This is a genomic window from Mitsuaria sp. WAJ17 (genome assembly GCF_014174515.1).
GTDB lineage: Bacteria > Pseudomonadota > Gammaproteobacteria > Burkholderiales > Burkholderiaceae_C > Roseateles_B.
The window spans coordinates 1-57,201 of record NZ_JACJUG010000001.1 but is presented as its reverse complement, the minus strand read 5'-3'; the positions used below and the strand labels follow the sequence as shown (position 1 = coordinate 57,201).

Here is a 57,201-nt window from a genome sequence, read left to right as displayed (position 1 = left end):
TGGGAAGTCCCTTCGTATTCATTCCAGCAGTGGCTGATTTTGAGCTCTAAATGCGCGCAAAAAGCGCCGAGGCACCTTCCGGATTAAGCGTCATTATTGCTCCGTCATCTTCTTCGCTTCGCAATCTTCATCACCCATAGAAAATAGATATGATCGCCGCGTACATCGACCAAATCATTATGTTCAGTGTAGGCCTCTACGCTTCCCTCGTTGGCTTCCGCGTCGTGGCCCCGCCTTCGAAAGATCCAGCGCAAGCCCAGCTCTGGCTATCCAAATTCGGCATATTCTTTCGCGTTGGCGGCCCGCTCATGATCGGCATTGCAATAGTTCTCGCTGCGGCTCAATTCTTTGGAATCGCCGGCTGATGCAGTGCGCGGTCAGCTATTTGTTGATGGACTGTTCCATCAAGGGCCTCGAGCCGATCGATGGAGGTTGGCCGAGCAATGCACCCGCAGTCGTCAATCCGGCATCTGGCACGCCGCGCGTGGCGGGCTGCTGAAGAAAGTGTTGGAACTGGCCCGGATTCCCATGCGCACCTACCGAGTTCTTCTTTGCAGTTCGGCCCTTCTCGCCTTCACCGTCACCGGCGATGCTCAAGTCCACACGCCTGACGCTCAAACCCGGTTCGCCGAACGGCTTGCTGTCGAAGCTCTGAACTTTCGCCAGGGTGACCTTGGGAGTCTCGCGGACTCCAAGCCATTCTTCACTGCTGCCGGCTGGGCGGACTTCTCGAAACGCTTGACCGGCTTTGTCGATCCTCAGGGGGCGGCCACCTTCACTTCCAGCTTCACGCCCTCCGGCCCGGCTATTGCCACGAAGAAGGAGCATGAGAGCCTGACCGTCACCGTGCCGGGCGTGCTGAAGCACGAGAGTCGAAATCCCCAGGGTGGGGTGTCCACGACCTCTTATCGGGCCGAGATCGACATCCGCGTCTCGGCAAGTCCTTTCAAGATCGAGCTGCTTGTGCCTCGGACTTGCGGCGGCGCAGGCACCATGCCGTCTTGTCGGTGAGCCGGCATGACGGAGCGGCCCCCTCCGTTTGAACTCCCCGCCAGTCACGCCGCAGGCGTGCTGCATGTGCCTTGCTACAGCGCCGACTCCCGCTGCCACAGCGCCACCGCCCAGCGCCAGCCCAGCGCCAGCCAGGAGCGTCGCTCGCCTTGGAGTTCGGCGCGGCCGGGCAGCTCCATCAGCGGGGGCTGGACGCGATCGCAGTGTTCCAGGCGCACCCGGAAGACGGGCTGCATGGGCAGGAGCCGACCATCGGGCGCCTTCTGCACGGCAATGTCGCCTCCATGGACGCTGGCCAGCACCGGCGCATCCAACTGGCTGAGCTGCACGGGGTCCACGCGCTCCACCTGGCATTGCACGGAAGGCTGTTCCAGGGCGGAGGGCACGAAGCGGGCCGGCATGCCGGGCGACAGCGTGGCCAGCGCCGCTTCATCGACATAGGCATCCACCTTGCTGCCGCTGGGACCCACCAGCATCAGCAGACGCTCGCCGGCGGGCACCCAGGCCCCGGGCCGGGCGTCTTCGTTGGACTCCGCCACCCGGGCATCAAAGGGAGCCTGCAGCTGGAGCCGCTGGAGCTCCGCCTGCAACCCGGCCACCTCGGCCGCCGCGGACTCCCAGCGCTTGCGCAGCGCCGCACCGGCCGCAATCAGCTGCGGGTCGAAGGCCTGCTGGCTGAGCTGCCACTGCAGCTGCTGTTCGATGGCCTGGGCCTGCAGGAGACGCACGGCCAGCTCGGGCGAGCGCAGCTGCAGCATGGGCTGCCCTGCCAGCAAGGACTGCCCTGCTGCAGGCAGCGGCGACATCAGCTGCGAGGCATACGGTGCATAGACGGCCTGGGCCTGCAGCGCCCCCAGCACGGCAGGGGCCTGGACCACGCCCTGCCACGGCCAGACCAGCGCCAGCAGCCCCAGGCCCGCGAGCAGCGCGCTGCGTCGGGACGCAGCGTTCCAGCGCATGGCCTCGCGCCCCTGCCACCAGACCTTCATCTCGCGCCACATCGGCCTCGCGATGAACCAGCCCAGCTCCACCGCCATCAGGGCCAGACCCAAGGCCTTGAAGAAGGCGTGATAGACCAGCAGCGCAATGCCGAAGAACAGCAGCAGGCGATACAGCCAGGTCATCAGCGCAAAGGCGACCAGCCCTGCATGCCGTGCAGGCGGCAAAGCCTCGGGCGGGGGCAGCCCCCAGCCGAACAGGCGCTCTCGCAGCCACCAGCGGGCCAGGGCAAAGGAGCGCTCGTGCAGATTGGGCATGTTCAGCGCATCGGACAGCAGGAAGTAGCCGTCAAAGCGCATGAAGGGGCTGGCATTGATGGCCACCGTCAGCAGCCAGGTCGTGGTGGCCAGGAGGAACGCCCCGGAACGCACCGGCCCCCAGGCCGGCGTGTCCGGCAGCAGGTGCCACAGGAGCAGCGCCACGCTGGCCAGCGCCAGCTCGCTGAGCATGCCGGCCGCGCCGATGGCCAGGCGCTGGCGGCGCGAGCGGAGCTTCCAGGCCTCGTTGGTATCGGTGTACAGCACCGGCCACATCACCAGGAAGGCCACGCCCATGGTGGACACCCGGCAACCGTAGCGCGTGGCCGTGAAGGCATGGCCCAGCTCGTGCAGCACCTTGGCCACGCTCAGGGCCACGCCCACGGCCAGCAAGCCATCCCAGCTGCCATAGGACGTGAAGGTATGGGTGAACTCGTCCCAGCGGCGGGCGGCCAGGATTCCACCCAACAGCCACAGAAGTGCAACGCCGCCCCAGAACACTGGCCGGTAGGCCCAGCGCACCCACGGGCTCATGCGCTGCAGCCAGTGCATGGGCCGCAGCAGCGGCAGGCGAAAGAACAGGTAGTTCTTGAGCAGCCACTGTCCGGCAGACAGCTGCTGGGCCCGGGCCTGATCGCCCAGGCGCTGGCTGTCCTGCGCGCTGGCGGCCACCAGCAGGTGGTTGCCGGCCAGCATCTGCAGGAGGCCCTGCACGTCTGGTGCCCCGATCTGCAAGGTGGTTTCGGCGTGAATGGAAGCCAGCACGGCCTCCACGCTGCCCTGGCCCCAGCGGGCCAGTATCTCGAAGGCCGGCCAGCTGAGGGCGAAGAAGCGGTTGCTGGCCGGGTCGTGCAGGGTCCAGGTCGGAGAGCCGTCCGGCGCATCCGGGCCGGGATGCAGGGCCAGGTCTTGCCTCAATGCCGGCAGCATCACCAGCCCAGCCACTGTCGGGCCACCGCCAGCGGACGGCGCAGGGCCACATAGATCAGCGGCGCCCAGCCGCCGTGCAGCCGCGCCGAGCCCAACTGGCCGATGCGGGGCGGAGCCTGGCCGGCCTCGAAGCTGGCCTTGATGCGATAGGCCAGGAAGCCGTCGCGCGTCATCTCTGCACGGTAAGCCACGCTGCTGATGCGGGCGTCAAAGGACTGCAGCGGCGAACCCTGGGGGTAGAGCGTCAGCCGTTCGCCCACGGCCAGCGGCAGCAGGTCCGCGGCCGGCAGCCAGGCCAGCAGCTCGACCTGCCCCGGATCGGCGATGAGCAGCACGCGCTCGCCCAGGGACACGGCCTTGCCGACCCAGTCATTGCCATCGGCAAACACCGCCACGCCTTTGCGGTCCGCCTTCACCTGGATGCGGGCCAGCTGTTCCGCGGTGTAGTCCACCTCCACGGCCTTTTCCTGAAGCTTGCCGCGGCGCAGGGCCGTTTCCGCACGGCTCTTGTCACTGGTGACCGCGGCCTGCGCGGACTGCCGGTACTCCTCCTGCGCGGCATCCAGCGCCTTGCGCGCCAGCTCCATGCGGGTGCGCAAGGCGCTGGTGTCCAGGCTGAACAGCGGCGTGCCCGGCTGGACGCTCTCGTTGGGATGGATATCGAATCGCTCGATCACGCCATCCAGCGGTGCCCGCACCATGAAGGGGCTCTGGGGCACGACTTCAGCCTGGGCCAGCGCCGTCAGCCTCACGGGGCACAGGCTGAGCACCAGCACGGCCGCCACCCAGCGCCTGCGCGCCTTGCCGCTCAGGGCCGCGCCCAGGCGCCCGCGCCAGGCCCGCTGGGGTCCAAAGGCGTGCAGGGCATGTGCATAGGCATGACCCAGCTCCAGCAGCAGGGCCTTCTCGTGCGGCAGCCAGGGGGCCTCACGGGCCAGCAGCAGGCCTGCCTCGGCCTCACCACCTTCGGAGTCGGAGGCGTACCCCAGGCGCAGCCACAGGGCAGAGGCGGGCAGCCACTGCGCCCAGTCAGCGCGCGAGGCCTCCGGCAGGCCCTCCACGGACACCTCGGTCAGCGCTGCCGAGGGTTCCAGGGCGGCGGCCGGCCCGCTCCGGTCCGGGGGCGGGCGCACCAGATGCCGGCACAGGCGGGCCACCCACTGCACGTAAGGCGCGCTGGTGTCCGGCTGGGGCAGGCCAGACACCGCCGCCACCTGGCCCAGGCCGCCCTGGGTCCACAGCACAGCCTGGCGGTAGGGCAGCAGTTGCAGGGTCTCGTTGACCATCACGAAGCCCAGGGCTTCGGGTGTGCGCGCGTCCCGGGCGCGCCGCTGCAGCTGCAGCAGGCTCAGCAGGGAGGCATTCGGGTCCGCGGCGCTCATCTCAGGCGGTCGTCAAGCAGGCGCCCGCACTCATTGGCGCGGGGGAAACACGGCCCAGCCGCTCATGCCTGGCAGGAGTCCGGGCTGGCTGCCATCCATCACGCCGTAGACCGGCAGGGTCTGACTGACCGGATCGATCTGGGCGCCCAGGCGCTGCACCTTGGCCGGGTAGCTCTTGCCCAGTTCTTCGACCTCCACGGTGAAGCTGCTGCCCGGCTTGAGCCAGCTCAGCCATTTGGATGGCACGATCATCTGCAGCTCCAGCTGCCCGGTCTCGACAATGTCCAGCAGCGGATTGCCAGGCGAGACGTATTGGTGTGCCGCGACCTGGCGCTTGACCACCCGTCCCGCGAAAGGCGCGGCGATGCCGCAGCGCCCCACCAGCAGCTTCGCGCTGGCCGCCTCTGCCTGCGCTTCCTTGAGCTTGGCCTGGGACTGCTCGACCTCGAACTTGCCAATCGAATTGAGCTCGGCCATGCGCTGGTTGGACTGCAGCACGGCGGTCGCCGCCTCCACCGAGGCCTCGGCCTTGCGCTGCTGGTTCTGGTACAGCGAGCAGTCAAAGCCCACCAGGATCTGGCCGGCGCGGAAGGCTTCGCCCTCGCGCAGCGGCAGGCTCGCCACGCGGGCCGCGATCTCGGCAGACACCGTGAGCGCATTGCGGGCGCTCAGCTGGGTGCGGATACGGCCGTCCTTGTCGGTGGCCAGCGGGGAGGTCTGCGCCCAGGCCGTTGCGTGGGTCAGGGCGATGGAGACAAGCGCAAGTCCGATGCCTCGGATCATGCACCGCCTCCGGGGTTGATGGTCTTGGTCCAGTTGGCCTCGGACGCCCGCACGGACTCACCCAGCGTCCTGAGGTCATGGGACGGCACCGACTCGGGCAGGGGGTCCAGCCCCAGGGTCGCCACCAGCTGGCCATAGGCCCCCTGCAGCGCGCCATAGGTTTGGTAGAGCCGCAGCTCGGACATCATGGCCGAGGCCGAGGCGCGGATTTCCTCCAGCTTGCCCTGCGAATTGGCGGAGGCCGCATTGCGGGTGTATTGCAGGATGCGCTGCTCGACCTTGTTGAGGTCATCCGTCAGCTGGTACTGCTTGAGCCGGCCCAGGTAGTCCAGCCGCGCGACGTGTACTTGCGTCAGCACCGCCATGCTCAGCGCCAGGCGCTGCTGTCGGGCCAGTTCCAGCTGGCTCTGCGCCACGCCGCGGATGGTGCTGGCGTTCAGCACATTGAGCAAATTCCAGCTCACGCGCAGGCCGACATCGCCCCAGCGGTGGTTCGACAAATAGCTGTTGCTGTCGTAGTGCTGGCCCACGCTGAGCTCCAGCCCAGGGAGCAGGCGGGCCAGCGCCTTGCGCGTCTCCAGCAGGCCGATGCGCTCGTTGTACTGGGCTTCCACCAGTTCGGGACGGCGCAACATGGCGGCCTCTTCCATGTCTGCGACCGGCAGGCTGACCTTGGGGGTGGCCAGCGCGCCGCCCACGGCCACCGAGAAGGGCTCGCCCGGCGGCAGGTTCATGATCGAGGCCAGCCGCGGCTTGGCCTGGGCCAGCTCGTCACGCACGGCCTCGAGCTGGCGCACGATGTCCAGCAACTGCCGCTGGTAGGTCAGGGCCTCGAGCGGCGATCGCAGCTTCTCGACTTCCACCTTGCGGGAGTCGTCCAGGGCCTGGCGGGCCAGCTTCAGCACGGGATCGATGCGAGCCTCCAGCAGCTGCGCGCCAGCGGCCTGCCACCAGGCCTGGCGGGTCTGCTGCATCAGCAGGTGGAGGACCTTGCGACGGCGCTCTTCGGCCACCTGCACGCGGTCTGCCTGCTGGTGCGCGCCGTAGTAGCTCACGCCGAAGTCCAGCACATTCCAGCTCAGGGACAGGTCGCCCGTGCGATGGTTCTTGTCGCTGGAAGTGGAGGGTTCCAAGGACTGGTTGCCGCTGAGCACGCTGCGGGAGGAGGAGGCCAGCTCATTGTCACGGCCGGCGTAGCCTGCCGACAGGGCAAGCTTGGGCAGCAGGTCGGTGCGGGACAGGTTCAGCTGGCGCTGGGACACCGCCTCCTCCATCAGCTTCACCCGGTGGTCCAGGTTGTACTTGATGGCTCGCGCCATGGCCTCGTCCAGCGTGATCGGCCCTTGCACGGGCTCCTGCTGCTGGTACATCTCGGCACGGCCGGCCTTGAGGGCGGCCTGCCGTTCGTCGGGGCTCAGGGCCTGCGGCTGGATCGCACAGCCGGCGAAGGCGGCAGACACGAGGACGGCGAGCAGGGAGCGAGTCGGCAGTCGGCGGGATTGCGGCATCTGGCAGTTCTCCTAGGAATTTTGGCGATGAGATCAAGCGCGCTGCGCGGCGGCCTTGAGGTGCTGGATCAAGGCCTGGCGCTCAGCCTTCAGGGCTGCGCTGCCATGGCGTTCGAACTGGTCGGCCAGCGCTGCACGCCCTTGCGGCACGGGCGTCGGCTCACGGGCCTGGGCCTGGGCCAACTGGTCCTGCAGTCCGGCGAGGTCGGTCTCCTGGCTGTCAGGGGCCCACAGGAAGCTGCTGGGCCTGCCCGTGGCCCTGACATCGATGTCCATGTGCGAGCTGACCCGGTGCCCCTTGCTGTCACGGGCGATCATCTCGATGCTGAGGCGCTGGTTCAAGCCGGCTGGTGCCTGCCCGCTGAGGGTGCCCTTCACCGGATCGAACTTCAGCCAGCTGGGCAGGGGCCGGCCATCCGCCAGGCGGATCTCGACGGTGACCTGCTCCCGGCTGTCCGAATGGCTGAAGGTGGAGGCGGGCAGCATGATGCTGATGGGCTGCCCGGCCCGCACCGAGAAGTCGCCGATGTCCGGCAAGGACTGCAAGCCCTGCCCGTTTGCCGCGCCCAGCTCCACGAAGCCGTGGCGGGCATCGGCCGGCGCCGAGAGCGAGGGGCCGGATATGGACAGCGACGGGCTGCCGGACGTGAAGCCCCCCGTGCCAGGCAACGAAGCCTGGCTTGACAGTCGGGACGACGCGCCAGGGTTTCCCCCCGCCGAATCGAGGGCGGACTGCAGCGGCGGCTGCGTGTTCAGCTGCAAGGTCGGCTGGGGCGGCAGTTGCGGCGTGGGTGGCAGGGTCGGTATGTCCGTTGTACGCACCGGCCCGTCGGACTGGAAGGTCAGCGGCGGCGTCCACCGGCCGGGCTCGGGGGCAGGCGGGGGCGTCGGTGCTGGTACCGGCACCTCGACCATGGGCGGGGGCGTGACCACGGGGTTCAGCTGATAGGACTGGGAAGGGCCGCCGCTGGCCAGTGCATTGCCTGCTGCATCGGCAATGCCGCTGCCGGAGGCATTGAGCCGCAGGGACAACTCGCCCACGCCGGAAAGGCCGTCCAGCACCACGGTGTAGGTGCGCGCGTCCACCTGGGTGAGGGAGCGGAGGGTGCCTGTGGCCGTGCCGCTGCTCACTAGGGAGAGGTCCTCGACGCCAAGGCCCGTCACGGCTTCGGAGAACACCAGCGAGTAGCTGACCGAGGAAGCGCCGGTGGGGGAAGGATCCAGGCGGGTGAACCTTTCCAGCGTCGGCGCCACGGCATCGATCTTGATGCCGGCGGTCCCTGCCACGCCCTGGAGCGTCAGGGCGGCCTCGTTGCCTGCGTTGTCGCGCATCGACGCGCCCTGGAGCTCGATGCGGGATCCCAGCGCAACGCCCGTGCTGTCGAGTTCGCCGCCGCGCACGACATGCCGGAAGGTGAGCGTCGTGCCTCCCGACCCGGCAAGGTAGTCGGCATAGACCGTCCCGCCCGAATCCAGCGTGATGGCGATGCGCGGCGTGCCGCCCGCGGTGTCCACGGTGATGGCGTCGTTGAACTGCACGGTGAAGTCCAGCATCTGGCCCGCCACGTAGGTGCCGTTGGACGGCGCATCGACCTTCACGATCTCGGGTGCTAGACCGTCGATCACCAGCGCCTTCTGGCCGGCCAGCGTCTCGGCGCTGCCGCTGGCGGGCAGCGTCAGCACCGCGTCCAGAAGGGAAGCCCCGCGAATGCTGCCGCCGTTGAGGGCAAGGGCCGCACCCGAGGCGCAATCCAGGTCGGCACTGCGGTCGCCCGCTTGAACCGTGTAGGTGAAGCTGAGCGTCTTGGTGCCGGAACCGGACACATAGACGGCATTGCGATCGATGGCACCGGTCTCCAGCCGCAGCGTTGGCGTGCCGCCTGCCGTATCGACGGTGACCGCCTGATCGAAGGTGACGGTGAGAGTGAGGGTGTCGCCGATCTTGTAGTGGCCATCAGCCGCGGACGAGCTGACCACGGTGACGACCGGATGCACCGGGTCGATGCTCAGGGCCACGCTATCGACGTCCGTCCTGGCGCCTCCTGCACCGCTGTTGCCCAGGTCGCTGGTGCTGATCTGCAGGCTTGCGGTGCCGTTGTAGCCCGCCGTGGGCTCGAAGCGCAGGCCGTTGAGCGCGGCGTTGATGTCCGCCACGGAGCCCTGGAAGGTCATGCTGGCATCGCCGGTCCCGGTGCCCGAGACAAAGGTCAGGCCGCCCAGCCCGGAGAGCGTGAGCGCGCCATGGGTGACGGTGAGCGTGACCTGCTCCAGGCCCCCGCCCGCATCGACATCACCGATGCTGAGCGGATTGCCCTGGGCGCTGCCAAACACCAGATGCCCATCCTGGCTCACGTGCTGGGTGAGCGTGGGAACGCTGTTGACGGGACTGTCGTTGGCCGCGGCCACGCTGATGAGCCGGGTCCCCGCTGCGCTGCTCAAGCCACCATCGTTGACGCTGAAGCTCACCGTGCGGGTGCTGGTGTCCGGCGCCTCCGAGGTATTGGCGTAGGTCACGGCCCGCAAGGCCGCCTGCCACTGGGCCAGGGTCGCGGTGGACCCTGCCGAGCTGAGGGTCAGCACCCCGCTGCCGATGTCATAACTGCCGCTGATGTTGCCGAAGCTGCTGGAGCTGGTGTTGGCAAAGGCCAGCACGTCCTCCGCGCTGCGGAAATTGCCGCTGATGCGCACGGTGGCGCTGGCCAGGGTGGCGCTGTCGGCATCGCTGACCAGGATGCCGCCGTCCACGACAACGGGCACGCTGGCGCTGTCCGCGCCCTCGATGAAGGCAGCGCTGCCGCTGGTCGTGCCGAGCACCGGCGCAGCACTGACCGCCACCACATTCACTGTCGTGGCAATGGACAGGCTGCCGGTGTCTGCGCCTGCGCTGGCCGTTCCGCCGTTGTCCTGAAGGCTTGTGAGGGTCACGACTCGGCTGCCGGCGGTCGGCGCGCCGCTGTCATTGCGGTAGCTCAGGCCGTTGATCAGGCCCTGTGCCGTGGTCACGCCGAGCCCGGCCGGCTTCGTGCACGTGACCGTGGCGGTATCGCCCGACACGCTCACCGTGACGTTCAGGCCATTGCCGGCCGTCGTCAGGGCATTGCCATGGGTCAGGGCCACCGAGCTGCCATCGATCGCCAGCAGCTCGCTCGCTCCGTCGCTGAGCTGGCTGACCGTCAGGGTGAACTGAAGGACGGTCTGCCCGGTTTCCCCTGTACCGATGGAGGCGCCACTGAACAGGCCCACGGCGGCGCCGCCCTCGACGAAGTTCACGGTCCCTGCGCCTGCGCTGAGGGTCGGTGCATCGTTGACCGGCACCACCGCCACGGTGATGTCCGCGTCGGCGCTGGTGCCGCCGTCACCATCGTCGAGGGTCACGCGCACCGTCCGGGCCGCGGTGCTCGGGTCCACGCTATTGCCGTTGCGATAGGCAATGTCGCGCGTCAGGGCCTGAACGGCAGCGGGCGTGGCATTGCTGTTGAAGGTCACGACCAGGTCATTGGTGCCACTGCCACCCGTGAAGGTGCCGATGAGCACGCCCCCATAGCTGACCTGGCTGCCCGACACGCCAATCTGGCCGGCACCATTCCCCTGGTGCACGATGGACAGGAGATCCTCGCCCGCGACCCGATTGGTCACGATGGCGGCGCGGAGCGTGCCTCCGTTGAAGTCGGCGCTGTCGCCATCCACCACGGTGGCGTTCTGCCCGGCGTCAAGCCGCACGGGCGCGCCGTCCTCGGTATAGGACACGCTGTCACCGCCCAGGCCGCCCACCACGGGTGCGGTGTTGCCCCCCACCACGAGGTCATTGCCACCGCTCATGGCCGGGCCACTGCTGTCCCCTGCGTAGGTCAGGAGGAAGGTGCTGGCGCCGAAGCTGAGGCTGCCGCCCTCGGCGGTGCTGCCGGGGTTCACGAAGGTGTCTGCGCCATCGTTGACGATGAGCACGAAGGTGCCGCTGCCGGTGAAGCCGCCGCTGGAGGTGAGCGTCACGCCGCCCACCCCGCCCAGGTCCACGGCGCCGTTGACGACGACCTGGTCATATTGCGTGCCCGGCGTGGTGCCCGCCAGCTCGGCATTCAAGGTGCCGGACAAGGCCAGGGCGCCCTGGATGGTCAGGGTGCCGACGGCGTTGGCGCCAGGCGCTAGCGTCGCACCGCTGTTCACGGTCACGTTGCCGGTGATGGTGCCGCTGCCGCCCAGGGTGGTCCCGCTGGCGGCCTGCACGGCACTGCTCACACTGCCATTGACCCACAGCGAGCCCCCGCTCAGCGTGGTGGCGCCGGTGTAGCCGTTGGTGCCCGAGAGCGTCAAGGCACCGGTGCCCTGCTTGGTCAGTCCACCCGTGCCGTTGACGGCCCCGGAGAAGCTGGTGCTGGCGTTGCCGCCGGTGGTCAGGGTGTTGTTCCCCAGGGCCACGGTACCGGCGCCAGCCAGTGAAGCGATGGTCTCGGCACTGGCCAGGGTCAGCAGCGCGCCGCTGGCCACGGTCACGGCGGAACCGTCGGCCAGGGCCGAGCCCCCGCTCAGGGCGAGTTCGCCGGCGGAGACGGTAGTGGCGCCGGTGAAGGTGTTGGTGCCGGAGAGGGTCAGCGTCCCGCTGCCCAGCTTGGTGAGGCCTCCGGTGCCGCCCAGGGCGCCGCTGAAGCTGGTACTGGTGTTATCGCCGCCTGCACTGAGCGTGTTGGCGCCCAGGTTGACGGTGCCCGTGCCCGCCAGCGAGCCGATGGTCTCGCTGGCAGACAGGTTCAGCACGCTGCCCGCGCTCAGGGTCAGGGCCGAACTGTCGGACAGCGCGGCTCCGCCGCTCAGGGTCAGGGTGCCCGCGCTCAGGGTCGTGCCGCCGGTGAAAGTGTTGGTGCCGGAGAGGGTCAGCGTGCCGCTGCCCTGCTTGGTGAGCCCGCCTGTGCCGCTGATGGCGCCGGAGAAGCTGGTGCTGGCGTTGCCCGCTGTGCTCAGGGTGTTGCTGCCCAGGGTGACGGCACCGGCGCCGGACAGCGAACCGATGGTCTCGCTCGCGTTGAGGGCCAGTGTCGCGCCGCTGGAGACCGTCATCGCCACGCTGTCGGCCACGGCCGCGCCACCGCTGAGGGCCAGGGTGCCTGCCGACACCGTGATGGCCCCGGTGTTGGTGTTGGTGCCCGAGAGCGTCAGGGTGCCAGCCCCCGCCTTCGTCAGGCCGCCGCTGCCCGCCAGGTTGCCGGACAGGATGACGCCATTGGCATTGCTGACCGTGGAGCTGCCACTGAGGTTGACGTTCTGGCTCAGCGTCACGCCGCTGCCGTTGATCTGCAAGGTGGTGCCGGACAGGGTCAGCGCTCCCGAACCCAGGTTGCTGCCGTTGGTGACCTCCACCACCCCGCCGCTGAGGGTGCTCGTCCCCGTGTAGGTGTTGGTCCCCGTGAAGATCATCCGGCTGCTGGCCCCCGAATTGGGCGTGATGGCCAGGTTCCGGCTTCCGCCGCTCTCGGTGATGTTGCCGCTGAAGGTGACGATGCAGTTGCCCGCCACTCCATTGATGACCGTGGCGTTGCCGGCCAGCACGATGTCGTTGGTGGCGGTCATCGTTCCGACACCCAGGAAGCCCAGGGAAGCCCCGCTGCCCAGCACGATCTGGCCCGTGCCCAGCGCTGTCGCCGAGGCATTGGCCACCAGGTAGCCGGCATTGACGGTCTGCGTGCCGCTTTGCGAGTTGTTGCCGTACAGGGACAGGAAATAGCTCGAGCCATTCTTGGTGATGGCACCCGATCCGCTGACGTTGCCTTTGAGATTGATGTCTCCGGCCATGGCGTTGAAGATGGCACCGCCGCTGCCGATCACCACATGGCTGCCGAGCGTGATCTGGCTGCTGCCAATGGCGCTTTCCACCGTGACACCGTCCAGGGTCAGCGTACCGCCGCCCGTGTGGTTGAGCGCGGCGGCGATGTTGGTGATCGGGCCGCCGCCGTTCAGCGATCCCGACAGCGTCAGGGAGCCGCCGCCGGACTTGGCGAAGGTGGCGCCGCCACTGCCCACCACCACGGCGTTCGACAAGGTCTCGGCGCCGCTGTTGGTGTCGGCCAGGGTGGCGCCGTTGAGCGTCAGCGTGCCGGAGGACAGGTGGTTGGCGCTCGAGATGCTCAGCGTGCCGCCCCCCACGGTGATGTCGCCGCTCATGCCGGCGTAGTTGCCGGTGTTGCCCAGCACCAGCGTACCGGCGCCACTCTTGCCCAGGGTGCCTGAACCTGCCAGTTGGCTCGAGATCGTGGCCGTCTTGCCCGCGCCATTGGTGAGGGTCAGTGTCTTGCCCGGGTCCAGCGTGAGTGTGCTGCCGCTGAGGTTGAAGCCATTGCCCAAATCGGCGTCGATCGTGGCGTTGTCGCTGACAGAAAGGCCGCCGGCCAGCGTCATCGTCCCGGTGAAGCTGCCCGACAGCAGCAGGGTGTCCGTCCCCGACTGCGCGTTGGCAATGGCCATGGCCTCGCTGAAGCTCACGCCGTTGGTCACATCGATCGTGCTGGTGTCCGTGGTGTTGGTCACGTAGATGCTGCTGCTGGTCACGGCAACATCCGCCGTGGCGCTGCTCGTGCCATCCGACAGCGTGAAGCGCACCGTCTCGTTCCCGGCCGGGGTGTCATTGCGGTAGGTGATGCCGCGCAGCACGGCCTGCACCAGGGCATTGGTGGCCGCGGTCCCGGAGCTGGTGAAGCTGATGCTCAGCACGCCGCCCGAGTTGGTGAAGGTGGCGAATGTCAGGCCGCCGGACTGCAGATTGCCGCCGCTGACCGTGAAACCGGCCGCGTTGAAACCCAGGGTGTCCGCGGACCAGGCCGTGCCCTGGCGCTGCACCGTCAGGCTGCCGCCGGCCCAGTCGCCCAGGCCGCCGTTGAGGGCGGAGAACTCGGTGTCCAGCACCGTGGCATTGCCTCCCGCATCCAGCACCACCGTGCCGCCCACGCCCGCCCAGGCGACCGAATCCCCGTGCAGGCTGCCCGTCTGCGGCGCGCTGTTGTAGCCGCTCACCGTGACGCCATTGCCCGTCAGGTCGGCGATCACGACGGCAGCCGCAGCCCCTGCGTTCCAGTCCTCGGCGGCGGCAAGGTTGTAGGTGGTGCTGTCAGTCGAGGCGCTGCCGTTCTTGTTCAGCAGGGCGTTGATGGCGGCCTTGTCGGTGGCGCTCAGGATCAGAGTGGCGCTGGTGCCGGAGCTGACGTCCACATCGACGGTGTCGGTGAGCGTATAGGTGGCACCGCCTTCGCCGGTCAAGGTGAGCTTGCTGGCAACGATGTCGTTGCCGGCGCCGCTCAAGGGCAAGAAGCCTGTGCCCGTGATCACCAACTGGCCACTCACGCTGTTGTAGGTGGCGCTGGTGATGGCTGGCACGGCCACATTGCTCACGGTCACGCCGGTGGTGACGTCGGAGATGTCGCCGCCCGTCACGACACTGTTCCAGTCGTCGTCAGCCTGCAGGTTGTAGGTCGTGCCGCCGGTGGAGGCTGTGCCATTGCGGTTGAGTATGAACTCCACCTGCGCGCGATCGGTCGCATTGAGCGTGACCGAGAAGCTGGTGGCGGAGCTCACATCGACATCGGATGAAGTCAGCGTGTAGCTGCTGCCGCCTTCGCCATACAGGGTGAGCTTGGCCACCGTGATGTCGTTGCCCGCCCCGGACACGCCTACCAGATTACTGCCTGTGACGGTGAGCACATGGGTGCTGGCGTCATAGCTTGCTGAGGTGATGGCCGGGGCCGTGACGTTGCTGACCGTCACGCCGTTGCTGGTGAGATCGGCAGGCGCGCTGGCGGTGGAGTCCCAGTTCGCGGCGGCTGCCAGATTGAAGGTGGTGCCGCCCACCGCGCTCGTGCCGTTCTTGTTGAGCAGGCCGTTGATGGCCAGCTTGTCGGCGGCGTTGAGCGTGATCGAGAAGGCCGTGCTGCTGCTGGCCGTGGTGCTGGCCGAGGTGAGGGTGTAGGTGGCACCGCCCTGTCCGGTCAGCGTGAGCTTGGTCGGATCAATGGTGTCCCCGCCGACCATGTTGGCGCCGGTGACGGCCAGGACGCCGGTGCTGGCGTCATAGGTGGCGCTGGTGACACTGGCCGGGACCACGGCAGCCGAGATGCTGATGTCATCGATCTCGGGCGTGACCGCGCCGGACCAGCTGAAACGAATCTCGTCCACATTGGCATAGAGGCTGTCGAAGACCAGCTGCCCGTAGCTGCCTCCTGCCGTCGTGCCCGAGAAGTTGTAGGTGATGTGGCCCGCGGAATCCCCGGCCGTCAGGTTCACAGCTTCGCCACTGACCACCAGGGCGCCGTCCCGGTAGGCGCTGACCGTCACCGAGGTCGAGCCGGCGGAGGAGCCCAGCACGAAGGAGTTGAGCTGGAAATCGGTGCCATCGGCCGACTTCATGGTGAAGCTGGAAATTGAGTTTCCGCCGTAGTTCCAGATGAAGGTCCGGTCGCCGCCGGCCCCGTCCATATTGGTGTTGAAGTTCTGGTCGCTGGAGTTCGGGGTGTAGAAGTCGTTGCTGGAGGCCGCAGTGAAGGTCCAGGTGCCCACGTTGACTGTGGTGACGCCGGTCTGGAAGACCAGACCCGCACCATCGAAGTTCTCGCTGGAAACCGCCAGCAGCCCCTGATAGGCACCCAGGGCCTGCCCGCCAAAGGCGATGGCCGCCTCGACGCTGCCCACGCGCGCCTCCAACGTCCAGTCCCCGCCGGATCGGCTGGCGCCCGTGGCATCGTCAGAGGCTGCCACGTCGCGACCTGTCGCTTGCGCCAGCTGCTGGACGAAGTCCCGGCCCTGGCCGTCGGCCGCCACATTGCAGCCGTACAGCAGCAGGTCCGCGCCGGGTGCCATGGCGCCCCCGATGCGGGCCAGCGTGGGGGCGTAGCTGGGCAGATTGCTGTTGTCCAGCCACAGATTGCCGAGTGAAACGGCGCCGTCCCGGCCGTGCGAGACGATGTGCACCGCCGTCACGCCGTGGTGCTGAGCCAGGTAGTCGGCGATCTGGTCCAGGCCGTTGCGCGAGGGGTCCAGGTTCACGATCTCCACCCCTGGTCGCGCAGCCTGGCGCAGGGTGGCGGCGTCATCCACCTGAGCTGAGAGGAACAACACCTCCCGGGGAGCGGGCGCTGTGACAGCCGTGGGCCCGAAGTGCCGCAGCAGCACCGGGTCGGCTTCAGCCACATGCACAGGCTCGCGGTGCACGGCCACTACCTCTGCCGCGGTGCTCAGGGCCGCGGCGTCGAACATGACGCGCGGCTCTAGGGCCATTAACAAGGGTGTTGGCGCTGCCGTGGAAGCGGCCTGGGGTTGCGGACAAGCGCGTCCAGGGGTGAGCTGCTGCTTGAGCTGCCTGAAGATCCGCATGACTGTCTCCAACTTGTCAGTCCCAGGTCGGGGCCTCCGAGGGAGACGCGCTGGGCTTTAGCACTGCTGTCGGCACCGCAAGCCCCGGGGGTCAGGGCTTGCGGTGCCATCCTACCTAGATCCCGGTCAAGAGGGCCTGGCAATTCCTGGCCGGCTAGGCGCCATTTCAGACCTCAATGTGCGCAGGTCCGACGCGCAGGAGAACTCCCCGGCCTAGGGCGCAAGAAGTTGTCGTCGGTCGGCAGTAATCGACACATGTGGCCGTCTTGGCGCCCAGCCATCACGCTTTTCCTCGCCCGGATACGCTAGGCAGGCGGCTTGCGAGCTCCGATCGGCGCCGAACGGCCGCGTGTCTTTTTAGACACAGGGCGCCTGCCCTGCTGCGCGATCCGGCGCCGGCACTCAGGGCCGCGTGGGGAAGATGCCTTCCAGAGCGATGATGAAGTTGCTGCCCAGGTAAGGGTTGCGAAGAGGGACCGGCAAGCTGCTCCCCGCCGGTCCTACCGTCACGGTACCAGCGGCTGTGGAGGACAAGGCGCCCGCATTGGTCGATGCGGTGATGCCGCCCAGCTGTGCCTTGGTCGCGTCCGGGGCGGTGTTTGTGTAGAGCCCATTGAAGACCACGCTGTTCAGGCCCACCTTGCCCGTGGCAGCCGACAGGAAGGTGGTGGCACCCGTGGTGGGCGGCACCATGGGGTTGGCCGTGCTGGTACCAACGTCCACGCTCACCGAGGTGCTCAGCGATCCGGAGACCCCGCTGGCCTGCCCGGCGAAGGAGGCCGGATGCGTGTGCTGGGGGAGCTGCCCGTTGGTCAGGGTGACGGACTCGTTGCCGCTTCGCTGACCCTGGACGATGGGCGTGAGACCGGGCCCGTTGCCCATGCCCACGGCGGCCCGGCCGCGCAGGTCCGGCAGGGCAAAGTTGGCGACGCCATCGCCGCCATAGGTGGTGCCCAGCAGGGCGAACAGCGCCGAGTTCTGCGCAATGGGCAGCAGGCGTCCGTCGCAGGGGGCCCAGCCAACGGGGGCGTAGTTGAATCCGACCATGCGGATCTCGCCCAGGAACGGTTCGCTCATGATGTGTATCTCCTTGCGGTGGGTGGATCAGCCGTGCAGCACGGCAGCGTGAGGAACAGGTCGGCGCATCGGGGTGTAGAAGCCCGTGTCGGCGGCTGGCATGAAGCCCAGGCGCTGGTAGAGGCGACGGGCTGGGTTGCCGGCCTCCACGTGCAGCTCGATGGGCAGGCAGCGCGCATCGGCGCGGTCCAGCAGTGTCTTCAGCAGGGCCGTGCCCAGGCCCTGTCCGCGCAGAGCCGGGAGGAGGATCACGTCCACGAGCACGGCCCGGTCTTCGCCCTCCCACCAGTACAGGCGACCGATCGCCTGACCCTTGCGCTCCAGCAGCAGGAAAAGGGCGCCGGGGAAGTGCGTCTCGAAGTGGCGCCGCTGGTGCTCGAACTGCCCGGCCAGAAAGGCCTGGACCTGCTCGGCCGGCCAACCCGTCTGCGCCAGCTCGGACTCTCTCGTGCCGGCATAAAGCGCGCGCAGAAAGTCCCGGTCCAGAGGGCCGCAGGGGCGGGCACCCAGACCCTGCCGCGCCAGCCCTGGCAACAAATCCGTCAAACCGCGCGGCAGCGAATCCTCGAATGGCAGTGTCAGCACGATCCCTCGCTCCTGCCCCATCGGCGCAGCCTGGTGACTGAATAGCCGACCGATGGTATGGAGTTGTGGACAGCAACCTCTCTGTCAGCGTTGCCAGATTGTTGAACAGGCGCGCATGGATTAAGCCGCAGGACGCGCCCAGACTGGCATCACTCCGGAATCGCCGCCTCAGCCGTGCTCAGCTTTACGGAACGCCGCTGGCGGCCGCCCCAGCAGGCGCTGGAAGGCGCGGCGCATGCGCTCGGTGCTGCCGAAGCCGCAGTCCTCGGCGATGCGCTGCACCGAGGGCTGGCCGCCTTCCAGCGCGGCGCGAGCGGCTTCCACGCGCAGGCGCTCCACCACGTGGGCGGGCGTGCTGCCGGTCTCGGCGCGGAAGCAACGGGCGAAGTGGCGGGGGCTCATGCAGGCGCGCGCGGCCAGCTCGTCCACGCGATGGTCCTGCCTCAGGTGCAGGCGGATGTGCTGCAGCAGCTCGCCGAAGCGGCCCTCCGGCCGCTGTGTTTCCAGCAGGGGCGAGAACTGTGACTGACCGCCCGGCCGCCGCCGTTCCACCACCAGCTGGCGTGCGGCCTCGCGGGCCACGTCCTCGCCGCAGTCGTGGGCCACCAGGGCCAGGCAGAGATCGATGCCGGCGGTCATGCCGGCGCTGGTCCAGAGCTCGGGGCGGCGTGCGCGGCGGCTGCGCTGGGCGGGCTCGCGCACGAAGATGCGATCGGGCTGCAGGTTCACGGCGGGGTAGGTGGTCTCGAACTGGCGGCTGCGGGACCAGTGCGTCGTGGCCGAGCGCTGGTCCAGCAGGCCAGCCGCAGCGAGCAGCAGGCTGCCGCTGCAGATGCTGGCCATCCGGGCCCCGCTGTGGCTGGCTCGCTGCAGCCAGGCAAGCAGGCGCGTGTCGCGGCAGGCCGCATCGACGCCGTCGCCGCCGATCACCATGACGAGGTCGTCGGCGTCGCAGCTGCGCGGGAGCGGCTGAACCGGCCAGGGAACGCCCGCCGAGCTGCGCACCGTGCCGTCCGCGTGAGCCGCCAGACGCCAGGTGTAGCTGGCCGGCTGCTGCAGCCTCGCGACCTCGAACACCGCCATCGGTCCGGCCAGGTCCAGCTGCTGGAAACCGGGGAAGAGGATGAAGACGATGCGGCAGGTCATGGCCCATTGTGGCAGGCCGGGCCATTCGGGGTGATGGCAGAAAAGGTGGGAACAGCGTCATGGCGGTCATAGCCCTGCCTGCGCACACTGGCGTTCTCTTGACTGGACGCACGCCTGGGAGGTGCAAGCAGATGAATGTGGGCATCCTGATCTTCGACGAGGTGGAGCTGCTGGACATGGCCGGCCCCTACGAGGTGTTCACCACCGCGGCCCGGATCCATGCACGCAGCCAGCCCGCGGGCACACCGCCGCTCTTCACGGTCTTCACGCTGGCCCGCGGGGCGGAGCCGGTGCATGCCCGTGCCGGCCTGCGCCTGCAGCCGGATCGGACGCTGGACGACCATCCGCCGCTGGACTGCGCCATCGTGCCCGGCGGCGTGGTCGATGCCGAGCTGGGCCAGGCGGCGCTGATGGACTGGATTGCCGTGCAGGCCGGCACGGCGCGTGTCCTGGCCTCGGTCTGCACAGGGGCCCTGCTGCTGGCGCAGGCCGGCGTGCTGGACGGGCTGGAGGCCACCACGCACTGGGAAGACGTGGACGATCTGCGCGCGCTGCGGCCTGACCTGCGCGTGGTGGAGGGCCGGCGCTGGGTGGACACCGGCCGCATCGTCAGCTCCGCAGGCATCTCGGCCGGCATCGACATGAGCCTGCACCTGGTGGAGCGCCTGCAGGGCCGAGAGCTGGCGCTGCGCACCGCGCGCCAACTGGCGTTCGACTGGACGGAGGCGGCATGAGCAGGCCCGGCAGCGATCTCATCACCATCACCGCCCGTCCGGACATCGTCTTCGTCGAAGGCCAGGGCTCCTGGCTGATCGACGAGAGCGGCAAGCGCTACCTCGACCTCGTGCAGGGCTGGGCCGTCAACAGCCTGGGGCACAGCCCGGCGCTGCTCGCGCAGGCGCTGGCCAGCCAGGCGAGCCGCCTGGTGAACCCGAGCCCGGCCTTCCACAACCGGCCGATGCTGGATCTGGCCCGGCGTCTGGTCGAGCTGAGCTGCTTCGACCGAGTCTTCCTGGCCAGCTCGGGCGCCGAGGCCAACGAGGGCGCAGTCAAGCTGGCGCGCCGCTGGGGCCGGCGGGAGCGGGGCGGGGCGCACGGGATCATCAGCTTCGAGCAGGGATTCCACGGCCGCACCCTGGCCATGATGAGCGCTTCCGGCAAGCCCGGCTGGGACAGCATCTATGCGCCCATGCCCCAGGGCTTTGCCAAGGCCAGGCTCGATGACATCGGCTCGGTGGAGCGCGCGATCACGCCGGACAGCGTGGCGGTGATGATCGAGTTCGTGCAAGGCGAGGCGGGCGTCAACGTGGCCGACCCGGGCTTTGTGCGCGAGCTGCGCGCCCTGTGCACCGAGCGCCAGCTGCTGCTGATCGCGGACGAGGTGCAGACCGGCATCGGCCGCTGTGGCCACGCCTTTGCCTACGAGCGCTACGACGTGGAGCCGGACCTGATGACATTGGCCAAGGGGCTGGGCGGGGGCGCTCCCCTGTCCGCGCTGCTCTGCAAGGAACGCTTCAACTGCTTCGAGCCCGGCGATCAGGGAGGTACCTTCTGCGGCAATCCGCTGATGGCGGCGGCGGGACTGGCGGTGGTTAACGAAGTATGCACGCCCGCCTTTCTGGCCGGGGTCCGCCAGCGAGGCGAGCAGCTGGCGCGCGGGCTGGAGGCGATCGCACGGGCGCACCACCTGCCCGGCGAACGCGGCGCCGGCCTGCTGCGGGCGCTGGCCTTGCCCGTGCCGCGGGCTGACGAGGTGGTCGAGGCGGCGCGCAGCCTGGCGCCGGTGGGCCTGCTGCTCAATGCGCCGCGGCCGCATCTGCTGCGCTTCATGCCTGCGCTGAACGTCAGCGCAGCGGAGCTGGACGAAGGTCTGGACCTGCTGCGCCAGGCGCTGCGGCAGGTGTTGTGCTGAGCTCGCGTCGCCGGCCCTGCCCGTCCCCCTTGCGCTCACCCGCCCGCTCACCCGCCCGCTTGCCCGCCCGCGCCGCCCCCGACTGGCTCAGGGGAAGCTGAAGTTGGTGGTGAGGGTGCCGCCGGCCGTCAGCGTGAAGGGCCCCGCGCGCTTGACGGTGCCGGCCGCATTGCTCACCGCGAGGCTGTAGCGTGCGGCGGCCGCGGGGTCCGGGGCGAAGCTCAGTGCGGTGGGCGCGGCCACGTAGGGCGCGACCAGAGGTGCGCCGATGGGAAGGAGGTAGGCATAGGCGCCCGTGCTGGCATCCACACTGCCGCGGGCCACGGTGATCGAGCGGCCCATGCTGAGTGCCTGCGTGACCTGCACGGTGGCGTCGATGGGGAGGCTGCCGGTCACCACGGTGCCCGCCAACGTGCCGCCGGCCGAGGTGGGCGGGTTCAAGCCGCTGGCGCTCGTGGAAAGCGTGGTCACCGCACCGCTGGCCACGCTCACCCCGGTCACGACGGTCGTGGCGCGGCCGGGCGCGCTCACCACCAGGTCGTAGCTACCGGGCGTCACGGGCTGCAGCAGGTACATGCCGGCGCTGTCCGGCGTCGTGCTCTTGATGACGGTGCCGCCCTGTTCCAGCGTGACCACTGTGCTGCCTGACGCGATGCTGGCATCGACGGAACCGCGCACGCCCGAGACCAGGCGCGGGACCACCGCCACGACGGGCCTGAGCAGGTACTGCCCGGAGTTGCCGGCGCGGACGACGGATTTGCAGGCATCGAAGTCCAGCACGAAGTCGGCCAGCTGATTGGCCTGGACCGTGATGTCCACATTGAGCTTGATGCCGGCCTGCGCGGCACTGGGCGTGGTCAGGGCGACCTCGGGGCTGCCCGTCGGGACCACCGAGTTGGCCAATGGCGTGCTGGCGCCATTGCTGCCCAGCACGAGGCGCATCTGCGTGTAGTGGCCGGCGGCGAGCGGCGTGGAGCCCAGGGTGGCCAGCACGCCGTTGCGCAGGGTGAGCAGGTCCACGCGCAGGACGGGATCGAGGCTGATCTCGGACCAGCCGGCGTCCGTGTCGGCGGCGCTGCTGCTCTGGTGGACGCGCACCTTCTGCACGGTCACGTAGACCTTGTCGAAGCCGCAGGCCGGCGCGTCCGTCAGGGAGAGCTGGAGGGTGCCGCCACGGCCGGAGGACAGGCCACCGTCACCACCACCGCAGGCGCTTAGTGTGGCAAGAGACAGCGCGGCCAGCAGGCCAGCGCGCTGTCTCAGGAAGGTCAGGAAGGGCAGGAGCTTCAACATGATCACCTCCGTTGGAAGTGGGGGGCGCTGGCGAGGCGGGCCCGCCACAGGGGACAGTTGCCATGTGCTCGTGAATGGTAGGTCGCCGGCCGGTGCGCAGGGCGGGGGGCGAGGATCGGCTGTAAGCGAGTGCGTCCTGCTGCGGGGGCCTGGCCCGCTCCTGCAGCCTGCCCACACGCAATTTACTTCTAGCTACCAGGCGGGAACGGCAGTCAGCGTAGGCTCGGCGCCGTGAACACGAAAAGCCACCCCCCGAAGCAGACGCAGACGCAGACGCAGACGCAGACGCAGGCGCTTGTGCGCCGGCTCCTTCCGTCGTCGTCGGCGCCCATGGCCCTGTGCCTGGCGCTCGCCGTGCTCGGCGGATGCGCCGCGCCCCCTTCACCCACCGCTCCCACCGCTCCCACCGCTCCCACCGCTCCTGCGGCGCCTCCGCCCGCGGCCACGCCACCGGCCTCGGCAGCCGACCAGCAGCGCCGCAGCGAATTCGACAAGGCCCTGGACAGCTGGCATGGCGCCACGGTCCAGGAGTTGCTGCGCAAGATGGGCAAGCCCGAGGGCATCACGCGCCGGGCGGACGGCAGCTTCGACTACCGCTATTCCAAGTCCACGCGGGCCGGCGCCGATGGCCGGCCCGCCTTCAGTTGCACGGTGCGCTATCTGGTGGACGCCAGGGCACGGCACGTGGTCGGCCACTCGATCGACGGCTGCTGAGGCGCACCGGGCGGGCGGATGCCGATGCGGGCGGCGCGAGGCCGGCGCCGATGCCGCTATGCTCGCCCCACACCACCCACACCGCTGCCTGGCCGCCTGCCGACGCCCTATGGGGCCGTTGACGCAGCCGCCGGGCGGCCCCCACCGCCCGCATGCTGCTCGACCTCGGCCCTCTGCGCCACAACACCGCCTTCCGCCGGCTTTTCGCCAGCCAGTTCATCTCCGGGCTGGGCACCATGGTCAGCTATGTGGCCGTACCCTGGCAGCTTTACGAGCTGACGCGCTCCAATGGCCAGGTCGGCCTGCTGGGCCTGGTGCAGCTGCTGCCCGTGCTGCTGTGTGGACTGCTGGGCGGCGCCGTGGCCGACCGCATGGACCGCAAGCGCCTGCTGATCGCTTCCGAGGCGCTGATGGCCCTGTGCCTGGCCGGCCTGCTGGCCAACGCGATGAGCGCGGCGCCCAGCGCGGGCATGATCTATGCCCTGGTGGCGGTGCTCCAGGGGGCCAGCGGCTTCCACCGCCCCGCGCTGGAGGCGCTGACGCAGAAGCTTGCGCGGCCCGAGGAGTTCGCGGCCGTGGCGGCGCTGTCCTCGGTGCGGGGCACGGTGGGCATGGTGGCGGGCCCGGCGCTGGCGGGGCTGCTGCTGGCGCGCTGGGGGGCGGTGGGCGCCTACGTCTTCGATTTCTGCACCTTTCTGGCCGCGCTCTTCTTCATCGCCCGCATCCCGCGAGCGGCCATCGGCACGCCGGCCTCGCCCCAGGAACGCCCGCATCTGCTGGCTGACCTGGCCGAGGGTCTGCGCTTTGCCTGGCGGCGTCCGGAGCTGATGGGCACCTACATCGTCGATATCGTCGCCATGGCCTTCGCCTTCCCCGTGGCGCTGTTCCCGGCCATGGCCGCGGCGGATGGGCGCACCGAGACCGTGGGCTGGCTGCTGTCGGCGATGTCGGTGGGCGCGCTGCTCATTGGCGTCTTCAGCGGCTGGACGGGGCGGGTGAGGCGCCACGGCCGCGCCGTGGTCGTCGCGGCGGCCGTGTGGGCCCTGGGCATCGTGGCCCTGGGCTTCGCGCCCGGCCTGATGCTGGGCCTGGCCTGCCTGCTGGTGGCCGGCGCGGCGGACATGGTTAGCGGCGTGTTCCGCGGCACCATCTGGAATGAGACCATTCCCAACGAGCTGCGCGGCCGCCTGGCCGGCATCGAGATGATCAGCTATCTGACCGGCCCGCTGATCGGCAACGTCCGCGCGGGCTTCATGGCCGATGCCTGGGGCGTCTCCACCTCGGTCTGGCTGGGCGGTGCCATCTGCCTCGCCGGCGTCATCGCGACGGGCTTCGCCTTGCCGCGTTTCTGGGCCTATCGCAGCGCACCGGCGCAGATCGTCAAGGTGACCCCAGCCGCCCCGGCTTCCTGACGAGGGCCCGCTCGATGCGCCGCGGATCCCGGGCTTCGGTTCCCAGCGTCCAGGGCCAGTCCCGCACGCATTCGGCCGCCGGGCGGTTCAAGCCCGGCAGTAATCGCTGAAGCTCGCCACCAGATGATCGAAAGCAGCCCGCACGCGCGGCTCGCGGCGCAGGTCCCGGTGGGTGACCAGCCAGACCGGCAAGGCCGCCTGAAAGTCGTCGGGCAGCAGCTGCACCAGCCCGGGGTCCGCGCGTCCCAGGGCACGGTGCATCACCGCAATGCCCAGGCCGGCGCGGGCGAAGGCATGCTGGGCCGGGTGGCTGTCGGTGCGCAGCAGCATGCGATCGACGACGCTGCGCGGGAACCACTCCCGGGCCACGCGATGGTCGTCCACGGAGCGGTCGGGGCCGATGAAGTCGTGCTGGGCCAGCTCATCCATGGTGGCCGGATGCCCCTGGCGGGAGAGGTAGTCGCGGTGCGCAAACAGGCCTAGCGCGATGCTGCCGACCTTGCGCGCCACCAGGCTGTCCTGGGTGGGCTGCTGCATGCGCACGGCGATGTCGGCCGCCTGCTCGGACATCCTCGCCGGCCGATTGCTGAGCTCCACCTCGACGACCAGCGCCGGATGCTTTCTGCGCAGGCCGGCCAGCATGGCGGGCAGCACCTCGATGCCCACGGTCTCCGCCACCGAGAGCCGCACGGTGCCGCGCACTTCGCCGGGCGTCGCGGTGGCGGCGCGCAGGAAAGCCCGCGAGGCATGGTCCATGGCGCGCGCGTGGGCCTGCAGGGCCTGCGCCTGCCCGGTGGGCTGCAGGCCCTGGGAGGAGCGCGTGAACAGAGCCACGCCCAGGGCCTGCTCAAGGGCCTCCAGCCGGGCACGGACGGTTGGCTGCGCCAGGTTCAGCAACCGTGCAGCAGCCGACAGGCTGCCACCTTCCAGCACCGCAAGGAACACGTGCTGGTCATCCCAGGAGATGGCGTCATGCATCGGGATCGCTCATAGATTTTTAACTAGCAGGTTGGCATTGTTCGTCAATTGTCATCCAAGGTGACGCGGCCGATGATGCGCCCATCCCAACACACAGGAGTCGATGAGCATGGACAGCACGATCACCCCCGGCCGGACCACCCGCAACGGCACGAGGACGGCCCTGGTGCTGGGCGCTTCGGGCAGCATCGGCGGGGCGGTATCGGCCGCGCTGCTGGCGCATGGCTGGGCGGTGCGTGGCCTGGCGCGGCATCCGGACCGGACGCGCTTGCAGGGGTTGGCGCAGGGGCCGGCCGGGTCGATCGAGTGGCTGGCCGGCGACGCCATGGTGCGCGAGGACGTGGTCGCCGCTGCCGCGGGGGTCCAGGTGATCGTGCATGCCGTGAGCCCGCCGGGCTACCGGGACTGGGACCGACGGGTCCTGCCCATGATGGACAACACCATCGCGGCGGCCCGCGCGGCGGGCGGCGCCCGCATCCTGCTTCCGGGCACCATCTACAACGTCGATGCCGCTCGCACGCCGCTGCTGCTGGAGGACGGCCCGCAGCGGCCGGCCTCGCGCAAGGGGAAGATCAGGGTGGAGCTCGAGCGCCGGCTGGAGGCGGTCTCGGGCGAGGTCCCCGTGCTGATCGTCCGCGCCGGGGACTACTTCGGCCCGCGCACCCGCTCCAGCTGGTTCGCGCAGGCCATGGTCACGACGGGCCGGCCGGTGCGGCGGCTCACGCACCTGGCCCCGCATGTTGGCCATGCCTGGGCCTATCTGCCGGACCTGGCCGAGACCATGGTGCGGCTGTTGGAGCATCCCGGCCTGCGCCCCTTCGAGCGGGTGGGCTTCGAGGGCTTCTGGGATCCGGACGGGCGCGCGCTGCCGGCGCTGGTCGCGCAGGCCGTGGGAGCGGAGCGCCTGCCCGAGCGCACGTTTCCCTGGTGGCTGATGCGCCTGGCGGCGCCCTTCGGAGGCTTTGCGCGCGAGGCGGTCGATATCCTGCCCTACTGGCGCCACTCGGTACGCATCGACAACCGCCGCCTGCTCGAACTGCTGGGCGCGGAGCCGCGCACCCCGGCGCTGGAGGCCATGCGGCGGACGCTGCAGGGCCTGGCTTGCCTGCCGGAACCCGCGCAAGCGCCTGGCCTGGGAACCCCCACCCAATTGCCGGGCAAGACTTGACCCCGTCCGGCCGTCTGCTGCCGGCCGGGCCTGGCTTCGATCGCGGCGGCGGTGGATCTGTCACCCAATCCGGGGGGCGCCACGCGACTTGCCGGTGAGTGCAAGGGTAAATACCAAAGTAGTACCAATTGTGTCTGCGACCTGAAGGCGTTAGGGTGCGCTGGCGTCTGGTCGCTGGGGCGTCCGGATGGGCGAAGCAGTCCCTTTCACTGACCGCCGGTGATGGCGCCGCCAGGGTGGCGGGCGCGTGCCGGCATTGATCACGGAGACACAAGATGGTCCATCTGGAGCTTGAGCGGCAAGGCGCGCGGCGCCTTCGCGCAGGGCGTTTCCTGGGAGCGAGCCTGGCCGGCTGGCTGCTGTCCCTGGGCGCGGTGGCGGCGGTGCCCGGCACCGGCGAGGTGCTGGCGCCGGACATGACGGGGATGGACAGCGGTCAGCCCCTGCAGCTGGCGTGGGCCAAATGGTGGGGGCCGGCCGCCGATCGCTGGCAGTTGCTGCGCAATGGCGCCATCGTTTGCCAGGGACGTCTGGACGCCTCCAGTTGGACGCAGTGGCGCCAGGCCCAGCAAGGCGGCTGCAGCACGCCGCTGGGGGCCGGCGAGAACCGCCTGCAAGTGCGCCTGTGCCAGGGGAGTGACTGCAGCGACGGCCCGGTGCGCCGGGTGAACCTGCCCGCTGTGGTCCCGCAGGCGGCGGCGGCGGATTGGCAGGCCGGCGCGACCTACGTCAAGGGGGCGCGCGTGCAATGGGAGGGGCGGATCTACGAGGCGCGCTATTGGTCCAGGGGCGCGCAGCCCGGACAGGACCGCGAGGCCTGGCAGCTGCTGGCCAATGCACGGACCCAGGGTGCGCAGGTCGGGGTCAGCACCTGGCGGGGCGGGGCCCAGGCTGCCTACAGCGTGCTGTTTGACGACTACTGCGGCTGGAGCAACGATGACGGCCAGGTGCTGGGCGAGCAGGAGCTGGCACGACGGGGCCTGGTGGCGGCCTTCGGCGTGATGCCGGGCAGCTGCGGCGACCCGGCCTGGTCACCCCATTGGTCGCGGCTGAAGGGCTTTGTGTCGAGGGGGCATGAGGTCTTCAACCATTCCTGGGACCACGGCCACCCGATGGATGCCGACTGGGCTTACCGGAAATGGGGGGGCAACGAGCTGGAGATCCGTCAGTCCACGCAGAAGGTGGCCGAGATGCTGGACGGCTACCAGATGCAGTTCTTCAGCTTCCCCTTCGACGTGGCCACGGACGAGCAGCTGGCCTTCCTGAAGTCCATGCCGCAATACCTGGGCACGCGCACGCCCAACTACTGGCAGGCCAACGGCGTGAACGCGGCCGGCTTCAGCGACCCCTTCCGGCTGCGATTCCAGGTCTACGCCAATGCCGACCAGGGGGCGGACAACCCGGCTTCGCTGCCCAATTTCCTGCGCGATACCCTGGCGCAGGGCGGCTGGGGGCTGCGCGTCTTCCATTCCGTGAATGACGGCTACTTCGAGTCCGTGCCCCTGCCCGCCTACCAGGCGCACCTGGATGCCCTGCAGCAGGCCGTGCAGGCCGGGCGGCTGTGGGTGGCCGGCGTCTCCGAGGTCCTGCGCTACCGCGTGGCGCGCGAGGCCTGCGCGCTGACTGCGGAGCGGGTGGCGACCGGCCTCCTGATCAGCTTCGACAACCGGGGCGAGGCCTGCCAGCGTCACGCCACGCCTCTGAGCCTGCGGGTGGACGGCGCCGGCGGCACGCTGCAGGCCTGGCAGGCCGGTGCGGCCCTGCCGCTCAGTGTGCGTGGGGATGGCAGCCAGTGGGTGACGGCGAATCCGCTGCAGGGACCGGTGCTGCTGCGCTGACGCCGGGTGGGCGGGGCGCCTGCTGGCCAGGGTCTACAGGGGCTGGACCTGGAAGACCTGGCGCAGATAGGCCAGGAAGGTCTGGTCGTCGCACAGCGTCTTGCCCGGGCTGTCGCTGAGCTTGGCCACGGGCTGGCCGTTGGCATGGGTCAGCTTCATGACGATGTTCAGCGGCGTCAGTCCCAGGTCATTGCTGAGATGGGTGCCGATCCCGAAGCCCAGCTGCACCCGGTCGGCGAAGTGGCGGTACAGGGCGATGGCCTTGTCCACGCTGAGGCCGTCGCTGAACACCAGGCGCTTGGTGTGGGCGTCGATGCGCAGCCTGGCGTAGTGCGCCAGGGCTTTCTCGCCCCAGACGATGGGATCGCCGCTGTCGTGCCGCAGGCCGTCGAAGAGCTTGGCGAAGTAGAGGTCGAAGTCGGCCAGGAAGGCGTCCATGCCGACCACGTCGGTGAGGGCGATGCCCAGGTCGCCGCGGTACTCCTGCACCCAGTCCTCCAGCGCCGCCTTCTGATGGTCGCGCAGGCGCACCGTGCCCAGGGCCTGGAAGGTCTGAAGGTACTCGTGCGCCATGGTGCCGATGGGCACCAGGCCCAGCTCGCGCGCGAGCTTCACGTTGGAGCTGCCCTTGAAGTGCTGCGGCAGGGCATCGCGCAGCTGGCGCACGACCTCGCGCTGCCAATCACCCGAGAAGCGGCGGCGCAGGCCGAAGTCGAAGAGTTCGAAGGGGTGGCGATGGCGCGCCGCCTCCTGCGCGAAGGCCTGCAGCGTGGCGATCTTGGCGTCCAGGCGGCGCTGGCCCTCGGCGCGCACGGCAGGGCAGTCCAGGCGGCGGAAGTAGAGCTCGTTGACGATGGCCAGCACCGGGATCTCGAAGCCCATCACATGCACCTGCGGGCCGCGCGCCACGATGTGCAGGGTGTCGCCCTCGGTGCTGACCTCGATGAAGGCGCGCTGGAAGCGGAAGAGGCGCAGGAAGTCGATGAAGTCGCTCTTGATGAAGCGCAGGCTGCGCAGGTAGGCCAGCTCCTCGTCCGACAGGCTCAGGGCGCACAGCGCGTCGAGTTCGCGCTCCACCTCGTCCTTCAGCTGGCTCAGCGGAAAGGCCGGCGTGTTGCGGCACACGAAGCGGTACTCCGCCTGCGTCTGCGGATGGCGGTGCAGCAGGGCCTGCCACATGGTGAATTTGTAGAGATCGGTGTCCAGCAGGCTGCTGATCACGGGGGCCTGGGCGGGGGCGCTCATGAGGCGGTCCTTCAGAAGTCGGTGCTGAGGGCAAGCCGCACGCCACGGGCCTGCATGGCGGCGAAGAAGGCATCCTGCGCGGCCTCGAAGCCGGCCACGGGGCTGATGCAGTCACGCAGCAGCACCAGCTTGGCACAGGAGGCCGCGGGTAGGTGCTCGACCAGGTGCTCGACTGTGGCCCGCACGCAGTGGCTGCCGGCCTCGCCCGCGATCAGGAGCTGGTCCGCGCTGCCCAGCGCGGCCAGCAGCGGGCGGTTGAGCTGGGTGCGTGCGTCCTGCGCGTCGGGCACCTCGGCCTGCAGGGCGCTGTAGTGCTCAGTCCAGGGGTTTTCGCCCTTGCTGACGATCTGCACCGAGCGGCCCTGCGCATCGGCCCAGCGGTCCAGCGCGGCCTGCAGGCCGGCATGCACGGCCTGACCCCAGCTGCCCATCTGGCAGTGCACGGGCCAGACCATCAGCGTGTATCGGCCGGTGGCCTCGAGCGCGTCAAGATAGTCCAGCACGCGAGGCAGGGCCGCGGCCTCGCGCGGGCGCCACGTGCCGGCGCGGACCTCGGCCGCGGTGATCGGGGTGAAGGGCGCCGGGGCGGCCTGGCCGCTCGCATCCCGCCAGAAGCCGGGGTGGGCGATGTCAATGCGCTGGTGCGAATCCAGCGTCACGGTGATGCCCTGCAGGCGCGCGCCCAGGCGCTCCACCAGGGCTGCGGCGCGCAGCAGGTCATCATGGGCGCCGGCCACAGGCAGGGCCGGGCGGATGGGCGTACCCAGTGCCGGGTGCTGCGGCAGCCCCTCCTCGGGCAGGTCGCAGAAGTCGTTCTGGGGATCGATCAGCAGCAGCTGGGTGTTCATGGCGGTCCTCCTGTCCAGGTCTTTCGCAATGGGTTCATCATACGCCCACTTAAATGCAATATGAAATTAACTGGAGCCAGCGGCTGGATGAGGCGTGCGCAGGCCGGTCCAGCAGGCATGAGCGCTGCGGCCGCCCAGCCCGGGACCGGATTCGGCGCTATCCTCTGTTCGGTGAGCACTTCAACAAACTCCTCCCGCAAGCCGCCGTCCCTGATCTGCACCGTGGACCTGGTGCTGCTGACCCTCAGGAACGAGCAGCTGCAGGTGCTGCTGCTCAAGCGCGAGCGCGAGCCCTATGCCGGCGCCCTGGCCCTGCCCGGCGGCTATGTGAAGCCTGACCAGGACCAGGGCTGCGAGGAGGCCGCCCATCGCGTGCTGCACGAGAAGGCCGGCCTGGACGGGCTCTACCTGGAGCAGCTGGCCACCTTCAGCGGCCCGGGGAGGGACCCGCGCGGCTGGAGTGTGTCCGTGGCCTATGTGGCCCTGGTGGATGCGGGCCGCCTGGCCCGGCATGCGCCGCCCGCGGCGGGCTGCAGCTGGCTGCCCGTGGACCGGCTGCCCGCCCTGGCCTTCGACCACGGGCACATCGTGGAGGCGGCGGTGGCTCGGGTGCGCAGCAAGAGCCTCTATTCCTCGCTGCCGGCCCACCTGTGCCCGGAACCCTTCACCCTGCCCGAGCTGCATGCCGTCTACCAGGCGGTGCTGGGCGAATCGGTGAATGCCGTGAGCTTTCGCCGCAAGATGGACGAGCTGGACATCCTGGACCCCGTGGCCGGCGCCAAGCGCGCCGAGGGCGCCCATCGTCCGGCCCAGCTGTACCGGCTCAAGAAGGAATTCCGCCAGCGGCTGCGCCTGGTGGGGCGCGGCCTGAAGGCCTGAAGCAAGCGCCATCAGCTGAGCCGGAATACCGCGATCGCGCCGGCCAGGCGCTGCGACTGGTCCTTGAGACTCTCGGCCGCCGAGGCCGCCTGCTCGACGAGGGCGGCGTTTTGCTGCGTCATCTGGTCCAGCTGGCCGACGGCGGCATTGACCTGGGCGATGCCCTCGCGCTGCTCGTGCGCCGCGGCGCTGATCTCGCCGATGATGTCGCTGACGCGCTGCACGCTGTTGACGATGTCCTTCATATTGCTGCCGGCATCCGTCACCAGGCGCGAGCCCGACTCGACCCGCTCGACGCTGGCGGCGATGAGGGTCTTGATCTCGCGCGCGGCCTCGGCGCTGCGCTGCGCCAGGGAGCGCACCTCGCCTGCGACCACCGCGAAGCCACGGCCCTGTTCACCCGCGCGGGCGGCTTCCACAGCGGCGTTCAGCGCCAGGATGTTGGTCTGGAAGGCGATGCCGTCGATCACGCCGATGATGTCCACGATGCGCCGCGAGCTCTCGCTGATCTCCCCCATGGTCGCCACGACCTGGCCCATCACCGCCCCGCCGCGCTGGGCGGTCTCGGCGGCCGAGCTGGCGAGCTGGTTGGCGGTGGTGGCCGAGTCGGCCGTCTGGCGAACGGTGCCGGTGAGCTGGGTCAGCGAGGCGGCGGCCTGCTGCAGATTGGAGGCGGTCTGCTCCGTGCGCGCGGACAGGTCCATGTTCCCCGTGGCAATCTCGGCGCTGGCGGTGTTGATGCTGTCCGTCGAGTCGCGCAGCTCGCCGATCAGCCGCACCAGGGCGGCCTGCATGGTCTGCAGGGCGCGCAGCAGCTGGCCCGTCTCGTCGTTGCCTTGCGCCTCGATGCGCTGGCTGAGGTCGAAGTGCGAGATGGCATCGGCCAGGGCGGCCGCCTGGTGCAGTGGGCGGGTGATGGAGCGGGCCAGCCATAGCGCCAGCGCGCCACCGGTGACCATGGCGCTGGCCCCGAAGATCAGCAGGCCCAGGCGGGCTCGCTGGTTGGTGGCCAGCAGGTCCTTCACGACGACGTCGAGCCTGTCTCGCTGGGCCTGCGCGATCTCGCGGATGCTCTCCAGGTAGTCCCTGGACGCGGGCGCGAAGGACTGCTCGAAGAGCTCCTGGGCCTTGGCCGCATCGCCTGCCTTGCGCGCCGCGGCGATGGCGTCGCGGGTGTTGAGATAGCTTTTGCGCAGCTCGCTGACACGCTCGAAACGCGCGCGGTCCTCGGGCAGGAGCAGCAGCTTGTCCAGCTTCTGCTGAAGCTCCGTGGATCTCTTGGTGGACTCGGCCGCCTGCTGCGCGAAGTAGCTGGCCAGCTGGCCGTCGCCGCTGACCGCGATGGCGGTGGTGCGTGTGATGCCGTTGAAGACGTTGCGGTACCAGTCCGCGGCGACGCGCTCGGTGACCATGGTGTCGGCATGCATGGCCTCGATGTGTGCGGCCATGCGGCTAAGGGCCCAGTAGCCAAGGCCCGATCCGATCAGGGCCACCAGCAGCACCAGGGCCTGGACCAGGCTCAGGCGCTGGGCAATGGAGCGGGGGGAGGACAGGGATCGCATCATGACCATCTCCTCAGACCTCGCTCAGGGGACATGACGAGGCTGTAGGGATGTTCGCACGCAAGATGCCGTGCGGCCAGTGTCCTTGCACGCGGACCCCGCGCTCCGGGGCTCTCGCTCAGTCTGGCGGAGATCTGCGCCGGGCCTGCCTTGCCCGCCGCGCCTGGTCGGCGGGCGGTGCCGCGGCGCCTTCGCGCTGCAGGTCCAGCGCCCCTGCGGCCGCGGCCTTGAGCAGGCGCTGGAAGGTGGGGCACTGCGCATGGCTGGGCGCCGGGCAGGCGGCGGCATGGCGCAGGCCGCGGCTCACGGCGCGCAGGCGCAGGACCTGGGCGTCGATCTCGTCAGCCTTGGACGCTAGCAGGGCGCGGTCCACGCTGGGCTCGCCGCTGGGCAGGACCATGGTGCGGATCTCGTCCAGGGACAGCCCTGCCGCCTGCCCCAGCGCGATCAAGGCCAGCTGGTTCATCACGCCCGGCGGATAGCGCCGCCGGCCCGCCCCCTCTCGCTCGAGGGGGGCGATGAGGCCGCGGCGCTCGTAGTAGCGCAGGGTGGAGGCCGCCACGCCGGAGCGTCGGGCCACTTCCGCGATGTCCATCACAGAACACCTCTTGACTTGAAGTTGACTTCAACTTCTATCCTGCATCCCAAATGTTCGCCGGTCAAGGCACAGCGCGGCAGCGGACACAGTCAACTGGAGGTGCGTGATGGATGGATCAATCGACTGGACGCCCACCCTGGCGCAGGTGCTGGGCCTGGGGGTGGGCGCCACGGCGCTGATGGACCTGTGGCTCATGGGGCTGCGCCGGGCCGGCGTGGCGACCCTGGACTTTGCCCTGCTGGGCCGCTGGGCCGGGCACCTGCCGCGGGGGCGCTGGCGCCATGAGGCCATCGCGAGGGCCCTGCCGGTGCGCGGGGAGCGGGCGCTGGGCTGGTTCGTGCACTACGCCGTGGGCCTGCTCTTCGCGACCCTGCTGCTGGCCTGGCAGGGGCCGGCCTGGCTGGAGGCGCCGCGCCTCGCTCCCGCCCTGCTGCTGGGCCTGGCCACCGTGACGGCGCCCCTGCTGGTGATGCAGCCGGCCATGGGCGCGGGTCTGGCGGGGCGCCGCAAGGGGCCGGTTGCGCCGAACGTGCTGCGCAGCGCCGCCAACCACCTGGTCTTCGGCCTGGGCCTCTACCTCAGCGCACTGGCGCTCCAGCTGCTGCGCGTGGCCGCCTGAGGGCTGCCGCGCGCCCCTTCTCCCCACTCATTTGCAAGCCAAGGAATGAAGTCATGAAGACACTTGCCGTCATCTATCACAGCGCCCACGGGCACACGGCCCACATCGCGCACCACATCGCCGAGGGCGCACGCAGCGTGGCTGGCGTCGAGGTGGACCTGCTGCAGGCAGAAGCCCTCGCGGAGACTCCCGATGCCGTCACCGCCTACGACGGCCTGCTGATGGGCTCGCCCACCTACCTGGGCGGCGTTTCCAGCGTGTTCAAGCGTTTCATGGACGCCACCGGCCGCCTGTGGCGCCAGCAGGGCCTGCGCGGTAAGCTGGCGGGCGCCTTCACCGTGTCCTCCCTGCCCTCGGGGGACAAGCAGTCCACGCTGATGTCGCTTTTCGTCTTCGCCATGCAGCACGGCATGGTGTGGGTGGGCAACCCCATCCTGCCGGAGCAGCATGCCGGCGTGCCCGAGCACGAGGCGGCCAACCGCCTGGGCTCCTGGTCGGGTCTGATGGCGCAGTCCGGGCACGGCATGCCGGCCGACGCCTTCGAGCCGGGCGACGTCAAGACCGCGCGGATGTTCGGCCGCCACATGGCCGAGACCCTGCACCGCCTGGGCGCGGCCTGAAGCTTGGGGGCCACCATGATTCCTCCCCGCTTCGCAGGCCTCCTCTTCGCCCTGATCCTGTCGGGCCTGATGTCCGCGTTGGTCGCCGGCATCGCCAGTTGGGGCGCATCGGCGGCGACGTTGCAGGATCCGTGGCCCTGGCTGGCGGCGTGGCGTCGCGCCTGGCTCCACGCCTGGCCGGTGGCCTTTCCCGCCGTGCTGCTGATGGCGCCGCTGACCCGTCGCCTGGTGGCCTGGCTGACGACACCACGCTGACATCCGCGTGATGACCTCAGTCCAGCGGCCAGGGCATCCAGCGCGGCACGCGCGGCACCTCGGCGGGCGCCTGCGCCGGTGCGGCGGGCTGGCCCGCCTGGCGCCACCAGGGTGTGGGTCCCGGCGTGGCCTGCGCGGGCTCCAGGGCCTCGCCAAGCCTGGGCATCAGCAGGGGCACGCCGCGCCCCGGCGCCAGCTGAAGCAGGGTCTCGGCGGGCTCGTCCCAGTCATGGGTGGCCAGGTTGAAGGTGCCCCAGTGCACCGGCAGCAGGGCGCCGCCCCCCAGCCATTCCCAGGCCTGCAGCGCGTTCACCGGGCCGAGGTGGATGTCGCCCCAGGAGGGGTGGTAGGCCCCCACCTCCAGCATCACCAGGTCGAAGCGGCCGAAGCGATCGCGGATGGCCTGGTACTCGCTGCTGAGGCCGGTGTCGCCGCTGAAGAAGACCCGGTGCCGCGGCGACTCGATCACGAAGGAGGACCACAGCGTGGCGTTCCTGTCCTTGAGCCCGCGGCCCGAGAAGTGCTGAGAGGGCGCGGCATGCACGCGCAAGTCGGTGCCGGGCAGGGTGTGCGATTCCCACCAGTCCAGCTCGATGATGCGTTCGGGCGGGATGCCCCAGGCCTCCAGGTGTGCCCCCACGCCCAGGGAGGTGATGAAGGGCTGGGGCCGCTTGGCCAGGGCGCGGATGGTGGGGTAGTCCAGGTGGTCGTAGTGGTCGTGCGAAATCAGCACGGCGTCCAGCGGCGGCAGGGCGCGCAGGGGCACCGGTGCTGCCTGGTAGCGCTTGGGGCCCGCCAGCGTGGAGGGCGAGACCCGTGGGCCCCAGACCGGGTCGGTCAGCAGGCGCAGGCCGTCGATCTCGATCAGCACGCCCGAGTGGCCCAGCCAGCTGGCGCGCAGGCCGCTGGCGGGCGCGCGGGCCCAGGTCTGGCGGGGATTCACCACTGGCAGCGGGCCGGGCGGGCGCCGCCTGCCGTCGGGGCAGAGGATCTCCATCATGGAGGCACGCGGGCCGGCGGTGTCGCGCAGTCCGGGGGCAATGGGATGGACGTTGCGGAAGCCCTGGCCGTCCCATCGCGGCGAGGCCTGCATGCGTTCCAGACGTGCGCCGCTGGCGCGCTTGCCCATTGATTTCATGTGCAGGAACTCCCGGGGTGTCGAGGCTTCACATCCTATGCGTCGAGGGCCTCGGCGGTTCTCAGCGGGGGCCGCTGCTGGGCCGTCCGGTGGCCGGGGCTTCCAGAGGCTTCACGATGAGGCGGCTGGCCTGGACGGGCCCCAGATGACGGTCCGCCAGGCGCTGCACGGTGCCGTCGTGCAGCAGGCTCAACAGGGCCTCGCGCAGGCGGCGGCGCTCGGCCTCGGGCAGGGTCTTGCGCGACAGGGCCCAGGCGCCCACGCTCAGGGATTCCGGCCACCAGGCGCGCAGGGCCAGGTCCTCCGGCCACTGGGGTGACCCTTCGTAGAGCTCCATGGGATAGACCAGGACGGCCTCGATGCGCCGGGCCTTGAAGGCCTTCAGCAGGCTGGGCTTGTCGGCGCTTTCGCTGACCCGACCGGCCTGGCGCAGGGCCTCGATCCAGGGCTCGGTGGCGGGCGCATGGCGGGCGCCGCGCACGACGCCCAGGCGCAGGCTGGCGTCGGCCAGGAAGTCGGCAGGGCCGGACAGCCGGCGTGCCAGCTCCAGCGAAACCAGCAGGTGCAGCTGGGCCTGCACCAGGGGAACGAACTCCGCCAGGCGCTCGCGGTCCGGGGTGACCAGGGCGGCGGTCACGATGTCCGCGTCGCCCGTCTCCAGCGCCTGCCACAGCCGCACATTGCTGACCGCCGTGCCCTGCAGCCGGCATTGGCTGCGCGCGGCCAGGGCTTCCAGGAGGTCCACGTCCAGGCCGTGAGCCCGGCCGTCACTGCTGACTTCGTAGAGGCCGGGGTAGTGCTGGAAGGCCACGCGGAAAGGGCCGCAGGCCTGGGCGGCGGGCAGCAGCAGGGTGGCGAGCACGAGCGCGGCTCCGGCGGCCTGCAGCAGGAAGCAAGGGCGGGGGCCGGCGATCGGCATGCCTGTCTCCGACGTGAGTCTTGGCTCCCTGACCCGTGCGGGCGAGCGGACTCGGTCGAGGGCCGGCCCGCTTCATCGCAGGTCCCAGGATAGCGCGAGGCCCGGCAGGCCGCCGCACCCGCTGCGGGTGACACCCCGGCGTGCTCATGAAAAAGGCCCCGCTCGCGGGGCCATTCGTGCCGGGGGCGGGACGGGTCAGTGCACGCCGTGCATCTTCTTCTTCATCCAGGGGCTGAGCATCATCAGCACCAGGCCGGCGCCGATGGGGATCAGGGTGAAGATCAGGAAGAAGGTGGACATCGAGTAGGTGGCCGAGATGTGGTCGATGTAGGAACCCGACTTGCCGGCCAGCCAGTTGGCGATGGCGGTGTTCAGGAACCAGAAACCGAACATCAGGCCCAGCAGGCGCGCCGGGGCCAGCTTGGAGATGTAGGACAGGCCCACCGGCGAGACGCAGAGCTCGCCCATGGTGTGCAGCAGGTAGGCCAGGGTCAGGAACATCATGCTGACCTGTGCGGTCTTGGCGCCGGCGGGGATGCCGTTGGCGCCATAGGCCAGGGCGCCGAAGCCCAGGCCCAGCAGCACCAGGCCGACGCCGAACTTCACCGGGCCGCTCGGGTTCCAGTACTTCTCCCACATCTTGGAGAACAGCGGGGCCAGCAGGACCAGGAAGAAGGAGTTCAGCACGCCGAACCAGGTGGCAGGCACCTCGGACTGGTCCATCTGAAACTCGCGGTTGAGCATCCACAGCACCAGGGCCCAGATGCCGCCGATGGCCAGCACCAGCAGGGCATTGCCCAGCGGATAGCGCGACACGGTGTGGCTGGCCAGCTTGAACAGCAGCCAGCTCAGGATCACGGTGGGGATCACCGTCATCAGGCTGTTGATCACCTTGAAGGTCATGCCGGCGGTGCCCACCAGGGCGCGGTCGGTGTAGTCGGCCGCGAAGATGGTCATGGAGCCGCCGGCTTGCTCGAAGGCGAACCAGAAGAAGATGGTCGAGAAGGAGAACACGCCGATGGCGATCAGGCGATCGATCACCACGTTGCGGGGCGTGTCGTCCTCGGCGGCGGCCGCGGCGGCGGCGTTGCTGTCAGGCGAGCCGCCGATGTTGCCGAAGATGCCCTGGCTGAGGTGGAACTGTAGCGCACCCAGGATCATGAAGACGCCGGCCAGGCCGAAGCCCAGGTTCCAGCTGATCTTCTCGCCGATGTAGCCGCACAGCAGGATGCCGAAAAAGGCGCCCGAGTTCACGCCCATGTAGAACAGGGTGTAGCCGGCGTCGCGCAGGGATTCGTTGCTCTTGTTGTAGAGCTGGCCCACGATGGCTGAGATGTTCGGCTTGAACAGGCCCGTGCCCAGGATCACGAGTCCCAGGCCGGCGAAGAAGGTCGGCTTGGTCTCCATGAACAGGCAGATGTGGCCGGCCGCGATGATGAAGCCACCCAGCAGCACGGAGCGGCGCGTGCCCAGCAGCTTGTCGGCGATCAGGCCGCCGAAAATGGGCGTCAGGTAGGCCAGGCCTGTGTACCAGCCGTACAGCGAGGTCGCCTCTTCACGGGTCCAGCCCCAGCCGCCCTTGCTGGCCGTCGAGACCAGGAAGAGCACGAGCAGGGCGCGCATGCCGTAGTACGAGAAGCGTTCCCACATTTCCGTGAAGAACAGGACGAACAGGCTGTCGGGATGGCCGAGGATGGTCTGCGGCGCCCCTGGGGTCTGAATTTTGTTCAAACGACACTCCGTGCTGGATCGATGGTTCTGGGCCTGGAGCGCCCGGCGCCCTCTCGGACCGGATCGACGCAATCCACGGGTTGGCCGTGCACTGGGCTCACATAGGACAAGCCGCCTGGAGGCAGGCTCCGGCGGCGGCGGGCGTATTGTCGCCGCGCGTTTACAGCGTGTTTCTGCGGGTTCCTACCAAGGGCAAGACCTGGCCCCTATGTCTTTCGGCATAGGTTGCCAGGTCTTGCGGGGGCCGGCGGGCGGCCTGCGCACCGAATTCAGGCCCGCGGCTGCCAGCGCAGCAGGCGCAGGCCCAGCAGCACGACCAGCAGGGCGGCGCCCGCATCGGCCAGCACGGCCAGCCACAGGCTGCCCCAGCCCAACAGCGTGAGGACCAGCACCACGGCCTTGAGGCCCAGGGCCAGGCTGATGTTCTGCCACAGCACCTTCTTGCAGTCGCGCGAGAGGGCGATGAGCTCTGGCAGGCGGCGCAGATCGTCCTGCATCAGGGCGATGTCGGCGGTCTCCAGCGCGGTGGCGGTGCCGGCGGCGCCCATGGCGATACCGATGTCGGCACGGGCCAGGGCTGGCGCGTCGTTGACGCCATCGCCCACCATGGCCACCAGGCCGCGCTCGCGCAGGTGGGCGATGGCCGCCAGCTTCTGCTCGGGCAGCAGCGGGGCTTGGACCTGCCCCTCGGGCAGGCCCAGCTCGCGGGCTGCGGCCAGGGCGGCGCCGCGCTGGTCCCCGCTGAGCATGTGCACCTGAACGCCGACCGCCTCCAGCGCGGTCACGGCGCCCGCGCTGTGGGCACGCAGGCGGTCGCGCAGCGCCAGCAGGCCTTCGCAGTGCCAGCCCCCGGCCTCCTCGCGCAGCAGCCACAGCACGCTGCAGCCGGCCTCGCTCCAGGCGCGGGCGGCGCTCTCGGCGGCGGGGCTCAGGGCGGCCATCTCGCGCGCCAGGGTGTCGTTGCCCAGCTGCCAGGCCTGTCCGTCCAGCCGGGCGCGCACGCCGCGGCCGGGCAGGGTCACGAAGTCCTGCAGGGGGATGAGGGTCAGGTCTTGCGCTGCGGCGGCCTCCAGCAGGGCCAGGGCCAGCGGGTGGCGCGAGCCTGCGTCCAGGCTGGCCGCATGGCGCAGCAAGCCGGCCTCATCCAGCGGGCCCAGCGCCGTGCGCCCGACCAGGGCCGGCCGGCCTTCAGTGAGGGTGCCGGTCTTGTCCAGGGCGATGCTCTTCAGCAGATGGGCCTGCTCCAGGAAGAGGCCGCCCTTGATCAGCAGGCCGCGGCGGGCGCCCGCCGTCAGCGCGCTGACCACGGTCACCGGCGTGGAGATGACCAAGGCGCAGGGGCAGGCCACCACCATCAGCACCAGGGCCTTGTAGATCCAGGGCGTGAAGGGGGCGCCCAGCCACAGCGGCGGCAGCAGGGCCAGCAGCAGTGCGGCCGCGACGACCAGGGGCGTATAGACCCGCGCGAAGCGGTCCACGAAGCGCTGGGTGGGCGCGCGCTGCGCCTGCGCTTCCTGCACGGCCTGGGCCATGCGGTCCAGCAGGGTGTGGCCCTTGGCGGCCGTCACTTTCATCAGCAGCAGGCCTAGCTCGTTGACTGAGCCGGCCAGCAGGGCGTCGCCGGGCTGCTTGGGCACGGGCAGGCTCTCGCCGGTCAGCGCGGCCTCGTTGACGCTGGACTGGCCCTCGATCACCTGGCCATCCAGGGGCACGCGCTCGCCGGCCCGGATGCGCAGCACGGCGCCCAGGGGCACTTGCTCGCTGGGCTGCTCGGCCCACTGGCCGTCGGGCAGGCGCAGCCAGGCGGTCTCGGGCACCAGGGCGCTCAGCGCGCGGATGGCGTCGCGCGCTCGTGCCAGGCTCAGGGCCTCCAGCATCTCCGACAGGCCGAACAGCCAGACCACCATGGCCGCCTCCGGCCACTGGCCCAGGACCAGCGCGCCCATCACCGCCAGGCTCATCAGCAGGTGGATGTTGAGCGTGAGGCTGCGCAGGGCCACCCAGCCCTTGCGCAGGGTGGGCATTCCGCCCAGCACGACGGCCGCCAGGGCGCAGGCGATCACCGCAGCCTCGGCGGCGCCTGTGTAATGCAGGGCTTCGGAGGCCACCGCCGCCACACCGGCCGCCGCCATGCGCCAGCGCAGGGGCACCGGCACCGCGGGTGCAAGCGGCGCCACGCGCTGGGCGTCCAGCGGCACGGCATCCAGACCCGCGGCCCGGATGCGCTGCTGCAGGGCCTGGACCAGGCCGGCGGCATCCTGCGCGTCGTGATCCACGCTGAGCACGCGGCCCAGCAGGTCGAAGTGCAGGGCGCGGATGGCGGGCTCGCCGGCCAGGTGCTTGCGCAGCAGCGCCTCTTCGGTCGGGCAGTCCATGCCGGCGATGTGCAGGCGCAGGCGCTGCTGGCCCGGCGCCAGGCCGGCCAGGGGCACGTCGCTCAGCGGCGGCGCCTCGCAGCCGCTGCTGCAGCGGGCGTCGGCTGGGCCGTGGGCATGGCCATGCGCGTGGCCGTGCTTGTGATCATGCGCAGGCTCGACCCGCTCCGGACCGGCTGCGTCAGCCGGGTTCGGGCCGCAGCAGCAGGCCGTGGAGCAGGTGGGGGCAGAGGCATTCGTTTCCATGGAGGGGTATTCCACAGCCTGTAGCCACTCCAGAGTCAAGCGACTATGCTGCGGCCTTCTCCAGCAGCGCTGCCCCAGGGGCAGAAGGTCAGTGCCCATGCGCATCGGTGAGCTCAGCAAGGCGACGGGGGTCGATATCGAGACCATCCGCTTCTACGAGAAATCGGGGCTGCTGCCCGCGCCCGCCCGCAGCGGCAATGGCTACCGGGACTATGCCCAGCCCCAGTTGGAGCGCCTGGCCTTCATCCGGCACTGCCGCGCCCTGGACATGTCCCTGGCTGACGTGGATCTGCTGCTGCAAAGCCTGCAGAGCCACGATCCGCAGCAACTGGCCAGCGTGGATGCCCTGGTCGATGCGCAGCTGGCGCGGGTGCGGGCCCGGCTCAAGAGCATGCAGGCCCTGGAGGCGCAGCTGCAGGCGCTCAAGAGCCGTTGTGACGCGCGCCATGAGCAGCACGCCTGCGGCATCCTGGCCGAGCTGGTGGCGGCGGCCCATGGCGAGGCCTGCGCCTGCCATGGAGAGAAGCCGGACGAGGAAGCGCGCCGATGAGCAGCCCCGCTACCTTCGGCGCCCGCCGGCGGGCCTGTTTGCGCCCCTTTGTTCCGGTGCTGATCACCGCGCCCTGGCGCGAGCTGCTGCTGGGCGCCCTGGGCGTGGGCCTGCTGTGCACGGAATGGATCAGTCGCCACGCCCTGGCCATGCGCTCCCGGTTGTGGACACCAGCCAGCGCCTGGTGGGCATGACCACCCAGTCCGAGGTGGTGGCGGCCCTGTTCATGCGTCAGCCGAAGCAGGCCCGGCCCGCCTGAGTTGCAGGCGCCCGCTGGGGCGATGTCGATGCCTCGACCCCGTGCGCCCCCGTGCGCCCCCGTGCCGTCGCCGCATGCCCTATGCTTGGGCTGCTGTACCTTTCCTGCTTCATGGTCGCCAGCCAAGACCCTCTCCTGCGCTACCGCACCCTTTCGCTCTGGAAGCTGTGGCGGCATGGAACGCCGGGCGAGCGTGCCTTGCTGCTGGGCGGCTGGGGCCTGCTGCTCCTGCTGAGCATCGCCCTGGGCCTGGCCTCGGTGATCGGCCGCTGGTCCGGCCTGCCGCTGCATCTGGGCGGCGTGCAGGTCTACATCACCATCTACCCGCCCCTGCTGATCTGCCTGTGGCTGAGCCTGTGCTGGGGCTGGGGATGGGGCGCGGTGCCGGCCTACCTGGCCACGCTGAGCCTGGCGCTCTATGCCGGCATGCCCGGGTACTGGGCCCTGCTCTTCGCCTGCGCCAATCCGCTGGGCTTCGCCATCATGGTGATGGGCTACCAGGCCATCGCCATGCGACGCGACCTTCGCGGGCTCAGCGCGCTGCTGTTCTATGTCCAGCTGAGCTTCGTGGCGAGCATCTTCAGCTCCAGCGGCGCCCTGCTGTGGTGGTACACGAACGGCATCGACCGCACGGCCATGCTGGCCATCTGGCAGGGCTGGTGGCTGGGGTCTTTCGTGCAGAGCCTGTTCATCGTCGGCCCGCTGATGGCCCTGGGCTGGCCCGCCATCGAGGGCTGGCAGGCGCGCCATCCGGCCCTGATGAGAACCCCTGCGGGCGATCCGCGCCGCGCCGTGCTGCGCCTGCTGGCTGCCGTCACGGCGGCCGCGATCGCGTACGGCTTCCTGACCCTGCACCTGTCCTCCGCCCAGGTGGAGCTGCTGCGCGGTCTTCCCGGCGCGGCGCTGGGGCCGGCGCTGGAGGTGATGCTGCAGAGCAGCTGGGTCTTCTTCGGCGTCTTCTCGCTGATCGTGCTGTTCATGGCCTTCTTCGGCTACCAGCTCTTCGTGCACTGGCAGCGCTCGGTGGACCAGCTGCTGGCCGAGCTGCAGCACGCCAATCGCGGCCTGGAGACCCTAGCCCACACCGACGCCCTGACGGGCCTGCTGAACCGTCGGGCCGCTGACGCGCGCCTGCTCGCCGAGTGGCACCGCACCGTGCGCACGGGCTCCGGCGCCGCCCTGGTGATGCTGGACATCGACCATTTCAAGCAGATCAACGACCGCTACGGGCACCTGGCGGGTGATACCGTGATCCGCACCCTGGCCCAGGCCATCAAGGCGGAGGTGCGCGAGATGGACATCGCCAGCCGCTATGGCGGCGAGGAATTCCTGGTCCTCCTGCCGCAGACCGGGATCCAGGGCGCCCGCGGCTTCGCCGAGCGCCTGCGCCGGCGAGTCGAGGCCTGCGGGGCGGTGCATGCGGGCAAGGTCATCCACTTCACCATCAGCCTGGGCCTGGCTGAGCTGAGCGCCCGGGATCCTGCCCACCTGAGCGTGCTGGACCGTGCCGACCAGGCGCTCTACGGCGCCAAGAAGGCCGGGCGCAACCGCACGCAATGCGCTCCGGCCCCTGGCGAGGCCCAGCCCGAGGCACCGCAGGCCTGAGCCCGGCCTCCCTGGCCGGCGGCCTCAAGGCCCTGCGGTGGGGCTCTCAGAGCTTGAAGTCGTAGTCGATGGTCAGCGGCGCGTGGTCGCTGAACTTCTGGTCCTTGTAGATGGACTCGCGCAGGGCGAGGGCGGCCAGTTGGGGCGTGGCGAAGTGGTAGTCCAGGCGCCAGCCCACGTTCTTGGCATAGGCCTGGCCGCGGTTGCTCCACCAGGTGTAGCAAGTGTCCGTGGTGTCGGGCTGCAGCTGGCGGTAGACGTCCACCAGGCCGCCCTGGGCCGGGTCGATCAGCTGGGTCACCCAGGCGCGCTCCTCGGGCAGGAAGCCGCTGTTTTTGAGATTGCCCTTCCAGTTCTTGAGGTCGGCTTCCTTGTGGGCGATGTTGATGTCGCCCACGAGGATGAATTCGCGCTGGCCCTTCAGCGCCATCAGGTGGGGGTAGATGGCCGCCAGGAAGCGGAACTTGGCCTGCTGGCGGTCTTCGCCGCTGGAGCCACTGGGGAAGTAGCAGCTGATCAGGCTCAGCTTGCGGCCGGGTTTGTCGAAGCGCTTCTCGATGTAGCGGCCTTCGTCGTCGAATTCCTGGACGCCGATGCCGGTGATGATGTCGCTGGGTTCGTCGCGGGTGTAGAGGCCCACGCCGGAGTAGCCCTTCTTCTGGGCATAGTGGAAATGGCCCTTGAGGCTGCCGGGACTGCAGAAGACCTGATCGACATGCTCGTGCTGGGCCTTCACCTCCTGCACGCCCACGGCATCGGCCTGCTGCTGGGGCAGCCAGTCGAAGAAGCCCTTGGTGGCGGCGGAGCGGATGCCATTGAGATTGGCGGTGATGAAGCGCACGGTCGATACCTCGGCAGAGACAGGGAGGCGCCAGTATCGCAGTGAGGCGGTGATGAACTGGTCTGATGTCGGTCCGCAACAGCCTCGCACTGTTCAGGTGCGCCGGCTCACATAGGGATGACGTGGCACGGCTGCTCTTGATAGATTCCTCCCCACGAGATGGCAAACGTTTGGCGCCCGATCGCGGCGAGGCCCGAGGCCTGTCGCGCTGCTGAGCGAGGCCCTGCCTCAGCAAGGGCGCCGTCGGCATTCCAGACAATTTCAAGGAGTTTCCCCATGACCCGATCCACGTTGAGCCGCCCCACCCCGCTTTCACTGGCCCTGGCCCTGGCCCTGCCGGCGCTGCTGTCGAGCACGGCACAGGCCCAGGAGGCCGGCAAGAGCGAGGCCGCCCGTCCTCAGACCAAGCAGCTGGAGGCCGTGGTGATCACCGCCGAGCGCCGGGTGGAGAACATCAAGGACGTGCCCAATGCGGTCTCTGCCATCAGCGGCGAGAAGCTGGACGTCATCAATTCCAGCGGGCAGGACATCCGTGCCCTGTCCGGCCGTGTGCCCAGCCTGAACATCGAGTCCTCCTTCGGCCGGGCCTTCCCGCGCTTCTACCTGCGCGGCTATGGCAACACCGACTTCCGACTCAACGCCTCGCAGCCCGTCTCACTGATCTATGACGAGGTGGTGCAGGAGAACCCCATTCTCAAAGGCTTCCCGGCTTTCGACGTGAAGAACGTGGAAGTGCTGGCCGGCCCCCAGGGCACCCTGTTCGGCCGCAACACGCCGGCCGGTGTGGTGAAGTTCGAGTCGGTCAAGCCTTCCAAACGCCAGGATGCCTATTTCAACGCCTCCTTCGGCAGCCAGGGCATGGTGAACCTGGAAGGCGCAGCCAATCTGCCGGTGGGCGGGGACTGGGCCGTGCGCATCTCGGCCCAGAACCAGCACCGTGGCAACTGGGTCAAGAACGAGCTGCCCAATGCCAAGACGCCCGCCACCGAGGGCTACGATGACCGAGCCGTGCGCATCCAGGCGCTGTATGAAGCCAACCAGGCCTTCAGCGCCCTGTTCAACGTGCACAACCGTGAACTCAAGGGCAGCCCGCGGCTCTTTCGCGGCTCCGTCATCAAGCCCGGCAGCAATGATCTTGTCGATGGCTTCGACCCGGCCAAGATGGTCATCGACGGGACCAACGAGCAGCGCCTGCACAGCACCGGCGCCAGCCTGCGCCTGAAATGGGCCCTGGACGGCGTGACCCTGCACTCCATCAGCGCTCTCGAGACCGTGCAGCCCTTCAGCCGTGGCGACGTGGACGGCGGCTACCGCTACCACAACCCCTTCTCGGGCGACCCCAAGACGGCGCCCTATCCCACCCAGGGTGAGGCCACCTGGCAGATGGACACCTCGGACGCCCTGATGGGTCACCGCCAGCTGACACAGGAATTCCGCCTCGAGTCCCAGGCTGCCGGTCCGCTGCGCTGGCAGGGCGGGCTCTACCTCTTTGACGAGAAGTACACCATGCGGACGGTGGACTACACCGCGGCCAACCCGGCCGACAGCGTCGTGGACACCCGCCAGACCAACAAGGCCTGGGCCCTGTTCGCCTCGGTCAACTACGAACTGAGCCCCGATCTCAAGCTGCGCGGCGGCCTGCGCTACACCCAGGACAAGAAGGACCTGAACACCGTCGGCAAGGTCAACGACGGCGCCGGCACCAGCGCGAGCACCGACGACCACAAGGTCAACTGGGATGTCTCCGGCACTTATGCCCTGGACAAGCAGACCAACCTCTACGCGCGCGTCGCCACCGGCTTCCGTGCGGCCTCCATCTACCCGGCCAGCGGTTTCGGCACGCAGAGCAAGGCGCGCCCTGAAACCGTGACCTCCTACGAAGCCGGTGTGAAGAGCGAGTTCTGGAATCGCCGCGCCCGCCTGTCGGCCAATGTGTTCGCCTATACGGTGAAGGACCAGCAGCTGACCGCCGTGGGCGGCACCAGCAATGCCAATACCCTGCTCAACGCCAGCAAGGGCCAGGGCCAGGGCTTCGAGCTCAACCTGGACCTGATCCCCGTGGAGCGCCTGATGCTCACCTTGGGGCTCAGCTACAACGACACCAAGATCAAGGATCCGACGCTCTCCGCCCCCCGTTCGGGCAGCAATCCCGTGATGGTGGGCACGCCCGATGCCAGCGGCCGCTACAGCCTTTATAACAACCCGCTGCCCAACGCGCCGAAGTGGATCGCCAACCTGACGGCCCGCTACTCGATCCCGACGGCCGACGGCAATGAATACTTCATCTACACCGACTGGGCCTACCGCTCCAAGGTCAATTTCTTCCTGTACGAGGCCAAGGAACTCACCGGCAAGGCGCTGCTGGAAGGCGGTCTGCGCGCCGGCTATGTCTGGGGCGACGGCAAGTACGAGGTAGCGGGCTTCGTGCGAAACCTGACCAACAAGGTCGTCGTCAACGGTGCCATCGACTTCGACAACCTGACCGGCTTCATCAACGACCCCCGCACCTACGGCGTGCAGTTCAAGGCCCTGTTCTGAGCCTGCTCTGATGCCCGGCGCGCCAGATCGCGGTCTGGTGCCTGCACAGAGGCCCGCCACCCCCCTTGTTTCTCGGGGCGGGGTGGCGGGCCTTTGTGCGCCGGCTCAATACAATGCGGGCCACCCCGAGACCCGCATTACCCGCCCATGACCACTACCTCCACGCCCCTTGCCCAGGAATTCGTTGCCTTTGCCGTGGAGGCGGGTGTGCTGCGCTTCGGCGAGTTCAAGACCAAGGCGGGCCGCCTGAGCCCCTACTTCTTCAACGCCGGGCTCTTCAACGACGGCGCCAAGCTGGGCCGCCTGGCCGAGTTCTACGCCAAGACCCTGCTGGCCTCGGGCATCGAGTTCGACATGATCTTCGGCCCGGCCTACAAGGGCATCACCCTGGCCGCAGCTGTCTCGGTGGAACTGGCCCGCCTGGGCCACAACAAGCCCTTCGCCTACAACCGCAAGGAAGCGAAGAACCATGGCGAGGGCGGTACCCTCGTCGGTGCGCCGGTCCAGGGCCGCGTGCTGATCATCGACGACGTGATCTCCGCGGGCACCTCGGTGCGCGAGTCCATCGCCATGATTCAGGCCGCCGGCGCGACGCCCTGCGGCGTCTCGATCGCCCTGGATCGCCAGGAGAAGGCGGCCGAAAACGGGGTCGAGCAACCCTGGTCGGCAGTGCAGTATGTCAACCGCCAGCTGCAATTGCCCGTGAGTGCCATTGCCGGCTTGTCCGACTTGCTGCAGTATCTGCACCACAACAGCTCGGCGGACATCGCCGCCCATGCGGCGGCTGTCCAGGCTTATCGAGATCGCTACGGAGTCTGATGCCACTTCCGCGCCGCCCCATGTCCTTGCGTCAGTCCTTGCGCCCGTCACTGCCGCTGGCTGCCCTGCTGCTGGGTCTGCTGGGGACAGGTCTTGCCCTGGCCCAGAGCAAGCCCATCTACAGCTGCGTGGCGCCGGATGGCCGCAAGCTGACCTCGGACCGCCCCATCCCCGAATGCATCACCCGGGAGCAGAAGCTGCACAACCCGGATGGCTCGGTGAAGTCGCTGCTGCCACCGTCGATGTCGATGGAGGAGAAGGCGGCGCTGGAGCAACGGGAGCGCAAGCTGGCGGCGGAGCGGGCGGCACAGCTAGACGCGATCCGCCGCGATCGCAACCTGATGATCCGCTACCGCAACGAGTCCGCCCACCGCGAGGCCCGGGAGTCGGCGCTGGACGATGTCAGCAAGGCCATGCAGGCCTCGGAGCGCCGCATCAAGGAGCTGGCCGCCGAACGCAAGCCCCTGCTGGACGAGGCCGAGTTCTACAAGGGCAAGCCCATGCCGGGCAAGCTCAAGCAGCAGCTGGACGCCAATGAGGTCTCGGCGGAGGCGCAGCGCGTGCTGGTCGAGAACCAGAAGGCCGAGGTGGTGCGGGTCAACAAAGTCTTCGACCTCGAACTGCAACGACTGAAGAGGCTGTGGGCGGGCGCCCCGCCCGGCAGCCTCGACGGCCCCGCTTCAGGCACGGCTTCCCAGGCGGGGAGCGCCTCCTCGCAGCCTGCCTCGGCCAGTAGCCGCTGAGGGGGGCGCGCCCCGGGGCCCGTGCCAGGGCCCGCAAAGACAAAGGCCGCTGTATCCAGCGGCCTTTGTCTTCATGGCGCGAGGCCGGGCCTCAGCCGCCCAGCTTCTTCTTCAGCAGCTCGTTGACCAGGGCCGGGTTGGCCTTGCCCTTGGTGGCCTTCATGGCTTGACCTACGAGGGCGTTGAAGGCCTTGTCCTTGCCGGCCCGGAATTCGTCCACCGACTTCTGGTTGGCGGCCAGGACCTCGTCGAGGATGCGCTCGATCTCGCCGGTGTCGTTGGACTGCTTCAGGTCTTTGGCGGCGATGATGGCATCCACATCGGCGCCCTCGCCGGCCCACAGGGCGTCGAAGACCTGCTTGGCGGAGTTGTTGGAGATGGTGCCATCGCTGATGCGGCCGATGAGCGTGGCCAGCAGGGCAGGCTTCACCGGCGCGGCATCGATCTCGATGCCTTCGCTGTTGAGGCGCTTGCTGATCTCGCCCATCACCCAGTTGGCCACCAGCTTGGGTGCCGCGCCCGCGGCCTTGGCGGCCTCGTAGTAGCGGGCGGTGGCCAGGCTCTGGGTCATCATGGTGGCGTCGTACTCGGGCAGGCCGTCTGCCTCGATGAAGCGCTTGGCCATCACGCCAGGCAACTCGGGCATCTCGCCGCGTACCTGCTCCACCCACTGCGGCGCGATCACCAGGGGCGGCAGGTCAGGATCCGGGAAGTAGCGGTAGTCGGCCGAGTCTTCCTTGGAGCGCATGGCGCGGGTTTCGCCGGTGTCCGGGTTGTAGAGCACCGTGGCCTGCTGGATGCTGAGGCCGTCCTCGATCTGGTCGATCTGCCAATTGACCTCGTAGTTCACGGCATCGACGAGGAAGCGGAAGCTGTTGAGGTTCTTGATCTCGCGGCGCGTGCCATAGGGCTCGCCGGGCTTGCGCACCGAGACGTTGACGTCGCAGCGGAAGCTGCCTTCCTGCATGTTGCCGTCGCAGATGCCCAGCCACATCACCAGGGCGTGCAGGGTCTTGGCGTACTCGCAGGCCTCGGCGGCGGAGCGCATGTCGGGCTCGGAGACGATCTCCAGCAGCGGCGTGCCGGCACGGTTCAGGTCGATGCCCGACTGACCGTGGTAGTCCTCGTGCAGGCTCTTGCCCGCGTCTTCCTCCAGGTGGGCGCGGGTCAGCTTGACGGTCTTCTTCTCGTCGCCGACGAAGAACTCCACCGTGCCGCCCTGCACCACCGGGATCTCGAACTGGGAGATCTGGTAGCCCTTGGGCAGGTCGGGGTAGAAGTAGTTCTTGCGGGCGAAAATGGACAGCGGCGCCACCTTGGCGCCCACGGCCAGCCCGAAGCGGATGGCGCGGTCCACCGCGGCGCGGTTCAGGACCGGCAGGGTGCCGGGCAGGGCCAGGTCCACGGGCGAGGCCTGGGTGTTGGGCGCGGCGCCGAAGGCGGTCGAGGAGCCGCTGAAGATCTTGGACAGAGTGGACAGCTGGACATGGTTCTCCAGGCCGATCACTACCTCGTAGCCGCGCACCAGCTTGCTGTTGGGCTTGTTCATGCTCAAATTCCGTTCGGGGCACGGGTGTGCCAGTCGGTGGCCTGCTGCAGGGCGTGCGCGGTGTGCAGCAGCTGCCCCTCCTTGAAGTAGTTGCCGATCAGCTGCAGGCCGACGGGCATGCCGGCCTCGCCAAAGCCCACCGGCACGCTCATGCCGGGCAGGCCGGCCAGCGAGCCGGGCAGCGTGAAGATGTCGGCCAGGTAGGCCTTGACCGGATCGTCCGCGCCTTCGCCGGCCTTCCAGGCCACGCTGGGGGCCACGGGGCCGGCGATCACGTCGCAGTGCTGGAAGGCCTGCTGGAAGTCGTCGGCGATCATGCGGCGCAGCTTCTGGGCCTGCAGGTAGTAGGCGTCGTAGTAGCCGTGGCTCAGCACATACGTGCCGATCATGATGCGGCGCTTGACCTCGGGGCCGAAGCCTTCGGCACGGGTCTTCTTGTACATGTCCAGAAGATCCGTGTAATTGGCTGCACGATGGCCGAACTTGACGCCATCGAATCGGCTCAGGTTGGAGCTGGCCTCGGCCGGGGCAATGATGTAGTAGACCGGGATGGCCAGCTCGGTGCGAGGCAGGCTCACCTCCACCAGCGTGGCGCCCAGCTTCTCCAGCTCGGCCAGACCCTGGCGCACGGCGCTGTTGACGTCCGCCGACAGCGCGGCGGGGAAGAACTCCCGCGGCAGGCCAATGCGCAGGCCCTTCAGCGGCTGGGCGGCCGTGGCGCCTTCTCGGGCTGCCAGCATCTGGGCGTGGAAGTCCTGCGGGGGCTGGTTGATGCTGGTGGCGTCGCGCTCATCGAAGCCACTCATGGCGGACAGCAGCAGCGCGCAGTCCTCGGCCGAGCGGGCCATGGGGCCGGCCTGGTCCAGGCTGGAGGCGAAGGCGATCATCCCGTAGCGTGAGCACACGCCGTAGGTCGGCTTGATGCCAGTGATGCCGGTGAAGCTGGCCGGCTGGCGGATGGAGCCGCCGGTGTCGGTGCCGGTGGTGGCGGGCACCAGGCGGGCCGCGACGGCCGTGGCCGAGCCGCCCGAGGAGCCGCCGGGCACGCGGCTGCGGTCCCAGGGGTTCAGCGAGGGGCCGAAGGCGCTGTTCTCGTTGGCCGAGCCCATGGCGAATTCATCGCAGTTGAGTTTGCCCAGCGAAAAGGTGCCGGCCGCATTCAGCCGGGCGACGACGGTGGCGTCGAAGGGGCTGCGGTAGCCGGCCAGGATCTTCGAGCCGGCGGTGGTGGGCATGTCCGCGGTGACGTAGATGTCCTTGTGCGCGAGCGGGATGCCCACCAGCGGGCCGGTGTCTCCGGCGGCCAGGCGTCGGTCGGCCTCGGCGGCACGTCCCAGGGCCCCGTCGACATCCACATGCAGGAAGGCGCCCAGTTGCGACGCGGCGGTAACCCGTGCAAGAAGGTGTTGGGTCAGTTCGGTGGCGGAGAAGGCCTTGGCGCGCAGGCTCTGGCCCAGCTCGGCCACGCCCATTTCGTGGAGAGACTTCATTCGATGACCTTGGGAACCAGGAACAAGCCGTCCTCGACGGCGGGGGCGCTGCGCTGGTTGAGCTCGCGCTGGTTGCTCTCGGTGACGGCGTCTTCGCGCAGGCGCAGCTGCACGTCCTGCACGGCGGAGAGCGGCGTGTAGAGCGGTTCGACACCGCTGGTGTCCACCGCGCTCATCTGCTCGACGATGGAGAAAAAGCCATTGAGCTGGCCGAGCAAGGCGCCTTGCTCCGCTTCGGAAAGTTCGAGGCGGGCGAGGTTGGCGATGCGGCTCACGTCATCCTGGGTCAGGGCCATGGGCGAGTCCGGGTCGGTTGGAGGTCCTGGGCATCGCGTCGATACGCGGCGAAAACTCGTTGTCGGGCGCGATGCATTGCCGCTTACAGACTGCAAAAACAGGGACTGTCAGGGGCTAGTCAGGGGTCTAAACAAAGGGGTGATCGGGTATTATCTCCGCTTATCTCCATGGTAACGGGGCTGCAGGCCGCCAAGGCACCGGCAGCCTCGTTGCACATGGTGCGAACACCCTTGTGCAGCCCTGGTGTCACCGCCTCGGCTGCATTCGTTTGACGCCCGCCGCCCTCCAGAGGCCCCTCTTGAGTTTTGCCAGTGCCGAGCCCGCGTGATCCCTGCCGCCGCCCGGTCTGAAGCCCCCAGTCCCACACCATGTTTTCGTCCCTGCGCCGCTACTTCTCCACCGACCTGGCCATCGACCTCGGCACCGCCAACACGCTGATCTATGTGCGTGGCAAGGGCATCGTGCTGGATGAGCCCTCTGTCGTCGCCATCCGCCATGAAGGCGGCTCCAGCGGCAAGAAGACCATCCAGGCCGTCGGCCGCGAGGCCAAGGCCATGCTGGGCAAGGTGCCCGGCAACATCGAGGCCATTCGCCCCATGAAGGATGGCGTGATCGCCGACTTCGTCATCACCGAGCAGATGATCAAGCAGTTCATCAAGATGGTGCATGACACCAAGCTGCTGCGCCCCTCGCCCTGCATCATCATCTGCGTGCCCTGCGGTTCGACACAGGTCGAGAAGCGCGCCATCCGTGACGCCGCCCTGGGTGCCGGCGCCTCGCGCGTGGAGCTGATCGAGGAGCCCATGGCCGCGGCCATCGGTGCCGGTCTGCCGGTCTCCGAGGCTTCCGGCTCCATGGTCATCGACATCGGCGGCGGCACCACCGAGGTCGGTGTGATCTCGCTGGGCGGCATGGTCTACAAGGGCTCGGTGCGCGTCGGCGGCGACAAGTTCGACGAAGCCATCATCAACTACATCCGCCGCAACTACGGCATGCTGATCGGCGAGCCCACCGCCGAGGCCATCAAGAAGCAGATCGGCTCGGCCTTCCCCGGCTCCGAGGTCAAGGAGATGGAAGTGAAGGGCCGCAACCTCAGCGAGGGTGTGCCGCGCAGCTTCACCATCTCGTCCAACGAGATCCTGGAAGCCCTGACCGACCCGCTGAACCAGATCGTCTCGGCCGTGAAGAACGCGCTGGAGCAGACCCCGCCCGAGCTGGGCGCCGACATCGCCGAGCGCGGCATGATGCTGACCGGCGGCGGCGCCCTGCTGCGTGACCTGGATCGCCTGCTGGCTGAGGAGACCGGCCTGCCGGTGCTGGTGGCCGAGGACCCGCTGACCTGCGTGGTGCGGGGTTGCGGCATGGCGCTGGAGCACATGGAACGCCTGGGCTCCATCTTCGCTTCTGAGTGACGGCCTACTGCGCGACGCTTGGGCGTCGTTGCGCAGTGCTCGGAAACCTCACGTACCTCCCCTACGTTCCGGTTCCTGCGCGCTGTGCGCCTAGCCCAAGCGCCGTTCGCTACGGCCCGAGACGTTGATGGACTGATCACCCGCCAGACTGCAAGTCATGCCCTTCGGCACCCTGGAGCGCAATGCGCCGCCGCTGTTCCGCCAAGGCCCCTCGGCCTTGACGCGGCTGCTGCTGTGCGCGGCCTTTGCCGTCTTTCTAATGGTGCTGGATGCCCGCTTCAAGCTGGCCCAGCCGGCGCGGACGGCCGTGGCGCTGGTGCTCAATCCGGTGCAGCGCCTGCTGCTGTCGCCCGTCGATGCATGGGAGAAGCTGGGCGACTACCTGCGCGGCATGGAAAAGGCCATGGCCGCCGAAGACCTGGCCCGGCGCCAGCTGGTGGCGCAAGCCGAGCGACTGTCCCGCGCCCAGCAGCTGCAGGCCGAGAATCAGCGCCTGCGCGAGCTGCTCAAGATGCAGCAGGCGCAGTCCGTGCGCGCGGTTGCGGCCGAGGTGCTCTATGAGGCGCCGGATCCCTACTCCCGCCGCGTCAGCATCGACCGTGGCAGCCAGCACGGCGTGCACCTGAGCTCGCCGGTGATCACCGAGGCCGGCGTGCTGGGCCAGGTGACGCGGGTCTACACCTTCTCGTCTGAAGTGACCCTCATCACCGACAAGGATGCCGCCATCCCCGTGCTCAACACCCGCACCCAGCAGCGCGGCGTGGCCTTCGGCGGCGAACGCGGCCTGGAGCTGCGCTTCACCGCGGCCAATGCCGATATCCAGGCGGGCGATGTGCTCTCCACCTCGGGCCTGGACGGCATTTATCCCCCGGGCCTGCCCGTGGCCAAGGTAGCCCAGGTGGAACGCCGGGGCGACACCAGCTTCGCCCGCGTGAGCCTGCAGGCCACCGTGCCCGTGGACAGCGTGCGCCATGTGCTGGTGCTGGCCCCGCTGGCCGTGCATGAGGCTGCGCGGCACGAAGCCGCGGAGGCCGCCGCCAAGGAAGCCCAGGCCCTGGCCGAGCGCAAGGCCCAGGCCAAGGCCGAAGCCAAGCAGCGGGCCGCCGAGCTGAAGGCTGCGAGGGACGCGGCAAAGGAGTCGAACAAGGATTCGAACAAGGAAGCAGGCAAGGACAGCAAGGGAGGGGCAACGCGATGATCATGCCGCGCGCCGCCAGCCAACTGCTGCTGCCGGCCAACCCCCTTTTCATCGCCTTCAGCCTGCTGCTGGCGCTGATGCTGGACATGGTGCCCCTGGGCCGCCAGCCGGCCATGCCGGACTTCCTCGCCATCGTGCTGGTGTTCTGGAACGTGCACCAGCCGCGCCGCGTCAACGTGGGCTGGGCCTTCCTATTCGGCCTGCTGGTCGATGTGCATCATGGCGCCTTGCTGGGCCAGCATGCTCTGGCCTACAGCGGCCTGAGCTTCGGCGCCGTGGCCCTGCACCGCCGCCTGCCCTGGTTCACGCGCTGGGGTCAGGCCTTGCATGTGCTGCCGCTGTTCGCGCTGGCCCATGCGGTGTCGCTGGTGGTGCGCCTGGCCGTGGGTGGCATGTGGCCGGGCTGGCCCCTGCTGCTGGCCCCCTTCATCGAGGCCCTGCTGTGGCCCCTGGCCAGCTGGATCCTGCTGGCGCCGCAGCGCCGTCCGCCCGACCGCGACGAGCATCGTCCGCTGTGAGGCGGGTCTTCCGGCGTCCATGACCCAGCTGCACAACATCCACCAGGAGCAGTCGCGCTTCCGCGTGCGGGTGCTGGCGGCCGCTGGCTTCGTGCTGTTCTGCTTCGGTCTGCTGGCCGCGCGCCTGGTCTACCTGCAGGTGATGCAGCACGAGACCCTGCTGGAGCGTGCCGAGTCCAACCGCGTGACCGTGGTGCCCATTGTGCCCAACCGCGGCCTGATCGTGGACCGCAACGGCGTGGTGCTGGCCAGCAACTACTCTGCCTACACCCTGGAGATCACGCCGTCCAAGGTGGTGGACCTTGAGGCCACCATCAGCGAGCTGGCCGAAGTGGTGGAGATCCAGGGCCGCGACCGCAAGCGCTTCAAGCGCCTGATGGAGGAGAGCAAGAACTTCGAATCCTTGCCCATCCGCACCAAGCTGACGGACGCCGAGGTGGCGCGCTTCGCTGCCCAGCGCTTCCGCTTCCCCGGCGTGGACATCAAGGCCCGGCTCTTCCGCAGCTATCCGCTGGGCGAGGTGGGCAGCCACCTGATCGGCTACATCGGCCGCATCAACCAGGCCGAGAAAAAGGCCATGGAGGAGTGGGCCGACGAGGACATCGCCAACTATCGCGGCACCGAGTACATCGGCAAGCTGGGCCTGGAGCAGTTCTACGAGCGCGAGCTGCACGGCCAGACCGGCTTCGAGCAGATGGAGACCAGCGCCGCAGGCCGCGCCGTGCGCCGCCTGCGCCATCAGCCGCCCACGCCGGGCAACACGCTCAAGCTCTCCATCGACATCCGCCTGCAGGCCTTGGTCGAGGAATTGTTCAAGGACCGCCGCGGCGCGCTGGTGGCCATCGACCCGCGCAATGGCGAGGTGCTGGCCTTCGTGTCCAAGCCCACCTTCGACCCCAACCTCTTCGTCGATGGCATCGACGCCGACAGCTGGACCGTGCTCAACGAGGACATCGACAAGCCCCTGCTCAACCGCGCCCTGCGCGGCACCTACCCGCCGGGCTCCACCTTCAAGCCCCTGATGGCCATGGCCGCGCTTAACAGCGGCAAGCGCGCCGCAAGCACCGTCATCATGGACAACCTGACCTACAGCTTCGGCGGCCGCACCTTCGGCAGTCCCGAGACCGACCGGCCCGGACCCAAGGACATGCGCCTGGCCATCGTCAGCTCCTCCAATGTGTACTTCTACAGCCTGGCCAACGAGATGGGCGTGGACCTGATCCATGACCAACTGGAGCCCTTCGGCCTGGGCCGCAAGACCGGCATCGACTTGGCTGGCGAGGTGACGGGCGACCTGCCTTCCCAGGAGTGGAAGCGCAAGAAGTTCCGCAAGGCCGAGCAGCAGAAGTGGTACGCCGGCGAGACCATCTCCCTGGGGATCGGCCAGGGCTACAACAACTTCACCATGCTGCAGATGGCCACGGCCTACGCCACGCTCTCCACCGGTGGCCAGCGCTTCAAGCCCCGCCTGGTGCGCGAGATCGAGGATGTGGTCCAGCACCAGGGCCGGCTCATCGCCAGCGAGGCCCTGGATCCGATCCCACTCAAGCCGGAGCAGGTGGACGTGATCCGCAATGCCATGAATGGCGTGACGCTGGAGGGCACCTCGCGCCAGGTCTTCATGGGGGCGCCCTACCAGAGCGGTGGCAAGACAGGCACCGCGCAGGCCGTGGGCCTGAAGGCCGGCGAGAAGTACAGCAGCATCAAGGCCGACGAGCACAAGCGCGACCATTCGCTCTACGTCGCCTTTGCACCGGTGGACAAGCCCACCATCGCCCTGGCCGTCATCGTGGAGAACGCGGGATGGGGCTCGAGCGCCGCTGCGCCCATCGCCCGCCGCGTCTTCGACTACGCCCTGCTGGGCCAGTACCCCAGCGAGGAAGACATCGCCCTGACCCAGCAGGGCAAGACCATGGCGCCCGTCGGCGCGCCGCGCAAGGCCAGCGAGGTGCCGCTGCCCGGCCAGCCGGTGCTGGTGCCGCTGGCGGCCAGTGCGGCGCGCCCGG

44 protein-coding genes are annotated in these 57,201 nt (G+C 69.2%); 22 read left to right on the top strand and 22 right to left on the bottom strand.

Features of this window, described 5'->3' with window-relative positions:
- The first annotated feature begins 149 nt into the window (after window positions 1-149).
- Together H5407_RS00220 and H5407_RS00215 are read left to right on the top strand one after the other, a co-directional pair.
- Window positions 150-365 carry a hypothetical protein gene (locus H5407_RS00220; RefSeq protein ID WP_183102400.1) on the top strand — a complete coding sequence of 72 codons (216 nt, stop codon included), beginning with the start codon at window positions 150-152 and terminating at the stop codon, window positions 363-365.
- Between the two features lie 67 nt (window positions 366-432).
- Window positions 433-1,011, top strand: coding sequence for a hypothetical protein (locus H5407_RS00215; protein WP_183102399.1), 579 nt, complete (start codon window positions 433-435; stop codon window positions 1,009-1,011).
- A gap of 74 nt (window positions 1,012-1,085) precedes the next feature.
- Here H5407_RS00215 and H5407_RS00210 read toward each other — a convergent pair whose 3' ends face one another.
- The 8 genes from H5407_RS00210 to H5407_RS00175 form a co-directional block, all read right to left on the bottom strand.
- Window positions 1,086-3,197: an HlyD family efflux transporter periplasmic adaptor subunit gene (locus H5407_RS00210; protein ID WP_183102398.1), complete on the bottom strand. Its 2,112-nt coding sequence runs from the start codon at window positions 3,195-3,197 to the stop codon at window positions 1,086-1,088.
- A complete protein-coding gene (locus H5407_RS00205) occupies window positions 3,197-4,579 on the bottom strand; it encodes an efflux RND transporter periplasmic adaptor subunit (protein ID WP_183102397.1) in 1,383 nt (460 codons plus the stop codon). Before H5407_RS00205 ends, H5407_RS00210 begins: the two co-directional genes overlap by 1 nt.
- A gap of 30 nt (window positions 4,580-4,609) precedes the next feature.
- Window positions 4,610-5,362 carry an efflux RND transporter periplasmic adaptor subunit gene (locus H5407_RS00200; protein ID WP_183102396.1) on the bottom strand — a complete coding sequence of 251 codons (753 nt, stop codon included), beginning with the start codon at window positions 5,360-5,362 and terminating at the stop codon, window positions 4,610-4,612.
- Window positions 5,359-6,870: a TolC family protein gene (locus H5407_RS00195; protein ID WP_183102395.1), complete on the bottom strand. Its 1,512-nt coding sequence runs from the start codon at window positions 6,868-6,870 to the stop codon at window positions 5,359-5,361. Before H5407_RS00195 ends, H5407_RS00200 begins: the two co-directional genes overlap by 4 nt.
- A gap of 33 nt (window positions 6,871-6,903) precedes the next feature.
- Entirely contained in the window at window positions 6,904-16,101 is a 9,198-nt protein-coding gene (locus H5407_RS00190) for a DUF4347 domain-containing protein (RefSeq protein WP_183102394.1), read from the bottom strand.
- Window positions 16,102-16,620: 519 nt separating this feature from the next.
- A complete protein-coding gene (locus H5407_RS00185) occupies window positions 16,621-17,295 on the bottom strand; it encodes a phage tail protein (RefSeq protein WP_183102393.1) in 675 nt (224 codons plus the stop codon).
- 27 nt (window positions 17,296-17,322) lie between these two features.
- A complete protein-coding gene (locus H5407_RS00180; protein WP_183102392.1) occupies window positions 17,323-17,880 on the bottom strand; it encodes a GNAT family N-acetyltransferase in 558 nt (185 codons plus the stop codon).
- Window positions 17,881-18,048: 168 nt separating this feature from the next.
- Window positions 18,049-19,026, bottom strand: coding sequence for a GlxA family transcriptional regulator (locus H5407_RS00175; RefSeq protein ID WP_183102391.1), 978 nt, complete (start codon window positions 19,024-19,026; stop codon window positions 18,049-18,051).
- A gap of 131 nt (window positions 19,027-19,157) precedes the next feature.
- Here H5407_RS00175 and H5407_RS00170 point away from each other — a divergent pair, with 131 nt between their 5' ends.
- Together H5407_RS00170 and H5407_RS00165 are read left to right on the top strand one after the other, a co-directional pair.
- Window positions 19,158-19,760, top strand: coding sequence for a DJ-1/PfpI family protein (locus H5407_RS00170; RefSeq protein WP_183102390.1), 603 nt, complete (start codon window positions 19,158-19,160; stop codon window positions 19,758-19,760).
- Entirely contained in the window at window positions 19,757-20,938 is a 1,182-nt protein-coding gene (locus tag H5407_RS00165; protein ID WP_183102389.1) for an acetylornithine transaminase, read from the top strand. Before H5407_RS00170 ends, H5407_RS00165 begins: the two co-directional genes overlap by 4 nt.
- A gap of 87 nt (window positions 20,939-21,025) precedes the next feature.
- Here the strand turns inward: H5407_RS00165 and H5407_RS00160 are convergent, their stop codons facing one another.
- On the bottom strand, window positions 21,026-22,231 hold the full coding sequence (locus H5407_RS00160) for a DUF4382 domain-containing protein (RefSeq protein ID WP_183102388.1): 1,206 nt from the start codon (window positions 22,229-22,231) through the stop codon (window positions 21,026-21,028).
- A gap of 231 nt (window positions 22,232-22,462) precedes the next feature.
- Here H5407_RS00160 and H5407_RS00155 point away from each other — a divergent pair, with 231 nt between their 5' ends.
- Window positions 22,463-22,945 (top strand): hypothetical protein, encoded by a 483-nt coding sequence (locus H5407_RS00155; protein ID WP_183102387.1) that lies wholly within the window; start codon window positions 22,463-22,465, stop codon window positions 22,943-22,945.
- A gap of 152 nt (window positions 22,946-23,097) precedes the next feature.
- Window positions 23,098-24,357, top strand: coding sequence for an MFS transporter (locus H5407_RS00150; protein ID WP_183102386.1), 1,260 nt, complete (start codon window positions 23,098-23,100; stop codon window positions 24,355-24,357).
- 87 nt (window positions 24,358-24,444) lie between these two features.
- Here the strand turns inward: H5407_RS00150 and H5407_RS00145 are convergent, their stop codons facing one another.
- A complete protein-coding gene (locus tag H5407_RS00145) occupies window positions 24,445-25,335 on the bottom strand; it encodes a LysR family transcriptional regulator (protein ID WP_183102385.1) in 891 nt (296 codons plus the stop codon).
- A 109-nt stretch (window positions 25,336-25,444) separates the two neighbouring features.
- On the opposite strand from H5407_RS00145, the gene H5407_RS00140 reads away from it, so the two are divergent.
- Window positions 25,445-26,503: an NAD(P)H-binding protein gene (locus H5407_RS00140; RefSeq protein ID WP_183102384.1), complete on the top strand. Its 1,059-nt coding sequence runs from the start codon at window positions 25,445-25,447 to the stop codon at window positions 26,501-26,503.
- 275 nt (window positions 26,504-26,778) lie between these two features.
- Window positions 26,779-28,341 carry a carbohydrate-binding protein gene (locus tag H5407_RS00135; RefSeq protein WP_183102383.1) on the top strand — a complete coding sequence of 521 codons (1,563 nt, stop codon included), beginning with the start codon at window positions 26,779-26,781 and terminating at the stop codon, window positions 28,339-28,341.
- Window positions 28,342-28,374: 33 nt separating this feature from the next.
- Here H5407_RS00135 and pncB read toward each other — a convergent pair whose 3' ends face one another.
- Both pncB and H5407_RS00125 read right to left on the bottom strand, forming a co-directional pair.
- Entirely contained in the window at window positions 28,375-29,586 is a 1,212-nt protein-coding gene (pncB, locus tag H5407_RS00130) for a nicotinate phosphoribosyltransferase (RefSeq protein ID WP_183102382.1), read from the bottom strand.
- 11 nt (window positions 29,587-29,597) lie between these two features.
- On the bottom strand, window positions 29,598-30,434 hold the full coding sequence (locus tag H5407_RS00125) for a cysteine hydrolase (protein WP_183102381.1): 837 nt from the start codon (window positions 30,432-30,434) through the stop codon (window positions 29,598-29,600).
- Window positions 30,435-30,605: 171 nt separating this feature from the next.
- On the opposite strand from H5407_RS00125, the gene H5407_RS00120 reads away from it, so the two are divergent.
- Complete coding sequence (locus H5407_RS00120) at window positions 30,606-31,313, top strand: NrtR DNA-binding winged helix domain-containing protein (protein WP_310737592.1); 708 nt, start codon at window positions 30,606-30,608, stop codon at window positions 31,311-31,313.
- A gap of 11 nt (window positions 31,314-31,324) precedes the next feature.
- On the opposite strand, the gene H5407_RS00115 is transcribed toward H5407_RS00120, so the two are convergent.
- Both H5407_RS00115 and H5407_RS00110 read right to left on the bottom strand, forming a co-directional pair.
- Entirely contained in the window at window positions 31,325-32,878 is a 1,554-nt protein-coding gene (locus tag H5407_RS00115) for a methyl-accepting chemotaxis protein (protein WP_183102379.1), read from the bottom strand.
- Between the two features lie 115 nt (window positions 32,879-32,993).
- Window positions 32,994-33,470 (bottom strand): helix-turn-helix domain-containing protein, encoded by a 477-nt coding sequence (locus tag H5407_RS00110; protein ID WP_183102378.1) that lies wholly within the window; start codon window positions 33,468-33,470, stop codon window positions 32,994-32,996.
- A gap of 109 nt (window positions 33,471-33,579) precedes the next feature.
- Here H5407_RS00110 and H5407_RS00105 point away from each other — a divergent pair, with 109 nt between their 5' ends.
- Genes H5407_RS00105 through H5407_RS00095 form a run of 3 tightly spaced genes read left to right on the top strand, consistent with a single transcriptional unit; the run spans window position 33,580 to window position 34,967 of the window.
- Entirely contained in the window at window positions 33,580-34,092 is a 513-nt protein-coding gene (locus H5407_RS00105) for a DUF2938 family protein (protein ID WP_183102377.1), read from the top strand.
- A gap of 53 nt (window positions 34,093-34,145) precedes the next feature.
- Complete coding sequence (locus H5407_RS00100) at window positions 34,146-34,712, top strand: flavodoxin family protein (RefSeq protein ID WP_183102376.1); 567 nt, start codon at window positions 34,146-34,148, stop codon at window positions 34,710-34,712.
- Window positions 34,713-34,727: 15 nt separating this feature from the next.
- Window positions 34,728-34,967 (top strand): DUF2798 domain-containing protein, encoded by a 240-nt coding sequence (locus tag H5407_RS00095; RefSeq protein WP_183102375.1) that lies wholly within the window; start codon window positions 34,728-34,730, stop codon window positions 34,965-34,967.
- Window positions 34,968-34,983: 16 nt separating this feature from the next.
- Here the strand turns inward: H5407_RS00095 and H5407_RS00090 are convergent, their stop codons facing one another.
- The 4 genes from H5407_RS00090 to H5407_RS00075 all read right to left on the bottom strand — a co-directional run bounded on the left by H5407_RS00090 (window position 34,984) and on the right by H5407_RS00075 (window position 41,376).
- Window positions 34,984-36,105 (bottom strand): MBL fold metallo-hydrolase, encoded by a 1,122-nt coding sequence (locus H5407_RS00090; RefSeq protein ID WP_183102374.1) that lies wholly within the window; start codon window positions 36,103-36,105, stop codon window positions 34,984-34,986.
- A 61-nt stretch (window positions 36,106-36,166) separates the two neighbouring features.
- On the bottom strand, window positions 36,167-37,024 hold the full coding sequence (locus tag H5407_RS00085) for an ABC transporter substrate-binding protein (protein ID WP_183102373.1): 858 nt from the start codon (window positions 37,022-37,024) through the stop codon (window positions 36,167-36,169).
- A 195-nt stretch (window positions 37,025-37,219) separates the two neighbouring features.
- Window positions 37,220-38,755, bottom strand: coding sequence for a peptide MFS transporter (locus H5407_RS00080; RefSeq protein ID WP_220800375.1), 1,536 nt, complete (start codon window positions 38,753-38,755; stop codon window positions 37,220-37,222).
- Window positions 38,756-39,024: 269 nt separating this feature from the next.
- Window positions 39,025-41,376: a cation-translocating P-type ATPase gene (locus H5407_RS00075; protein ID WP_183102372.1), complete on the bottom strand. Its 2,352-nt coding sequence runs from the start codon at window positions 41,374-41,376 to the stop codon at window positions 39,025-39,027.
- 97 nt (window positions 41,377-41,473) lie between these two features.
- Between H5407_RS00075 and H5407_RS00070 the strand changes: the two genes are divergently transcribed.
- From H5407_RS00070 to H5407_RS00060, 3 genes are all read left to right on the top strand, one after another.
- The gene (locus H5407_RS00070; protein WP_183102371.1) at window positions 41,474-41,926 is read left to right on the top strand and encodes a Cd(II)/Pb(II)-responsive transcriptional regulator; all 453 of its coding nucleotides are present in this window, start codon (window positions 41,474-41,476) and stop codon (window positions 41,924-41,926) included.
- Entirely contained in the window at window positions 41,923-42,120 is a 198-nt protein-coding gene (locus H5407_RS00065) for a hypothetical protein (RefSeq protein ID WP_183102370.1), read from the top strand. Before H5407_RS00070 ends, H5407_RS00065 begins: the two co-directional genes overlap by 4 nt.
- Before the next feature lie 146 nt (window positions 42,121-42,266).
- The gene (locus tag H5407_RS00060) at window positions 42,267-43,790 is read left to right on the top strand and encodes a GGDEF domain-containing protein (protein WP_255500984.1); all 1,524 of its coding nucleotides are present in this window, start codon (window positions 42,267-42,269) and stop codon (window positions 43,788-43,790) included.
- A 46-nt stretch (window positions 43,791-43,836) separates the two neighbouring features.
- Here the strand turns inward: H5407_RS00060 and H5407_RS00055 are convergent, their stop codons facing one another.
- Window positions 43,837-44,631 (bottom strand): exodeoxyribonuclease III, encoded by a 795-nt coding sequence (locus tag H5407_RS00055; RefSeq protein WP_183102369.1) that lies wholly within the window; start codon window positions 44,629-44,631, stop codon window positions 43,837-43,839.
- A gap of 276 nt (window positions 44,632-44,907) precedes the next feature.
- Here H5407_RS00055 and H5407_RS00050 point away from each other — a divergent pair, with 276 nt between their 5' ends.
- The 3 genes from H5407_RS00050 to H5407_RS00040 all read left to right on the top strand — a co-directional run bounded on the left by H5407_RS00050 (window position 44,908) and on the right by H5407_RS00040 (window position 48,731).
- Window positions 44,908-47,169, top strand: a complete 2,262-nt coding sequence (locus H5407_RS00050; protein WP_183102368.1) for a TonB-dependent receptor — start codon at window positions 44,908-44,910, stop codon at window positions 47,167-47,169.
- 147 nt (window positions 47,170-47,316) lie between these two features.
- Window positions 47,317-47,988 (top strand): orotate phosphoribosyltransferase, encoded by a 672-nt coding sequence (pyrE, locus tag H5407_RS00045; protein ID WP_183102367.1) that lies wholly within the window; start codon window positions 47,317-47,319, stop codon window positions 47,986-47,988.
- Window positions 47,989-48,008: 20 nt separating this feature from the next.
- Complete coding sequence (locus H5407_RS00040; RefSeq protein ID WP_255500983.1) at window positions 48,009-48,731, top strand: hypothetical protein; 723 nt, start codon at window positions 48,009-48,011, stop codon at window positions 48,729-48,731.
- A 91-nt stretch (window positions 48,732-48,822) separates the two neighbouring features.
- Here H5407_RS00040 and gatB read toward each other — a convergent pair whose 3' ends face one another.
- From gatB to gatC, 3 genes are read right to left on the bottom strand one after another with little or no spacing between them, the layout of a single operon-like run.
- Window positions 48,823-50,280, bottom strand: coding sequence for an Asp-tRNA(Asn)/Glu-tRNA(Gln) amidotransferase subunit GatB (gene gatB, locus H5407_RS00035; protein WP_183102366.1), 1,458 nt, complete (start codon window positions 50,278-50,280; stop codon window positions 48,823-48,825).
- A 2-nt stretch (window positions 50,281-50,282) separates the two neighbouring features.
- The gene (gene gatA, locus H5407_RS00030) at window positions 50,283-51,770 is read right to left on the bottom strand and encodes an Asp-tRNA(Asn)/Glu-tRNA(Gln) amidotransferase subunit GatA (RefSeq protein ID WP_183102365.1); all 1,488 of its coding nucleotides are present in this window, start codon (window positions 51,768-51,770) and stop codon (window positions 50,283-50,285) included.
- Window positions 51,767-52,066: an Asp-tRNA(Asn)/Glu-tRNA(Gln) amidotransferase subunit GatC gene (gene gatC, locus H5407_RS00025; RefSeq protein ID WP_183102364.1), complete on the bottom strand. Its 300-nt coding sequence runs from the start codon at window positions 52,064-52,066 to the stop codon at window positions 51,767-51,769. The genes gatA and gatC overlap by 4 nt, the downstream gene beginning before the upstream one ends.
- A 369-nt stretch (window positions 52,067-52,435) precedes the next feature.
- Between gatC and H5407_RS00020 the strand changes: the two genes are divergently transcribed.
- The 4 genes from H5407_RS00020 to mrdA all read left to right on the top strand — a co-directional run.
- On the top strand, window positions 52,436-53,479 hold the full coding sequence (locus H5407_RS00020) for a rod shape-determining protein (protein ID WP_183102363.1): 1,044 nt from the start codon (window positions 52,436-52,438) through the stop codon (window positions 53,477-53,479).
- Between the two features lie 157 nt (window positions 53,480-53,636).
- Window positions 53,637-54,677 (top strand): rod shape-determining protein MreC, encoded by a 1,041-nt coding sequence (gene mreC / locus H5407_RS00015; protein WP_183102362.1) that lies wholly within the window; start codon window positions 53,637-53,639, stop codon window positions 54,675-54,677.
- Window positions 54,674-55,195, top strand: coding sequence for a rod shape-determining protein MreD (gene mreD / locus H5407_RS00010; RefSeq protein ID WP_183102361.1), 522 nt, complete (start codon window positions 54,674-54,676; stop codon window positions 55,193-55,195). The genes mreC and mreD overlap by 4 nt, the downstream gene beginning before the upstream one ends.
- Before the next feature lie 19 nt (window positions 55,196-55,214).
- Window positions 55,215-57,201 (top strand): penicillin-binding protein 2 (gene mrdA / locus H5407_RS00005; RefSeq protein ID WP_183102360.1); only part of this gene is annotated, 1,987 nt, incomplete at its 3' end.

What these genes read in the sequence shown, in the direction of transcription:
- mreD (WP_183102361.1), top strand. Translation starts at nt 54,674, where the DNA reads ATGATCATGCCGCGCGCCGCCAGCCAACTGCTGCTGCCGGCCAACCCC.
- H5407_RS00115 (WP_183102379.1), bottom strand. Translation starts at nt 32,878, where the DNA reads ATGATGCGATCCCTGTCCTCCCCCCGCTCCATTGCCCAGCGCCTGAGC.
- H5407_RS00200 (WP_183102396.1), bottom strand. Translation starts at nt 5,362, where the DNA reads ATGATCCGAGGCATCGGACTTGCGCTTGTCTCCATCGCCCTGACCCAC.
- H5407_RS00050 (WP_183102368.1), top strand. Translation starts at nt 44,908, where the DNA reads ATGACCCGATCCACGTTGAGCCGCCCCACCCCGCTTTCACTGGCCCTG.
- H5407_RS00205 (WP_183102397.1), bottom strand. Translation starts at nt 4,579, where the DNA reads ATGAGCGCCGCGGACCCGAATGCCTCCCTGCTGAGCCTGCTGCAGCTG.
- H5407_RS00070 (WP_183102371.1), top strand. Translation starts at nt 41,474, where the DNA reads ATGCGCATCGGTGAGCTCAGCAAGGCGACGGGGGTCGATATCGAGACC.
- H5407_RS00020 (WP_183102363.1), top strand. Translation starts at nt 52,436, where the DNA reads ATGTTTTCGTCCCTGCGCCGCTACTTCTCCACCGACCTGGCCATCGAC.
- gatA (WP_183102365.1), bottom strand. Translation starts at nt 51,770, where the DNA reads ATGAAGTCTCTCCACGAAATGGGCGTGGCCGAGCTGGGCCAGAGCCTG.
- H5407_RS00105 (WP_183102377.1), top strand. Translation starts at nt 33,580, where the DNA reads ATGGATGGATCAATCGACTGGACGCCCACCCTGGCGCAGGTGCTGGGC.
- mreC (WP_183102362.1), top strand. Translation starts at nt 53,637, where the DNA reads ATGCCCTTCGGCACCCTGGAGCGCAATGCGCCGCCGCTGTTCCGCCAA.
- H5407_RS00160 (WP_183102388.1), bottom strand. Translation starts at nt 22,231, where the DNA reads ATGTTGAAGCTCCTGCCCTTCCTGACCTTCCTGAGACAGCGCGCTGGC.
- H5407_RS00075 (WP_183102372.1), bottom strand. Translation starts at nt 41,376, where the DNA reads ATGGAAACGAATGCCTCTGCCCCCACCTGCTCCACGGCCTGCTGCTGC.
- H5407_RS00190 (WP_183102394.1), bottom strand. Translation starts at nt 16,101, where the DNA reads ATGTTCGACGCCGCGGCCCTGAGCACCGCGGCAGAGGTAGTGGCCGTG.
- H5407_RS00110 (WP_183102378.1), bottom strand. Translation starts at nt 33,470, where the DNA reads ATGGACATCGCGGAAGTGGCCCGACGCTCCGGCGTGGCGGCCTCCACC.
- H5407_RS00150 (WP_183102386.1), top strand. Translation starts at nt 23,098, where the DNA reads ATGCTGCTCGACCTCGGCCCTCTGCGCCACAACACCGCCTTCCGCCGG.
- H5407_RS00140 (WP_183102384.1), top strand. Translation starts at nt 25,445, where the DNA reads ATGGACAGCACGATCACCCCCGGCCGGACCACCCGCAACGGCACGAGG.
- H5407_RS00060 (WP_255500984.1), top strand. Translation starts at nt 42,267, where the DNA reads ATGCTTGGGCTGCTGTACCTTTCCTGCTTCATGGTCGCCAGCCAAGAC.
- H5407_RS00170 (WP_183102390.1), top strand. Translation starts at nt 19,158, where the DNA reads ATGAATGTGGGCATCCTGATCTTCGACGAGGTGGAGCTGCTGGACATG.
- H5407_RS00085 (WP_183102373.1), bottom strand. Translation starts at nt 37,024, where the DNA reads ATGCCGATCGCCGGCCCCCGCCCTTGCTTCCTGCTGCAGGCCGCCGGA.
- H5407_RS00175 (WP_183102391.1), bottom strand. Translation starts at nt 19,026, where the DNA reads ATGACCTGCCGCATCGTCTTCATCCTCTTCCCCGGTTTCCAGCAGCTG.
- H5407_RS00145 (WP_183102385.1), bottom strand. Translation starts at nt 25,335, where the DNA reads ATGCATGACGCCATCTCCTGGGATGACCAGCACGTGTTCCTTGCGGTG.
- H5407_RS00185 (WP_183102393.1), bottom strand. Translation starts at nt 17,295, where the DNA reads ATGAGCGAACCGTTCCTGGGCGAGATCCGCATGGTCGGATTCAACTAC.
- H5407_RS00125 (WP_183102381.1), bottom strand. Translation starts at nt 30,434, where the DNA reads ATGAACACCCAGCTGCTGCTGATCGATCCCCAGAACGACTTCTGCGAC.
- H5407_RS00095 (WP_183102375.1), top strand. Translation starts at nt 34,728, where the DNA reads ATGATTCCTCCCCGCTTCGCAGGCCTCCTCTTCGCCCTGATCCTGTCG.
- H5407_RS00040 (WP_255500983.1), top strand. Translation starts at nt 48,009, where the DNA reads ATGTCCTTGCGTCAGTCCTTGCGCCCGTCACTGCCGCTGGCTGCCCTG.
- H5407_RS00065 (WP_183102370.1), top strand. Translation starts at nt 41,923, where the DNA reads ATGAGCAGCCCCGCTACCTTCGGCGCCCGCCGGCGGGCCTGTTTGCGC.
- H5407_RS00210 (WP_183102398.1), bottom strand. Translation starts at nt 3,197, where the DNA reads ATGCTGCCGGCATTGAGGCAAGACCTGGCCCTGCATCCCGGCCCGGAT.
- pyrE (WP_183102367.1), top strand. Translation starts at nt 47,317, where the DNA reads ATGACCACTACCTCCACGCCCCTTGCCCAGGAATTCGTTGCCTTTGCC.
- H5407_RS00100 (WP_183102376.1), top strand. Translation starts at nt 34,146, where the DNA reads ATGAAGACACTTGCCGTCATCTATCACAGCGCCCACGGGCACACGGCC.
- H5407_RS00195 (WP_183102395.1), bottom strand. Translation starts at nt 6,870, where the DNA reads ATGCCGCAATCCCGCCGACTGCCGACTCGCTCCCTGCTCGCCGTCCTC.
- H5407_RS00165 (WP_183102389.1), top strand. Translation starts at nt 19,757, where the DNA reads ATGAGCAGGCCCGGCAGCGATCTCATCACCATCACCGCCCGTCCGGAC.
- H5407_RS00090 (WP_183102374.1), bottom strand. Translation starts at nt 36,105, where the DNA reads ATGAAATCAATGGGCAAGCGCGCCAGCGGCGCACGTCTGGAACGCATG.
- gatB (WP_183102366.1), bottom strand. Translation starts at nt 50,280, where the DNA reads ATGAACAAGCCCAACAGCAAGCTGGTGCGCGGCTACGAGGTAGTGATC.
- H5407_RS00135 (WP_183102383.1), top strand. Translation starts at nt 26,779, where the DNA reads ATGGTCCATCTGGAGCTTGAGCGGCAAGGCGCGCGGCGCCTTCGCGCA.
- gatC (WP_183102364.1), bottom strand. Translation starts at nt 52,066, where the DNA reads ATGGCCCTGACCCAGGATGACGTGAGCCGCATCGCCAACCTCGCCCGC.
- H5407_RS00220 (WP_183102400.1), top strand. Translation starts at nt 150, where the DNA reads ATGATCGCCGCGTACATCGACCAAATCATTATGTTCAGTGTAGGCCTC.
- pncB (WP_183102382.1), bottom strand. Translation starts at nt 29,586, where the DNA reads ATGAGCGCCCCCGCCCAGGCCCCCGTGATCAGCAGCCTGCTGGACACC.